The organism is Actinomycetospora aeridis (genome assembly GCF_037400275.1).
In the GTDB taxonomy this organism is placed as follows: Bacteria; Actinomycetota; Actinomycetes; order Mycobacteriales; family Pseudonocardiaceae; genus Actinomycetospora; species Actinomycetospora aeridis.
Genome location: NZ_JBBEGL010000001.1, coordinates 1,079,717 through 1,123,564, shown reverse-complemented (window position 1 = coordinate 1,123,564; position 43,848 = coordinate 1,079,717). Strand labels below are relative to the sequence as shown.

Sequence of the window (43,848 nt, the reverse complement as noted above, 5' to 3'; positions counted from 1 at the left end):
CGGGGCTATCGCCCCGAAGTTCGCTCACATGGGGGTCAGTACTGCACGGCCACGTCCATCACCCACGTGACGCCGAAGCGGTCGGTGAGCATGCCGTAGAGCGGCGACCACGCGGCGGGGCCGAGCGGCACCCGCACCTCGGCGCCCGGCGCGAGGCCCTCCCACAGCGCGGTGACCTCCTCGGCCGTCTGCCCGCGCACCGAGACGAAGAACGACTCGGTCCCGCGGTCGAACGCCCGCGCCGCGGGCACGTCGAACGCCATGACGTGGAAGCCGCCCGGCGCGGCGACCTGACCCCACATCACCTGCTTCGCCTCGGCCGGGTCGCCCACCGCGCCCAGGTCCTCGTAGGTGACGATCGTCGGCTCGCTCCCGGCCACGCCCGCGTAGAACTCGAGCGCCTCCCGGGCCTCGCCGCGGAAGTTCAGGTGGACGACGGTCTGCACGGTCATGGAACTGCTCCCTCTGTTGCTGGCTGCAGGGACCATGGTCGTCGCCAAAGAGGCCAGGTTCTGGCCTCTTCTCGACGAGAATGGAGGCGTGCACGAGACCTCCGCCCGTCTGCTCGCCCTGCTGTCGCTGCTCCAGGCCCGCCGCGACTGGCCGGGCGGGCTGCTGGCCGACCGCCTCGAGGTCAGCCCGCGCACGGTGCGGCGCGACGTCGACCGCCTGCGCGACCTCGGCTATCCGATCCGGGCCACCAAGGGCCCCGATGGCGGGTACCGGCTCGACGCGGGCACCGACCTCCCGCCGCTGCTGTTCGACGACGACCAGGCCGTCGCCCTCGCCGTCGGGCTCCAGGTCGCCGCGACGAGCGGGGCGGGCGTCGAGGAGGCCGCCGCCCGGGCGCTGGGCACCGTGCGCCAGGTGATGCCCGCGCGGCTGCGGCACCGGATCGACGGGCTGCGGGTCACGGCGATCGGGGGACCGACCAGCGTCGACCCCGGCGTGCTCGCCGCCCTCGGGGACGCCGTGCGGGCCCGCGAGGTGCTGCGGTTCGGCTACGGCCCCGACGACGCGGACCCGCGCCGGGCCGAGCCCCACCACCTCGTCACCCGGGGCGGGCGCTGCTACCTCGTCGCCTGGGACCTCGAGCGCGCCGACTGGCGCACCTTCCGCGCCGACCGGATCACCCCGCGCACGCCGACCGGGCCCCGGTTCGCGCCGCGCGAGGTGCCCGGCCGGGACGTGGCGGCGTTCGTCGCGGGACGGTTCCGCGGCAACCCGGGTGCCGGCGACTGGCCCTGCCGCGGCGAGGCGATCGTCGCGCGGCCGGCCGCCGAGCTCGCCCCGTACGTGCGGGACGAGACGGTCGAGGAGATCGACGCGGGCCGGTGCCGGCTGGTGGCCGGGGCGTGGTCGTGGGTGGCCCTGGCCGCGCGCTTCGGTCAGCTCGACGCCGACCTGGACGCCGTCGCCCCCGCCGAGCTCCGCGACGCCTTCGCCGCCCTCGCCGACCGCTGCGCCCGCGCCGCCACCCCCATGTGAGCACTTTCCGGGCCTCCAGGCCCGGAAAGTGCTCACGTAGGCCGACCGGGCCATGTGAGCGAACTTCGGTGCTATGGCACCGAAGTTCGCTCACATACCCCCGGTCGGTCTAGCGCCAGTGCAGGTAGCCCGGGTCGCCGGCGCCGCCCCAGCGGTCGGCGTCGACCGTCACCCCGGTGCCGGCGCGGACCTGCCCGCACACCACCCAGCCCTCGGGCACCACGTCCTGCGAGGGGAACGTCGCCACCAGCGAGTGGTCCTCGCCGCCGGTGAGCGCCCAGGCCAGCGGGTCGCCGCCGAGCGCCGAGGCGACGTCGCGCAGCTTGTCGGCCACGGGCACGAGCCGCGAGGACAGGTCGATGTGCACCCGCGAGGCGGCCGCGACGTGGCCGAGGTCCGCGAGCAGCCCGTCCGAGGTGTCGATCATCGACGTCGCCCCCGCCCGCGCCGCGACGGGCCCCTCGCGCCACGGCGGGCGCGGCGTGCGGTGCGCGGCGACCATCGCCACCGGCGACCGGAACCCCCGGCGCAGCACGGCCATCCCCGCCGCCGACCACCCGAGCACCCCGCGCACCGCGACGACGTCCCCGGGCCGCGCGCCCGAGCGCGTGACCGCCGCGCGCCCCTCGAGCGAGCCGAGCGCCGTGATCGAGACCACCATCGTGTCGGCGGACACGGTGTCGCCCCCGACGACGCCGATCCCCGCGTCCGCCGCGCCGTCCCAGATGCCCGCGGCGAGACCGTCGAGGACCTCCGTGCTCGTCGAGCCGGGGCAGGCGAGGGACAGGAGCAGCGCGGTCGGCACGGCGCCCATCGCGGCGATGTCGGCGAGGTTCGCGGCCACGGCCTTGTGGCCCACCTGCTCCGGCGCCGACCAGTCGAGACGGAAGTGCACGCCCTCGACCAGCGTGTCCACGGTCGCGACGACCCGACCGTCGGGCGCCGCGACGACCGCCGCGTCGTCGCCGGGGCCGAGCAGCGTGGCCTCGGGCTGGAACCGGTCGCCGGCGAGACGGTCGATCACGCCGAACTCCCCGAGCTCGGCGGCCGTGTCGGCGGCAGCCGGCTCCGCCCGGGCGGGTCCTGCCCCGCCCGGTGCGCCCGCGCTCCGTCGGAGGGACCCCCCGGATCGTCCGTGTCCCCCGCGCCCGTTCGCCGTCCGGCTCACCCCTCGACTCGCTGCGGTACCTTCCCTGCCACCCTGGCCGGCGTCACCGTCGGCCCGTTCCCCCGAGGAGGCACGTCCGTGGTCCAGGCCTACATCCTGATCCAGACCGAGGTCGGTCGTGCCGCCGCGGTCGCCTCGGACGTGGCCGGCATCGACGGTGTGACCCGGTCCCAGGACGTCACGGGACCCTACGACGTCATCGTCTGCGCCGAGGCCGATGACGTCGACACGCTCGGGCGGGATGTCGTGGGCGCCGTGCAGAAGGTCCCCGGCATCACGCGGACGCTCACCTGCCCCGTCGTGTCCACCGACTAGCCCCGTGGTCCTCTCCCGCGCGCCCGGAGTGGCGCGGCGGCTGCCCCGCGTGCTGGTCGCGCTCGCGCTGTGCGTGCCGGTGCTGCTGGTGGTGGGCGTCATGGTCGCGTCGATGGTGCTGGTGCGCGAGCCGGTGCCCGACATCGACACGGTGCGGCTGCGGGTGCCCGCGGTGCCGACGCCCGCCGCCGCGAGCGCCGACTGCTCCCGGCTGCTCTCCGGACTGCCCGGGGAGATGGCCACCGAGCGAGGGATCGTGGCGCGCCGCGTGCTCGCCGACCCGGTGCCGCCGGCCACCGTCGCGTGGGGCGGCGAGGACGGGGCGGCGCCGGTCGTCATGCGCTGCGGGCTGCCCCGGCCCGTCGAGCTGGCCGGGGGCGGGTCGGTGACCGTCGTCAACGGCGTGGACTGGGTGGAGGTCGACGACGGCATCCCCGGCAGCGGGACGTGGGTGACCGCCGACCGCGCCGTCTACGTCGGACTGACCGTCCCCGACGACGTCGGCACCGGGCCACTCGAGGACATCTCCCGCGGGGTCAAGATCGCACTGGTCAGCCGCTGAGGTGTGACCGTCGGGCGAGCGCCGTCTCGACGAGCGTCGTGAGCAGGGTCGGGTAGTCGACGCCGGCCGTGGCCCACATCCGCGGGTAGAGCGACGTCGCCGTGAACCCGGGCATGGTGTTCAGCTCGTTGACGACCAGGTCCCCGTCGCCGGTGAGGAAGAAGTCCACGCGCGCCAGGCCCTCGACGTCCATCGTCCGGAACACCGCCACCGCGGTGGCGCGCACGGCCTCGGCGACGTCGTCGTCGAGCTTGGCGGGCACGTCGAGCTCGCAGGCGTCGTCCAGGTACTTGGTGTCGAAGTCGTACCAACCGGCGTCCCCACCGACGACGCGGACCTCGGCCGGCACGCTCGCCTCGACCCGGCCGTCGGGGTGCTCGAGCACGCCGCACTCGATCTCGCGCCCGACGATCCCGGCCTCGACGAGGACCTTCGGGTCCTCCCGGCGGGCGGTGGCGACGGCGGCCTCGAGGTCGGCCCAGTCGGCGACCCGGCTGATGCCCACCGACGACCCGGCCCGCGCCGGCTTGACGAACACCGGCAGGCCCAGGCGCCCGCGCTCGGCGTCGGTCAGCGTGTCCCGGTCGCGGCCCAGCACGACGGCGTCGCCCACCGGCAGGCCCGCGTCGCGTAGCAGCCGCTTGGTGACGTCCTTGTCCATCGACGCCGCGCTGGCGAGCACCCCGGCGCCGACGTAGGGGACGCCGGCCATCTCGAGCAGGCCCTGCACGGTGCCGTCCTCGCCGCCGGGGCCGTGCAGGACGGGCACGACGACGTCGACGCGGCCCAGCGAGCTGCCGTCGTCGAGGGCGACGAGCTCCCGGCGCGTGGGGTCGGCCGGCAGCGCGACCGGGCGGCCCGCGGTCACCTCGGGCAGCTCGCGGCCCCGCAGGCGCAGCTCGGACGGGTCGGTGGGGCCCAGCACCCACTCGCCGGTCGGGGTGATGCCGACCGCGAGCACGTCGTAGCGGGCCGGGTCGAGGTGGGCGAGCACGCTGCCCGCCGACAGACAGGAGATCTTGTGCTCGCTGCTGCGACCACCGAACAGGACGACCACGCGCGGGCGGTCCGCCCGACGGGTCGAGCTCCGCTGCGCTCCGTCTCCCGGGCCCGTCATGGCGCCGGAGCGTACGCGGGGCTAGAGCGCCGTCCGCACGGCGTACAGCTCCGGGAAGAACGACAGGTCGAGCACGCGGCGCAGGAACGACGCCCCGCTCGTCCCGCCCGTGCCGGTGCGCAGCCCGATGGTGCGCTCGACGGTCTTGAGGTGCCGGAAGCGCCAGAGCTGCAGGTTGTCCTCGATGTCGACGAGCTCCTCGCAGGTCTCGTAGACGTCCCAGTGCTCCTCCGGCGCGTCGTAGATCGCCCGGAACACCTCGACGAGCCGCGGGTCCTCCCGGTGCGGGGCGCGGACGTCGCGGTGCAGCACGTCGTCCGGCACGGGGTGGCCGCGCCGGGCGAGCAGGCGGAGGAACTCGTCGTAGAGGCTCGGGCGCCCGAGCGCCGTCGCGAGCAGGGTCTGTGCCGCCTCGTCGTCGGCGAGGACCTCCAGCATCCCGGCGTCCTTGGCGCCGAGGACGAACTCGACGGCGCGGTACTGGTAGCTCTGGAACCCCGACGACGAGCCGAGGAACCCGCGGAAGCGCTGGTACTCGGTCGGGGTCAGGGTCGCGAGCACCGTCCACTGCTCGATCAGCTGCTTCTGGACGTGCTTGACGCGGGCCAGGCGCTTGAGCGCGAGCGGGAGGTCGTCGGCGGCCAGGTCGTCGCACGCGCCCGTGAGCTCGTGGAGGGCGAGCTTGAGCCAGAGCTCCGAGGTCTGGTGCTGGATGATGAACAGCAGCTCGTCGTGGGCCTCGGGACGCGAGAGCGGGTGCTGCGCAGCGAGGAGCTCGTCGAGGTGCAGGTAGCGCCCGTAGGTCAGCGACGCCGGCGGCTCGGTCATGGGGCCAGGATCCTCCCCAGCCGCGTGAGCGCACCGTCGAGGTCGGCCGCGTCCGGGCCGGCCCAGCCGACGAGCACGCCGTGGGCGGCGCCGGGCGCACCGGGGTCGAGGTGGTTCTCGGCGAGCCCGCTCGTCAGCAGCCCCGCCCGGGCGGCGGCGTCGACGACCGCCTCCTCGGTGGCCCGGTCGGGCAGCGGGACGACGACGTGCGCGCCGGCCCGGTCGCCGCGCACGGCGTGGCCCGCGGCCGTGACGGCGTCGACGACCCGGGCGCGCCGGGCGGCGAGCTCGCGGCGCAGGCGGGCGAGGTGGCGGGCCAGGGCGCCGTCGGCGTGCAGGGCGGCGACCACCTGCTGGCCCGCCGGGCCGGGCCGCACGCTGGTCGCCCGCCGGCGCGCCAGCACCTCCTCGCGCAGCGGCGGCGGGGCGACCATCCAGCCCGCGCCCAGCGTCGGGCTCAGGATCTTGCTCGTGGTGCCCAGATGCACGGTGACGTCGGGCGCGAGGCCGGCGAGCAGGGGCAGCGGGGCGACGTCGTAGCGCAGCTCGCCGTCGTAGTCGTCCTCGACGAGCAGCGTCCCCTCGTCGCGGGCGCGGGCGACGAGCGCGGCGCGGCGGGCCAGCGGCAGGCGCGCGCCGAGCGGGTACTGATGGGCCGGCGTCAGGTAGACGGCGTCGACCCCGGACGGCACGTCCTCGACGCGCAGGCCCTCGTCGTCGACCGGCACGCCGACCACGTCCGCCCCGGCGTCGAGCAGCAGCGCGGTGGCCCGCCCGTAGCCCGGTTCCTCGACGGCGACCCGCGGGGCACGCCCCGCCCGTGTGCGCAGCACGGCGACGACCTCGGCGAAGCCGTCGGTGGTGCCGGCGGTGGCGAGGACGTCGTCGGGCGTGGCGGCGAGCCCGCGGTGGTGCAGCAGCAGGCGCGCGACGGCGTCGCGGTAGGCGGGGACGCCGGCGGGCTCCGGGCGTCGCGTCGGCTCGACGTCGCCGGCGCGCCGCCAGGCCCGCCGCCACGCCGCGCGGTCGAGCACCGCGACGCACGGCGCGCCCGGCCGCAGGTCTACTCCGTTCGTCGTATGTGAGCGAACTTCGGGGCCATAGCCCCGAAGTTCGCTCACATAGGCGGTGGCCAGCACGTACGTGCCGGCGCCGCGGCGGGGGCCGAGCCAGCCCTCGGCGACGAGCTGGTCGTAGGCCGCCGCGGTCACCGTGCGGCTGACCCCGAGCTCGTCGGCGAGCGCCCGGGTCGACGGCACCCGCTCCCCCACGCGCAGCGCGCCGCGCCCCACCGCCGCGCGCAGGCCCTCCGCGAGCTGCACCGCGAGCGGCGTCGCCGCGGCCCGGTCGAGCGGGAGCGCGAGCTCCGGGGGCACACCGCGCACGAGTGGCCTCCTGAACCCGGCGGGAAGTGGCCGTTCGAGCATGCCACCCCAGCACCCACCATGGGGACATGACCAGCAGCACGCTCTCCCCCACCGACCGCTCCCGCGTCCGCCGCCACCGCGACCGCCAGCGCGAGGACCGGGCCGAGCTGCACGCCGTGCTCGACGAGGCGCTGGTGGCGCATCTCGGGCGGGTCGTCGACGGCGAGCCCGTCGTGCTGCCGACCATGCACGCCCGCGTCGGCGACGTGCTCTACCTGCACGGGTCGAGCGGCGCGGCCAGCCTGCGCGGCGGCGAGCCGGTGTGCGTCACGGTCACCCTCATCGACGGGCTGGTGTACGCGCGCCGCTGGTTCACCCACTCCGCGAACTACCGCAGCGCCGTCGTGCGCGGGCACGCGCGGAAGGTGACCGACCCCGACGAGGCGATGACCGCCCTGCGCGCCCTGGTCGCCCACGTGGCGCCCGGGCAGGAGGAGCACGCCACCGCACCGAGCCGCAAGGAGATGGCCGCGACCTCGGTGATCGCCGTCGACCTCACCGAGGCCAGCGTCAAGGCCCGCACCGGCCCGCCCGGCGACGGGGACGCGGTCGCCGACGGCGACGACCGCTGGGCCGGCGTCGTGCGTCTCGAGACACGCGTGGCCGAGGTGACGACGTGCCCGGCGCTCCCGCAGGACACACCGGTGCCGGCGCACGTCCCGCGCAGGGAGGTGTAGCGCCGAGCTGTAGCGCCGCGTCCTAGACCAGCGCCGCCTCACGCCGCGAGGGCACGGGCACGCGGCGGCGCAGCTGCACCGTCGTCCCGTGCTCGCCGGGCAGCACGGCGGTGGCGTGCATGAGCTCGCGCATCAGCGGCAGCCCGCGGCCCCGCCAGCCCGGGCCGCTGCTGGGGCGCCAGGCACCCTCGTCGACGACGGTGACGACGAGGTCGCGACCGGTCAGCAGCGGGCAGGACACCGCGGCCCACAGCGTCATGAGCCCGGGGGTGCCGCGCTCGACGTAGGCGTGGTCGACGACGTTCGCGAGGGCCTCGTACACCGCGAGCGCGAGGTCGTCGGACGTGTCGGGGTCCGTGATCTCACCGACCCAGCAGCGGAAGCGCCGGCGCAGCGTGGCGGCGTTCTCCGTGGTGGCGAGAGCGCACAGCTCGAGCGGCGCCACGGCCGTCGCCGGCGCCGTCCTCGGGCCCATCCGCTGCAGCACGTCCATCGCGAGCAGTGTTCCCGGGGCCGGAAGGAGCAAACGTGGTGGGTGGGAGACGACGCGGAGCGGGAGCTCGACCGGTGCGGGAGCTCACTCCACCTTCAGCTCGCGGTTGATCAGCTCGTCGCCGACCTCCTTGGCCGACACCTCGCCCGCGCACACCCGCCGCACCGCGTCGACGATCGGCGCGTCGACGGTGTGGCGCCGCGCCAGCTCGCTGATCGCGTCGCACGACTTGACGCCCTCGGCGACCTGCCCGTGGTTCGCCTCCTCGGCCTCGGCGACCGACATCCCGCGTCCGAGCGCCTCGCCGAAGCGCCGGTTGCGCGAGAGCGGGGACGCGCAGGTGGCCACGAGGTCGCCCATGCCCGCGAGCCCGGCGAGGGTCAGCGGCTCGGCGCCGAGGGCCACCGCGAGCCGCGAGATCTCGGCGAGCCCCCGGGTGATCAGCGAGGCCATCGTGTTGTCGCCGTAGCCCAGGCCCGCCGCCGTGCCGCAGGCGAGCGCGATGACGTTCTTGCAGGCCCCACCGAGCTCGCAGCCGATCACGTCGGTGTTGGTGTAGGGCTTGAAGTAGCCCGTCGAGCAGGCGTGCTGCACCGACACCGCGCGGTCGTGGTCGGTGCAGGCCACCACCGTCGCGGTCGGCTGTTCGGCGGCGATCTCGCCGGCGAGGTTCGGGCCCGAGACGACGGCCACCCGGTCGGCCTCGGCCCCGGTGACCTCGCGGATCACCTCGCTCATCCGCAGCAGCGACCCGCGCTCGACGCCCTTGGCGAGGCTGACCAGCGTCACGCCGTCGGGCAGGTGCGGGCGCCAGTGCTCGAGGTTCTCGCGCAGCCGCTGGGCGGGCAGGGCCAGCACGACGGCCTCGGCGCCGTCGAGCGCCTCGTCGGCGTCGGCGGTCGCCACGAGGTCGGCCGGCAGCCGGACGTCCGGCAGGTACTCGGGGTTGCGGCGCTCGCGGGCGACGCTCTCGGCCACCTCGGCGCGGCGCGCCCACAGCGTCACCGGCGTGCCGGCGTCGGCGAGGACCTTGGCGAACGTCGTGCCCCACGAGCCCGCGCCGAGCACCGCGACCCGCTGCAGGGGGCGCACCCCCTCGGGGAGGACCGCGCTCACTGCTCGCTGCTCCGCCCGCGGGTGACCTCGGGAACCGGCTCGCCGCGCACCTCGCCGAGCAGCTCGCGGACGGCGGTCATCATCCGCTCGGTGGTCTCGCGCAGCAGCGGCCGCGGCCCCCGGTCGGCGAGCCGGGCGCGCAGGTCGTCCATCGGGATCGGGGGGCCCGCCTTCACCGTGATCGTCGTGCGCCACGACGGCCGGAAGCGCTTCCGGTAGTGGTCGTAGACCGACAGCGTCCCCCAGTGCACGACGGGGATCACGGGCACGTCGACGTCGAGCGCGAGGCGCGCCGCACCGGAACGGGCCGCCATCGGCCACCCGGCCTCGTCACGGGTGATCGTGCCCTCGGGGTAGATCACGACGACCCCGTCGTCGGCGAACGACGTGCGCGCCGCCTCGAGGCTCGCCCCGGCCTCCGCCGATCCCCGGCTGACCGGGATCTGGCGGCTGCCCTGCAGCACCCGGCCGAACAGCGGGACCTTCCAGAGCGACGCCTTGGCGAGGAACCGCGGCACCCGTCGCGCCCGGTGCACGAACACGGCCGTGTAGACGGGGTCGAGGTAGGAGACGTGGTTGCAGACCAGCAGCGCGGGTCCCCGGGCGGGGATGTGCTCGAGGCCCTCCATCCGGCGCTTCGCCAGCACCAACGTCAGCGGGTAGAAGACGAAGGCCGCGAGGGCCACCGCCGGCCCGCCCTTCTCGCGCGCCGGTGCCACCGGGTCGCCACCTCCGCCTGTGAGTCGTTCGGGCCGTCCGTCCGGGCACGGAGGGGAACCGTCCCGACGCGCGCAGTCTCTCCCGTGCCCGCCGAGCGGTCCAGCGAGACCCGCCACCGTCACCCCGCTCGGCCGAACGGGGGCAGACTGTGGTGGTGGACGTCGCGGTCGACCTCGTGGTGCCGGTCAAGGAGCTGCGCCGCGCCAAGTCGCGGCTCGCCCCGGCCGTCGCCGACCTGCCGGGCGACGACGCCGACCGTGAGCAGGCCCACCGCTCGCTCGCGCTCGCCCTGGCCCGCGACACGCTGGCCGCCGCGCGGGCCGCGCACCGTGTCGGGCGCCTGGTGGTGGTGACCATCGAGTCCGGCGACCGCCTCGGCGCCGCCGGGGAACCCCGCGAGGTCGTGCACGACGACGGCGGCGGGCTGAACGCCGCGATCCACGCCGGCGAGGCCCACCTGCGCCGCTCCGGGAGCCGGGCCGTCGCCGCGCTGCAGGCCGACCTGCCGGCCCTGCGCCCCGAGGAGCTCGACGACGCCCTGGCCCGGGCCGCCGCGGTGTTCGCCGGCGGGGCGCCCGCGGCCGTCGTCGCCGACCACGAGGGCACCGGCACCACCCTGCTGGTCGCGGCCCCCGGGCGTCCCCTGCGCCCCCGCTTCGGGCCCGGCTCGGCCCGCGCCCACACCCGCGCCGGCGCGGTGCCCCTCGACGGTGACTGGCCGGGACTGCGGGGCGACGTCGACACCGTCGCCGACCTGGCCCGCGCCCGCGCGCTCGGCACCGGCCCGGCGACCTCGGCCTGGTCCGAGGACCGGGCGCACCACGCCGTCTGACGCCCGTCCGGCCGGCGCGGACCCGCGTGCCCGTGGAGCGAGGGACGCCCCGACTGCCTGCCAGGCATCCGGGGAGTCCCTCGCCCTCCCCGAGGACCCGCGACCGGCGTCCGGCGCCCGCCGGGGTGGGACGCGTCGCGGGCGCTCGCGGCACCCGGCCACCTCGGGCACCATCGGCCCCGTGAGCCCCTCTGTGTCGCCGGAGTCCGTGTCGCCGGAGTCCGTCTCCTCGGAACCCGTGTCCTCGGCCCCCCGGGGAAGCGGGAGCGACACCGAGCTCCCCGGCCCCCACCCGCCGGCCCCGCCCGACGAGAGCGCCCGGTCGGTGCGCCGGACGCCGTCCGCGCCGGCCGCGCCGACCGCGGGCCCGGCCGGCGCGCTGGACCTGCCCACCGACCGCTACGACAGCCGCGAGCTCTCGTGGCTGGAGTTCAACGCGCGGGTGCTCGCCCTCGCCGAGGACACGAGCCAGCCCATCCTCGAGCGCGCCAAGTTCCTGTCGATCTTCGCGTCGAACCTCGACGAGTTCTACATGGTGCGCGTGGCCGGCCTGAAGCGCCGCGACGAGGCCGGGCTGGCGGTGCGCGGTGCCGACGGGCTGACCCCGCGCGAGCAGCTCGTGCGCATCGCGGCGCGCACGCAGGAGCTCTCCCACAAGCACGCCCGGGTCTTCCTCGACGAGGTCCGCCCCGGCCTCGACGAGGCCGGCATCCACATCATCGACTGGTCGCAGGTCACCGCGTCGGCGCGGCCCCGGCTCTCGGACTGGTTCGCCCGCCAGGTGTTCCCGGTGCTCACGCCGCTCGCCGTCGACCCGGCGCACCCGTTCCCCTACATCTCCAACCAGTCGCTCAACCTCGCCGTCGCGGTGCACGACCCGCAGACCGGGACCGAGCACTTCGCGCGGGTCAAGGTGCCCAACAACGTGCCGCGCCTCGTGCGCGTACGGCCCGATCCCGACGAGGACGGCCCGGCCACCGACGGCCCCGCCGACGACGACCGGCAGGCGTGGTTCCTGCCCATCGAGGACCTCATCGCCGAGAACCTCGACCAGCTCTTCGAGGGCATGGACGTGGTCGAGCACCACGTGTTCCGGGTGACCCGCAACGCCGACCTCGAGGTCGAGGAGGACCGCGACGAGGACCTGCTGCAGGCCCTCGAGCGCGAGCTCGCGCGCCGGCGCTTCGGCCCGCCGGTGCGTCTCGAGATCACCGACACGATGAGCGAGCACATGCTCGAGCTCCTGCTGCGCGAGCTCGACGTCGACCCGCACGACGTCGTGCAGGTGCCCGGGCTGCTCGACCTCTCGGCGCTCATGGAGCTCCTGGGCCTCGTGCGCCCCGAGCTCAAGGACCCGGTGTTCGTGCCGTCCACCCACTCCGCGTTCAGCGAGGGCGAGACACCGAAGAGCGTGTTCGCGACCCTGCGCGAGGGCGACGTCCTCGTCCACCACCCCTACGACTCGTTCTCCACGAGCGTCCACCGCTTCATCGAGCAGGCGGCGTCGGACCCGAAGGTGCTCGCGATCAAGCAGACGCTCTACCGCACGTCGGGCGACTCGCCGATCGTCGAGTCACTCATCGACGCCGCGGAGGCCGGCAAGCAGGTCGTGGCCGTGGTGGAGATCAAGGCGCGGTTCGACGAGCGCGCCAACATCGGCTGGGCGAGGGCGCTGGAGCGGGCGGGCGTGCACGTCGTCTACGGCCTCGTCGGGCTCAAGACGCACTGCAAGGCCGTGCTGGTCGTGCGCCAGGAGGGTTCGACGATCAAGCGGTACTGCCACCTCGGCACCGGCAACTACAACCCGAAGACCGCCCGGCTCTACGAGGACATCGGTCTGTTCACCGCGGACGAGACGATCGCCGCCGACCTCACCGACCTGTTCAACGTGCTGACCGGCTACGCGCGCCGCCGGTCGTACCGGAAACTGCTGGTCGCCCCGTACGGGCTGCGGCGCGGCATCGTCGAGCGGATCGACGCGGAGCGCGAGCGGGCCGAGCGCGGCGAGACCGCCGGCATCCGGATCAAGGTCAACGGGCTGGTCGACGAGCAGATCATCGACGCGCTCTACCGGGCGTCCGCGGCGGGCGTGCCGGTCGACCTCGTGGTGCGCGGGCTGTGCTCGCTGCGCGCGGGCGTGCCCGGCCTGTCGGAGCACATCCGCGTGCGCTCGATCCTCGGGCGCTTCCTCGAGCACTCCCGGATCTTCCACTTCGTGGGCGCCGGGGAGCGCTGGATCGGCAGCGCCGACATGATGCACCGCAACCTCGACCGCCGTGTCGAGGCGCTCGTGCCCGTGACCGACCCGCGGCTGACCGCCCAGCTCGACGCCATCATGGACTCGGCCGTCGCGCCGTCCACGCGGTGCTGGATCCTGCAGCCCGACGGGTCGTGGGACCCGTGGCCGGTCGCGGCGGGCGAGGGCCACGAGGGCCTGGCCGTCGACGACCACCAGGTCCAGCTGCTGAGGGGGAAGGCGGGCACGTGACTGTCCACGCCGCGGGCGCGGTGCTGTGGCGCCCGGCCGGGGACGACGGCACCGACGAGAAGGTCGAGGTCGCCGTCGTCCACCGCCCGCACCACCAGGACTGGAGCCTGCCGAAGGGGAAGGTCGACCCGGGCGAGACCCGCGTCGACGCCGCGGTGCGCGAGATCGCCGAGGAGACCGGCTTCGCCGCCGTGCTGGGCCGGCACCTGCGGACCGTGCAGTACGCGGTGAACGGCGAGGAGAAGGTCGTCGAGTACTGGGCCGCCCGCGCGGGGGCGGGCGAGTTCGTCCCCGGTGACGAGACCGACGAGCTGCGCTGGCTCGCGCCGGCCGACGCGGCGCCGCTGCTGACCTACGCGTCCGACCGCGAGGTCCTCGACGTCTTCGCCGCCCGTCCGGCGGGCCTGCGGACGGTGCTGCTCGTGCGGCACGCGCTCGCGGGCAAGCGCACGGAGTGGGACCGGCCCGACGCCGAGCGCCCGCTCGACGCCGACGGCCGCCTGCAGGCCCAGCAGCTCGCCGGGCTGCTCACGGGGTTCGGCGTCGGCGCGCTCGCCGCGGTCCCGATCGTGCGCTGCCGGCAGACCCTCGAGCCCTGCGCCGCGGTCACCGGCCTCGCCGTGCACGACGTCCCCGAGCTGGGCGACGACGCCGTCGGGATCGACGACACCGCCGCGCTCGCGACGCTCGCCCGGCTCGCCGACGGCGCCGCCGGTGACGCGGCGGACGGCGGCGTGGTCGCGGCGGTGTGCGCGCAGGGCGGCGGCATCCCGCACCTCGTGGCCACCCTGGCGGCCGCGGCGGTCGCGGCCGGCGCGCCCCCGGAGTCCGCCCGCGACCTCACCGACCCGCCGTGCCGCAAGGGCAGCGTCTGGGTGCTCTCCTTCGGCCCCGAGGGCGAGCTCGTCGCGGCGGACTACCACCGCGACGCGATCTTCTGAGATCCGCCTCTCGGGACGAATCGCCCACGCCGGGACGCACGGGGAGCAATCAGGGCGGGCACGGTCGGCGACCCCGGTTGGGCTAGCGTCGGGGCCCTCCCCAGCCCCTCCCCCGACTTCACGCTGCCTCCGTCGCCCATCCGCAGGAGCTTGCCCCGGTGCGTCCGTCGAACTCCCGACGCGTCCGCCAGGTCGTCCTCGTCGTCGTCGCCGCGGCCGTCCTGCTGGGCGTGAACGTCCCCCCGGCGTGGTCGTACATCGACGAGTGGCGCCACGAACAGCTCATCAACAGCCCGGACTACATGCGGCAGTACGGGCACTGGGACACGATCGACGTCCCCGAGCCGAGCCGGGTCAACGCGATCCACGCGGCGCTGCTGTCGTCGGGCAAGGTCCTGCTCATCGCCGGGTCGGGCAACAAGGAGGACATGTTCGCGACGCGGGCGCTCAAGAGCCTGCTCTACGACCCGACCACCGGGCAGTCGCGGATGATCCCCGTCCCCGACGACATGTTCTGCGGCGGGCAGACGACGCTGCCCGACGGGCGCCTGCTGGTCGCGGGCGGCACGCAGCGCTACGAGCGGCTCGACGGCGCGGTCACCAACGCCGCCGGCACGATGACGGTCAAGAACGAGGACCCGAACGCCCCGATGGTGCTGCCCGCGGGCACCGTGTTCGTCTCCCCCACCGGGATCCGCTACCGCGCCGACGCCGAGACGGCCCTGCCCCCGGCGACGAAGGCGGGCCAGGGCCGGCGCACCCAGGTGACGGCGTCGGAGAAGCCGGTGTTCGTCGAGGCGATCGACGCCGGGCCCGCCGCGGTCAACGAGAACCCGGCCCAGTACCAGATCGAGGGCCTGCCGTCGGACGTCGCGCGCAACGTCTACGGCCAGGGCCAGCGGATGACCCTGCGCAAGCAGGACTACCAGGGCACGAACAAGGCCTTCACGTTCGACCCGGTCTCCGAGACGTGGACGCGGGTCTCCGACATGGAGTTCCACCGCTGGTACGCCACGCTGACGCCGATGTCGGACGGGCGGGTGCTCACCACCGCCGGGCTCGACGGCACCGGCGAGGTCCTCAACGGGCAGACCGAGATCTTCGACCCGCGCACGAACGCCTTCGTCGAGCGCAAGGACCTCACGCACTACTTCCCGACCTACCCGGCGATCTTCGAGACCGACCGGGCCGGGCGGATGGTCTACACGGGCGCGAACGCCGGCTACGGCCCCGCCGAGCGCGGCCGCGAGCCCGGCTTCTGGGACACCGACACCGGCACGTTCGCGCCGATCCCCGGCATGCGCGACCCGGACCTGCTCGAGACGGCCGGGTCGGCCTTCGTCGGGCCGGTGAACGACCAGCGCCTCGCCGTCGTCGGCGGGGGCGGGATCGGCGAGAGCCCCCGCTCGACGGGACGCATCGACTACCTCGACCTGCGCGACCCGGCCCCGCACTTCACGCCGGGACCGACGCTGCCCGAGGGCGTGCGCTACCCCAACCTCGTCGACCTGCCCGACGACACGATGCTGATCTCCGGCGGGTCGCGGGACTACCGCGGCAAGGGCGGCACCAACAACCACATCGCGCAGCTGCTGCACCCCGACACCGGTCAGCTCGCCCCGGCCGCCGACCCCGCCGTCGGCCGCGACTACCACACCGAGGCGATCCTGCTGCCCGACGGCCGCGTGCTCACGGCCGGCTCGGACCCGCTCTTCGACGACGAGCAGAACCTCGTCCCGGGCACGTTCGAGCAGCGTATCGAGATCTACAGCCCACCCTACCTGTTCCAGGGCGCGCGCCCGTCGATCGCGGACGCGCCCCCGACGCTGGCCCGCGACCAGACGGCGACGATCCCGACGCCCGACGCCGGCCACGTGCGCAGCGCCCGGCTGATCAAGGCGTCGACCGCGACCCACGTGACGACCACCGACATGCGCTCCGTGGCGCTCGACGTGGGTCCCGCCGCGAACGGGGTGTCGGTGCACGTGCCGAAGAACCCGGCGCTGACCCCGCCCGGCCCCTACATGCTCTTCCTCGTCGACGACCGCGGCGTGCCGTCGGTGGGCAGGATGGTCAGCGTCGGCCCCGGCCGCCGGGCGCTCCCGGACTGAGGTGGCCTCCGGCCATGTGAGCACTTTCGGGTGCTGGAGCACGCGAAAGTGCTCACGTGCGCGTCAGCGCACCTCGGCGCGCTTCTCGGCCTGGAAGGTGTCCTCGTCGGCGCCGCGGCGCCAGTAGCCCGAGATCGAGAGCCACGCGCGGTCGAGGCCCCGCTCCTCGAGCAGGTGGCCGCGCAGCGCCTTGACGTCGCCGGTCTCACCGTGGACGAAGGCGTGGACGGTACCCGCGGGCCAGTCGGCGGTGCGGACGGTGTCGACGAGGTCCTCGCCCGCGTCGCGGTGCAGCCAGCGCAGGGACAGCGCGCCGGGGGTGGGCAGCGGCAGCTCGTCGTCGGGACCGTCGACCTGGACCCACGCGTGCACCGGCACCCCGGGGGCCACCTGCTCGAGCGCGGCGGCGATCGCCGGGATCGCGGCCTCGTCGCCCACCAGCACGTGCGCGTCGGCGTCGGCCGAGGGCGCGTAGGCGCCGCCCGGTCCCATCAGCGTGATCTCGTCGCCGGGCGCCGCCGCGAGCGCCCAGGGGCCGGCGACGCCGGTGTCGCCGTGCACCACGAAGTCGATCACCATCTCGCCGGCCCGGTGGTCCAGCGAGCGGACGGTGTAGGTGCGCACGAGCGGCCAGTCCTCGCGCGGCATGGCCTCGCGGATGGCGGCCACGTCGAACGGCGTCGGGTACTCCACGCCGGGGCGCGGGAACGCGAGCTTCACGTACTTGTCGGTGCAGCCGTTGTCGACGATGCCGTCGAGGCCCGGGCCGCCGAGGACGACGCGCACCAGGTGCGGGGTGAGCCGCTCGGTGCGCAGCACGCGCAGGCGGTGACCCGGCCCGCCCTTGGATCGACGGGTAGGGGCCTGGGTGTCGGGAGCAGCCATGATCCCGACCCTACCCCTCCTACTTAGGGGAACCTAACTTCACAATCTGCTCGCCACGCGGACCAGGTCGGCCACCGCCCGCGAGCGGCTGTGCGGCGGCCACGCCACCACGGTGGTCACCGGCGGGGCGTCGACCAGCGGCACGGTGACGACGTCGTCGGCCAGTCCGTGCCGGGCGGACTCCGGCAGCACGGCCACGGCGCGTCCCAGCGAGACGAGCTGGCGCAGCTGCGCGGTGTCGCGGACCTCCGGGCCCGGACCCTCGGGATAGCCGCCGCCGGCCGCGGGCCAGCGCGGCAGCGGCAGGTCGGCGAGGTCGGCCATCCGCAGCTCCGGGCGCGCCGAGAGCGGGTGCCCGGCCGGGAGGTAGAGCGCCTGCCCCTCGGTCACGAGGTCCTCGGTGTCGAAGCCGGCGGTCGCGTCGAAGGGGCGGTGCAGCAGGGCGACGTCGGCGCGGCCGTCGCGCAGGAGCCGTTCCTGCTGCCCCGGCCCGCACAGCTGCACGTCGACCTCGACCGCATCGGGCTCCGCGGCGTAGGCGTCGAGCAGCTTCGCCAGCAGCTCCTCCGAGGCACCCGCCTTGGAGACGAGGACGAGCCCCGGGCCGTCGTGGGCCCGGCGGGCCCGGCGCGCGGCGGCGTCGACAGCGTCGAGCGCGGCCCGGCCCTCGGCCAGCAGCACCGCCCCGGCCTCGGTCAGCGCGACCTCGCGCGTGGTGCGGTCGAGCAGCCGGGCCCCGACGCGTCGCTCGAGCTGCTGGATCGCCCGCGAGAGCGGCGGCTGGGCGATCCCGAGGCGCTCGGCGGCCCGCCCGAAGTGCCGCTCCTCGGCGACCGCGACGAAGTACCTCAGCTCCCGCGTCTCCACGCCATCATTGATACTCCTGCGGTATGGGTGCGCACCGAGGCGGTCTTGGACGATCACCCGGCACCGCGCCGACGATCGAGGACATGAGCGACAAGACCACCGCCCTGATCACCGGGGCGAACAAGGGCATCGGGTACGACATCGCGGCGGGGCTCGGCGCGCTGGGCTTGCGGGTCGGCGTGGGCGCGCGCGACGACGCCCGCCGCGCGGAGGCCGTCGAGAAGCTGCAGGCCGCCGGCGTCGACGCGTTCGGTGTGCCGCTCGACGTCACCGACGACGCCAGCGTGGCGGCGGCCGCGGCGTCCCTCGACCGGCTCGACGTGCTCGTCAACAACGCCGGCATCACCGGGGACGGCCCGCAGGACCCGACCACCATCGACCTCGACATCCTGCGCACCGTGCTCGAGACGAACGTCTTCGGCGTCATCCGGACGACGAACGCGATGCTGCCGCTGCTGCGCCGCTCGGAGCACCCGCGGATCGTCACGGTGTCCTCGAGCGTCGGGTCGCTCACACGGCAGTCCGCCGGCCAGGCCGGCCCGATCGCGATCGGCTACTCGCCGTCCAAGACGTACCTGAACGCGGTGACCCTGCAGTACGTCCGGGAGCTCGAGGGCACCGGCATCAAGATCAACCTGGCGTGCCCCGGCTACGTCGCGACCGACCTCAACGGCTTCCAGGGCCACCGCACCACCGAGCAGGGCGCCGCGACGCCGATCCGCCTGGCCACCCTGCCCGACGACGGCCCCACCGGCGGCTTCTTCGAGGACGCCGGCGAGGTGCCCTGGTGAGGTGCCCTGCTGAGCTCCCTCAGATGGTGACCGGCTTGTGCGCCGGTCGCGTCGACTCGTAGGCGTCGATGGCGTCGGCGTGACGCAGGGTCAGGCCGATGTCGTCGAGGCCCTCGAGGAGCCGCCAGCGGGTGTAGTCGTCGACGGTGAAGCCCACCACGAGGTCGTCGGCCGTGACGGTCTTCGCCTCGAGGTCGACGGTGAGCTCGAGGCCCGGGCGCTCCTCGATCTTCTTCCAGAGCAGCTCGACGTCGGACTGCTCGACAGTGGCGGCCAGCAGCCCTGCCTTCGACGAGTTGCCCTTGAAGATCTCGCCGAAGCGCGAGGAGATGACGACGCGGAAGCCGTAGTCCATCAGCGCCCAGACGGCGTGCTCGCGGGACGAGCCGGTGCCGAAGTCCGAGCCCGCGACCAGCACGCTGCCCCGTGAGAACGGCTCGACGTTGAGGACGAACGCCGGGTCGGTGCGCCAGGAGGCGAACAGGCCGTCCTCGAATCCCGTGCGCGTGACGCGCTTGAGGTAGACGGCCGGGATGATCTGGTCGGTGTCGACGTTCGACACGCGCAGCGGCGTGCCGATGCCGGTGTGGGTCGAGAACTTCTCCACGGTGATCGCTCCTCAGACCGTCGCGACGGCGGGGGTCAGGTCCTCGGGCGAGGACAGCGTGCCGCGCACGGCGGTGGCGGCGGCGACCAGTGGCGAGACGAGGTGCGTGCGCCCGCCCTTGCCCTGCCGCCCCTCGAAGTTGCGGTTGGACGTCGAGGCGCACCGCTGGCCGGGAGCGAGCTGGTCGGGGTTCATGCCCAGGCACATCGAGCAGCCCGCGGAGCGCCACTCGGCGCCGGCCTCGGTGAACACCGTGTCGAGCCCCTCGGCCTCGGCCTGTGCCTTGACGTGCATGGAGCCGGGGACGACGAGCATCTGCACGTCGTCGGCGACGTGGTGGCCGCGCAGGACGCCGGCGGCGGCGCGCAGGTCCTCGATGCGGGCGTTGGTGCACGACCCGAGGAACACGACGTCCACCGCGATGTCGCGCAGCCTCGTGCCCGGCTCGAGCGCCATGTACTGCAGGGCCTTGCGCGTCGCGGCCGCGGCGTCGTCGTCCATGGTCGCGGGGTCCGGCACCGACTCGCCCAGCGGCAGCCCCTGGCCGGGGTTGGTGCCCCAGGTGACGAACGGGGTCAGCGCGTCGGCGTCGACGTGCACCACCGTGTCGAACTCGGCGTCGTCGTCGGTGCGCAGCTCGCGCCACGCCGCGACGGCCTCGTCCCACTGCTCGCCCTGCGGGGCGTGGGGACGCCCCATGAGGTACTCGAACGTCGTCTCGTCCGGGGCGATCATGCCCGCGCGCCCGCCGGCCTCGATCGACATGTTGCACATCGTCATGCGGGCTTCCATCGTCATCTCGCGCACCGCCTCGCCGCGGTACTCGAGCACGTAGCCCGCCCCGCCGCCGGTGCCGATCTGGGCGATGACCGCGAGGATGACGTCCTTGCTGGTCACGCCCGGGCGCAGCGACCCGGAGATCTCGATCGCCATCGTCCTGAACGGCCGCAGCGGCAGCGTCTGGGTGGCGAGCACGTGCTCGACCTCCGACGTGCCGATCCCGAACGCGAGCGCGCCGAACGCGCCGTGGGTGGAGGTGTGGGAGTCGCCGCAGACCACCGTCGTGCCCGGCTGGGTCAGCCCCTGCTCGGGGCCGATCATGTGGACGATCCCCTGGTTCTCGGTGCCCATGGGGAACAGGCGGACGCCGAACTCCTCGCAGTTCCTGCGCAGCGTCGAGACCTGCGTCGCCGAGGTCTCGTCGGCGATGGGCAGGTGGAGGTCGCGGGTGGGGACGTTGTGGTCCTCGGTCGCGACGGTGAGGTCGGTGCGCCGCACGGGCCGGCCGGCGAGGCGCAGCCCGTCGAAGGCCTGCGGGCTCGTCACCTCGTGGACGAGGTGGAGGTCGATGTAGAGGAGGTCCGGCTCCTGTCCTTCACCGTGCCTCACCACGTGCTGGTCCCAGACCTTCTCCGCGAGCGTGCGTCCCACCAGTCAGCCTTCTTCCTGCATCTTTCTCACATCTTGGGACTACGATGTCGTCCTGTGGGACAGGGTAGCGGTATCGGCGTGCTCGACAAGGCGGTGGTCGTCCTGCGGGCGGCCGCGGCCACGCCGTGCGCGCTCGGCGAGCTGTGCGAGCGCACCGGCCTGCCGCGCGCGACGGCGCACCGGCTCGCGGTCGGGCTCGAGACCCACCGGCTGCTGGTCCGCGACGCCGACGGCCGCTGGCGCCCCGGGCCCGCGCTCGGCGAGCTCGCCCACGGCCACGGCGACCCGCTGCTCACGGCCGCCGAGGAGGTCCTGCCCGACCTGCGCGACCTCACCGGCGAGAGCGTCCAGCTCTACCGGCGGGACTCATCGGACCCCGCGGTCCGCGTGTGCGTCGCGGCGGCCGAGCCCGCCAGCGGGCTCCGCGACACGGTGCCGGTGGGGGTGCGGGTGTCGATGGCCGCGGGGTCGGGCGCGAAGGTCCTCGCCGCCTGGTCTTCCGAGCGCGCTCTCGCTTTCCCCGAGCCGGTGCTCGAGGAGGTCCGGCGACGGGGCTGGGCCCAGAGCGTCGCCGAACGGGAGGCCGGCGTCGCGAGCGTGTCCGCCCCTGTGCGCGACTCCGGAGGAACGGTCGTCGCCGCGGTGTCCGTCTCCGGCCCGGTGGACCGCATCGGCCGGCGGCCCGGGGCGCGCTGGGCGGACGCCCTGCTCACCGCCGCGCGGCGGCTCGAGGAGCGGCTCGCCGACGCGGGGACCCGCTAGCTCTCGCCCCGGCCCTCGCGCTCGCCGCCGAAGACCCGAGGCCAGGGGTGCGCCGAGCCGGGGCGCCGCCAGTGCCAGATGATCATCGGGATGGCGGACATCGCGATGAGCAGCAGGCCGTGGCCGACGGGGCCCAGGGCCGCGAGCCCGACGCCCATCAGCGTGCCGACGACGAGCACGGCGACCGAGCGCCAGTAGGGCCGTCGGTCGTCCTTGGGGCGGGCCAGGCGGGCGAGCGCGGGATCGCTGCCCTCGATCTGCCGCTCGATGTCGGCCAGGATGCGCTGTTCACGCTCGTCGAGCACCAGGAGTCCCCCTGCGTCGGGTCGTCGGCGATGCCGGGCGCCCGAGGTGTGGTCGCGGGCCGCGCTCGCCGGAACACTCAGCGAATTCCCCCCGTCGAACAGGCGAAACGCGGCGATCGGGCACGTCACGACGAGCAGCCGGCACGCGGCGACGACCGGGCCGGTGCGCGGGGCGGGCGGGACGGAGGTGCCGTCGACCGGATCTCGATCTCTTGTCGATCTCCGGCCCGCCCGGCCCCACGATCGGGTGACCTCTCGTCGTCCGGCGCCGACCGTCAGGCGACGGCGCGCAGGGGCGGGAACCCACGGCCCGCCCGGGTCGCCAGCTCCATGACGTACGCGCCGTAGCCCGACTTCCCCTGCCGCTCGCCCAGCGCGTAGGCCTGCCCGGGGGTGATCCAGCCCTGGTCCAGCGCGATCTCCTCGAGGCAGGCGCAGCGGACGCCCTGGCGGTGCTCGAGGACCTGGACGTACTGGCCGGCCTCCAGGAGCGAGTCGTGGGTGCCGGTGTCGAGCCAGGCGAACCCGCGGCCGAGGTCGATCAGCCGGGCGTCGCCGCGCTCGACGTAGGCGCGGTTGACGTCGGTGATCTCCAGCTCGCCGCGCGCCGACGGGGTCAGCCCGCGCGCGACGTCGAGCACGTCGTTGTCGTAGAGGTAGAGCCCGGTGATCGCGCGGTTGCTCCGGGGCCTCGCCGGCTTCTCCTCGATCGAGACCAGCCGGCCGCGGTCGTCGGCCTCCCCGACCCCGTAGCGCTCGGGATCGGACACGGGATACCCGAACAGGGCACAGCCCGCCTCGCGCTCGATCCGGGCGACCTGCTGCCGCAGGATCGCCGAGAACCCCGGGCCGTGGAAGACGTTGTCGCCGAGCACCAGCGCGGCGGTGTCGTCGCCGACGTGCTCGGCGCCGATCACGAACGCCTCGGCCAGCCCGTTGGGGGCGGCCTGCTCGGCGTAGGAGAACTCGACCCCGAGCTCGGAGCCGTCGCCGAGCAGCCGCCGGAACGCCGGCAGGTCCACCGGGGTCGAGATGACCAGGACGTCGCGGATCCCGGCCAGCATCAGCACCGAGATCGGGTAGTAGATCATCGGCTTGTCGTAGACCGGCAGCAGCTGCTTCGACACCGCCCGCGTCACCGGGTGCAGACGCGTCCCCGACCCGCCGGCCAGCACGATCCCCTTCATGTGCGGCTCCCGTCGCCTCGTCGGCACAAGGACGTCGTCTCAGGCGGCACGGCGGCCCCCGTCGATCGACCGCACCGGCACGTCGAGGGTGTCGAGGGTGTCGAGGGTGAGGCCCCACACGGCGAGGGCCGTCACGACGGGCACCAGTCCGGCTCCTCGTTCCGTGAGGCGGTACACCGAGGACCCGGCGGGCGGAGGCAGGTGCTCCCGTCGCACGACGCCGGCGTCGGTGAGCTCACGGAGGCGGGCCGCGAGCATCGACGGGGACAGTCCCGGCAGCTCACCGCGCAGGTCGGTGAAGCGGTGTGGCCCCTCGGCCAGCACTCCGACGACCTCGAGCGCCCAGCGGCGGCCGACCAGTCGAGCGGCCCGGTGCAGGGCTGGGTTCCGGTCGGTGATCATGGCGTCCTCCGTCGTGATCGGTGTGCCACCAGCCTGCTCACGACGACGTCCTCCCTCTTCTCCCCGACTGCGTGTCACGACCAGGTCCCGCGGGTCGCGCGATCCCCGTCACCAGGCCCCCTCGACGACCGGTGAGCGGCCGATCAGCGGGCGCCACCACGCCTCGTTGGCGCGGTACCAGTCGACCGTGGCGGCGATCCCCTCGTCCCACCCGACCCGCGGGGCCCAGCCCAGCTCGCGGCGCAGCTTCGAGCTGTCCAGCAGATACCGGCGGTCGTGCGACGGCCGGTCCGGCACGATCGTCTTGAACTCGGGACCGAGATCGAGCGCGCCGAGCACCGAGTCCGCGATCCCCTCGATGTCGACCTCCACCCCCGACCCGACGTTGTAGGTCTCACCGACCGTGCCGTGGTGGATCACCGCGTCGATCGCCGCCGCGTGGTCGTCGACGTGCAACCACTCGCGGCGGTTCTTTGTCGAGGCGTACAGCGGCAGCGGCTCCCCGGCCAGCGCCCGGGTGGTGAACAGCGGGATCACCTTCTCCGGGAACTGGAACGGCCCGTAGTTGTTGCTGCAGTTCGTGATCGTCACCGGGACGTCGTAGGTCAGCCCGTAGGCCCGCACCACGTGGTCACCGCCGGCCTTGGCGGCGTTGTACGGGGTGCGGGGCAAGTAGGGCGAGTCCTCGGTGAACGCGTCGTCGACGTCGAGGGGGAGGTCGCCGTAGACCTCGCAGGTCGAGATGTGGTGGAACCGCGAGACCCCCACCCGGCGGACGGCCTCCAGCAGGCCCTGGGTGCCCATCACGTTGGTCGCGAAGAAGTCCCCCGGACGCAGGATCGCCAGGCTGTTGTGCGACTCCGCCGCGAAGTTCACCACCACGTCCACCCGGTGGGTCCGCAGCAGGTGCTCCACCAGCTCGGTGTTCGCGATCGAACCGTGCACGAACTCCACACCATCGAGACCCTCGACGTTCCCGCGCACCCCGGCGTAGGTCAGCGCGTCCAGCCCGACGACCCGATCCCCGGGGTGGGCCGCACGCCAGTGCCGCACGAAGTTCGACCCGATGAACCCCGCGGCACCGGTCACCAGCACCGTGGTCATGACGCCTCCCTCGCGCCGGCCGCGCGCGCGTCCGACCGGAGCCGGGCCGCGGTGGCGGCGCCGAGGGCGACGAGCGCCACGACGGCCGCGTCCCCCGCGCGGTCGGGCAGGTCCGCCCGGGCCTCCCGCACGACGGGGTCGGTCACGCGCCAGGGCGCGTTCGCGGCGAGCACGGCGAGCCGGACCGGCGCGGGGGCGTCCGCGTCCAGGCCCGGCACGACGGTGACGTCGGTCGGCCGTGCCCCGCTCGTGAGGCCACGCCGCGCCCCGGCGGCGACCTCGCGGACGAGATCCTCGCCGGCGGCGCTGCCGTGCGGCAGCGCCGCGGCCGCGGCGTCGGCCACGTCGGCGAGCAGGCGGGGCGCCCGCTCGGTGGCACGGCCCGCGACCGCGCCGCGGGCCGCGGAGCCCAGCAGCGCGAGGGCGCGTCGGCGCACCGCCGAGGGCGCGGCCGGCGGCAACGGCGAGGCCGGCAGGAGCACCGTGACCACGCGGTTGAGGTACTCGAACGTCGCGGCGACGTCGAGGAGGTCGTCGAGGTCGGCGCGGCCCGCGTCCGGCGCCGGGCCCGACCCGTCGATCCACGCCGCGAGGTCGTCGTGGGCTCCGGCGCCGTCGAGGGCGTCGAGGCCGGCGTCGTGGACCTCGACGCAGTAGGGGCACCGGTTGGCGCGCGAGACCGCGGCGGCCACCGCCTCCTTGGCCGCCCGGCTCGCGGTGCCGGGCGCCAGGAGCGTCGAGCGCAGCAGGCGCCAGACCGCGGTCATGACGACGGGAGCCGGCGAGTGCACCGCGATCGGCGGCGCGAGCATGCCGAAGTCGCGCTCGACGGCGTCGTACACCCGCCGGACGGGGGCGTCCGCGCGCCGGTAGGGCACGGGGCTCACGTGGCGGGCGTCGTGCACGGCGCGGCGCAACGGACGCCGCGCGAGGGCGAGCAGGGCAGACGGGGCGGGCGGGGCGGTCATGCTGCGGCTCCCAGCGCGTCGTCGGGGTCGAGGTCGTCGGGGTCTCTGTCGGGGTCTCTGTCGGAGTCACGGTAGGAGTCACGCTCGCCGGGGCGGAGGGCCCGGTCCGGCTGGGTGGAGTGGCCCGGGTGCACGGCCACCATCCGCACGGTGTCGTCGATGAGGAACTCGAGGTCGGTCTCCCGGCCCAGCGGCCCCCCGCAGGCGGCGCAGGTGCCCTGACGTGAGGCGACACCCATTCAGATCACCTCCCTCGCCGGTCGACGGTCGGGGACGGCCGGCGGCGCGTAGCGACGGACGCGGGCGAGCAGGACGCACGCGGCCGTGGTGAGGACCAGCGCCCCGAGCGACGCCGCCGCACCGAGCGGCCCGTAGGGCACGAGCAGCACGGTGCTGACCAGCTCGGCACCGATGAGGGTCACCAGGATCGCCCGGATGGCGCCCGCCGACAGGAAGCGGCAGAGCACCGCCCCCAGCGGGGCGCCGACCACGACCACCGGCACCGCCGCGAGCCAGTACTCCCACACCACGGGGGGCACGTCGTCGAGCAGCACGGCGTGGGAGAACGCGGCGGCCGCGGAGACGACGGCCATGAGGACGACGGTGGTGGGCGTCGCGACCTTCTCCGAGACCCGGAACAGCAGGACGAGCACCAGGAACATCACGGTGTTCTCCCCGACGCCGACCAGCCCCGAGAGCACGCCGCCGGCCAGACCGGCTCCGATGATCACGAGGTCCTCCGTCGGGCCGCGGCGCGGGATCGCCGCGTGGACGGCGACGCTGCCGCGCAGGTGGCCGACGACCAGCGCGATGCCGAGCGAGACCAGGAGCACGGTGAAGCCCAGGCGGATGCCGCCCGACGCGACCCCGGGGGCGAGGACGGTCACGGAGAACACCACACCGGCGACCCCGGCCGGCACGCCCAGGGCCAGGACGCGGCGCTCGACGGGGACCCGCAGCACCAGGATCACGACGGACGCCGCGATCATCCCGACGCTCTGGACGAGGAACGTGAACACCCGCGCGTCGGTCGGCGGGATGCCGAGGACCTTGGTGAACATCGGGAAGGCGATCGCGCCGCCGCCCTCGCTGGTGCCGCCGCCGACGAGCGAGCCGAGCACCATCGTCGCCGCGACGGCCGTGTGGCGGCGCAGCGCCTCGAGGGCGTCGGTCCCCCCGAACACCAGCCACGCCGTCCACACCCCACCGGCCAGCAGGGCCTGGAGGCGCAGCGGTGTCCAGCCGCGCCGGGGCGTTCCGCGACCGGTCGGCGCGGGTGCGGTCGGACGGTCGAGGACGGTCACCGGGGCCTCCTCGTCTCGTGGGTGGATCGGGACGCCGCCCGCCGCGCGGGGCGGGCGGCGAGCGCGCGCAGCGCGGCCAGCGCGGCCTGCTCGCGCTCCTCGTCGGTCAGGAGCCCGAGACGGGTGCTCATGACCACACCTCCTCGGTCGCTGCCCTCAGAGGGGCACGTTCCCGTGCTTGCGGGCCGGGCGGTCGGCGCGCTTGCCGCGCAGCATCGCGAGGCCCTCGACGATCACCGACCGGGTGGCGGCCGGGTCGATGACGTCGTCGACGAGCCCCTGCTCGGCCGCGTGGTCGGGGTGCAGGTAGCGCTCGCGGTAGGAGTGCTCGTACTCGCGGCGCAGCTGGTCGGGGTCGTCGGAGGACGCCAGCTCGCGGCGGAACAGCACGTCCACCGCGCTCGGCGCGCCGAGCACCGCCACCTCGTTGGTCGGCCACGCGAGCGCCAGGTCGCAGCCCAGCGAGCGCGAGTCCATGACGATGTAGGCGCCCCCGTAGGCCTTGCGCAGCACCACGCCGATGCGGGGCACGGTGGCCTCGCAGTAGGCGTAGAGCAGCTGGGCGCCGTGCCGGATGACGGCCTGGTGCTCCTGGTCGAGGCCGGGGAGGAACCCCGGCACGTCCACGAGCGAGAGCAGCGGCACCCCGAAGGCGTCGCAGAAGCGCACGAACCGCGCCGCCTTCTCCGACGCCGCGCGGTCGAGCACCCCGGCGAGCACCGCGGGCTGGTTGGCCACGATCCCGACGAGCTCGCCCGCGACCCGCGCGAGCGTCGTGACGACGTTGGGCGCGAAGTCCTCGGAGAGCTCGAAGTGGTCGCCGCCGTCGACGATCTCGGCGATGACGTCGGTGACGTCGTACGGCACGGCGCCGTCGGTCGGGACGATGTCGCGCAGCCGGGGCCGGGCGTGGTCCTCCGGGACCACGGCGCGCACCGGGGCCGGGTCGGCGTTGCTCGGCGGCAGGAGACCGACGAGCGTGCGGACGTCGGCGAGCGCGGTCTCCTCGTCGTCGGCGACGACGTGGGCGAGGCCGGTCCGCTCGCCGTGCATCGCGGCGCCGCCGAGCTCCTCGTGGGTGACCTCGGCCCCGGTCACCTGGCGCACCACGTCCGGGCCCGTGAGGTACATGCGCGTGACGTCGCGGACCATGACGACGACGTCGGCGAGCGCCGGGGCGTAGGCCGCCCCGCCGGCGCACGGACCGAGCAGCACCGCTATCTGCGGGATCACCCCGGACGCGGCGACGCTGCGCCGGAAGATGCCGCCGTAGCCGTCGAGCGCGGCCACGCCCTCCTGGATGCGGGCGCCCCCGGAGTCGTGCAGGCCGATCAGCGGCGAGCCGGTGGCGACCGCCAGGTCCATCACCTTGTGGATCGTCGCGGCGTGGGCGGCCCCCAGGGAGCCGCCGAGCACGGTCGCGTCCTGGGCGAAGACGAAGACCCGCTGCCCGCCGACGGTGCCGGAGCCGGCGACGACGCCGTCGGTCTCGGGTGTCGTGAGCTTCGGCCCGCGGGCCGAGCCGCGGCGGAACGTGTCGATCGCGGTGAACGAGCCCGGGTCGAGCAGGAGGTCCAGCCGCTCGCGGGCGGTCAGCCGACCGTTGCCGTGGCGCCGCTCGACCGCCCGCTCGTCCCCGTCCTCGATCGCGCGGCGCCGCGCTCCGCGCGCGTCGGCGAGCTCGCCGAGCGACGGTGGCGCGGGCCGGGCGGCGAGGTTCTCGGCGGTCTCGGCCCGCCCGGCCGGCTCGTCGCCGCGGACCAGCCGCAGACCGGGACGGGGCGCGGCCGGACCGGGGTCCGGCGCGCTCATGCCGCGCGCTCGCCGGACTCGCGGGCGGCCCGCTCGGCGGCGGCACGCTCGGCGCGGACGCGCGCGAGGTCGATCGGGGCCGCCTCGAAGGGCGCCGACCGGCGCGGGGTGACCAGGGCGTCGAGTCGCTCGAAGCGGTCGTCGCCGGCGGCGGCGGCCTCGGCGCGCATCTCGGCGGCGAGCTCGCTCCAGACGATCCCGCGGACGAGACCGTGGGGCTCGCGGCCCTGGGCCTCGTCGGCGGGGGGCTCGACCACGGCGTCGCCGACGGAGGTCGGACGGGGGTTCCGATCGCTGATCATGTCTTCCTCCGGGGGTGATGGGCTCGGTCCCGAGCGTGCGCCCCCGACGCCCCCGCGATCTTCTCCCGGGCTGCTCGCCCCCTCGGCGAGCCTGAAGAGCTCGCGCAGCGCCTCGTCGTACGTGACCCCGCCCGGGGCGCCGGCGAGCTCCTTCACCCGCACCGTCGGGGTGTGCAGGATCTTGTCCACGACCCGGCGCACGGTGCGGGTCATCTCCTCGCGAGCGCCGTCCGGCACCGGCGGGAGCCGCCCGTCCAGGCGCGCCAGCTCGGCGTCGACCACCTCGCCGGCCCGGCGGCGCAGGGCGGTCACGGTCGGGGCGACCCCCTCCGCGCGGCGCGCGCTCATCGCGACACCGCCGGGGTGCGGTCCCGGGCCGGGGCGCGGGGCGCCGCCACGGGCCGGTGCGCCGCCGGGCGGTCCCGGCGCGTGGTGCGTGCGAGCCACGCGTGCGCGAGGACCAGGTTGAGGATCCAGCCGCACCACCCGACGACGTCCATGAGCGAGGGCACGTCGAGGCCGGGCGCCACGACGGGCAGGACGACCGCGAGCAGGCGCATCGTCACGACGTCCAGGGCGAGGGCGAGGCCGTAGACGCGGTAGCGGCGGTACTCGCCCCAGCGTCCCTGCCGCGCCATCCGGAGCGTCAGCACGGCGACGGCGAGCCAGAGCGCGGCGACGTAGAAGCGCCCGACCCAGCCACCGCCGCCGGCTCCCGCGACGAGCAGGACGCCCAGCAGCACCGCGGGGAGCACGCCGGCGAGCAGGTGCACGCGCGCGGCGAGCAGCCGCGGGCGCCGCGAGGGCCAGCACTGGATCACCGCCGTCACCAGGGCGACGGCGAGGAACACGCCCGACCAGGTCAGGAGGGCGGGATCGGGGGACGGCACGCCGCCGTGCGCCACGGCGATCGCGAGCCAGTCGAGCGGCACGAACGGGACGACGGCCGCGAGGGCCGATGCCACGGCGAGCAGCCCCACCAGCCGACGGGTCCCGCGCCGTTCCGGGGTGGCCGGCGCCTCCCGGCGCCCGCGCTCGAGCCACCAGAAGGCGAGCACGAGATTGACCGTCCAGGCGCCCCAATTGATCATGTCGAGGAACTCGTCGTCGGTGATCTGCGCGGACGTGAACCCGAGCAGGGTGAACGAGACGAACCGCGCGGTGAACACGTCCATGGTCAGCGCGAAGCTGACCACCATGTACCAGCGGTGCTCCGCCCAGCGGCCCCGCCGGGCCATCACGAGCCCGAGGACCGTGCTGCCCACCCAGAAGACGTTGAGCACCACCCGGCTCATCCACGCCGCGCCCTCGTTGCCGTCGATCCAGGCGATGAGCCACACCGCCGAGAGCGCCGACGGCAGGACGCCGGCGACGACGTAGACGTTCCCGGACACCCGGTGGACGAGCGGGTGCCGGCGGCGCAGCCACGGCCACACCTGCAGGCACGCCGTGATCAGCGCGATCGACCCGAAGCTGACGTGCAGGAGCAGCAGCGTGTACTTCCACGGGCGTTCCGGCGGGATCGGCACCGAGGCCCGGGCCGGGTCGAGATCGACGTAGTTCGGCCACATCGTCATCAGCGTCGCGAGCGCGACGAGCGCGAGCGGGACCATCCAGGGCCGGCGCCACCAGGCCGTGCGGGACGGGGCGGTCGGGGCGGCCATCTCAGCCCCCGCTCCGGGTCCGCTCGATCCACCAGTGCACGAGCAGGACGTTGACGATCCAGCCGAGCCACGTGCCCGCCTCGCCCATGAGGACCGGGTCCACCTCCAGACCGCCGACGATGGCGACGACGGCGATGAGCCGGGCCCACGTGGCCTGGAGCGCGAACGCGAAGCTGTAGAGCATCCAGCGCCGGTGGGAGCCCCAGCGGCGCTGCCGGCCGCGGATCCAGCCCATCGCCGTCGTGACGGCCCAGAACGCACCGGCGGTCGCCACGCCGAGCGTGCCGATCGGGCTGGTCGCCTGCAGGCAGAGCACCAGGCTCAGCAGCGCGGCGGGCAGCGCCCCGGCGAACACGTAGACCCGGCCGCTGACCCGGTGCACCGCGGGGTGGTGCTCGCGCAGCCACGGCCACATCTGCAGGCACAGCGTCAGCAGCGCGATCGTCGAGGTCGCGATGTGGACGATCAGGACGGGGTAGTGCCAGGGCACGGAGGCGTCCACCGGGATGCGCGCCGCGGACGGGTCGAGCCCGAGGTAGGGCGGCAGCACGAACGCCAGGAACGCCAGGACCAGCACCACGAGGGCCGGCATCCACCGCGCACGGCGGCGGGGGCCGGCGCCCCGGGGTGGCGTGGTCGGGGCGGCGTCGCCGCGGGGACGGGGTGAGTCGACGGAGAGTGTCACGGCTCGTCCTTCCGGCGGTGGTCGGGGACGGTGGGAGGGGTGGCGCTCACCGACCGGCGTGCACCATCCGCCGGACCAGGTCGTTGCGCAGGTAGAGCGGGAGCCAGACCAGCGCGCCGAAGCCGACGACGACGGCGAAGTCGGGAACCAGGGGCGCGGAGATGCGCATGTGCACGGCGACGGCACCGCCCACGACGGCGGTCAGCAGGATCGCGCCGAGGATCTCGGTGCGCCGCCACAGGTAGAGCACCAGGGAGATCACCAGGACGGCCCCGGTGACCGGCATGCTCTCGGGCGGGAAGCCCATCTTGTGGACCGTGGTGTCGACCATCATCGGCATCGCCGTCAGCTTGGCGAACGCCACGAAGAGCAGGAACACGGTGACCAGGCCCGTGCAGACCCGCGCGGTGACGGCGGCGGCACGACCCGGGGTGCGCTGCGACGACGTCGGCTCGGTGAGGATCATCGGATTCATACCCTTTCTCGGCGTGGCTCGTCGGTGGTGGCCGCGAGGGCGCTCCGCAGGTCCCCGACGTCGCCCGTCGAGGAGAACGCGCCCACGGCGGTGAGGGCGGCGGACGTCACGGCGCGGCCGGCGGCCGAGCCGTGCGTGCACGACGGGACGAGCTGGAGGTGCTCGAGGTCCGCCATGGCCGCCCGGAGGTACGGGGAGTGGTCGGCCCGGTCGGCGTCGGCGCGGACCGGGATCGATCCCTTGCGGGTGTTGAAGGCCTGCTGGCCCGGGGCGCCGGCGACGGTGGCCAGCCAGGCGAGCGCGCCGTCGACGTCGGGCGCGTTCTCGGGCAGCACGAACGCGTCCCCGAGCCACTGGAAGGTCCCCGCGGTCCCGGGGAACGGGCGCCCGGACCAGCTCCACGAGCGGTCGCCCGCCCACAGCGCCCGCACCCAGTCGCCCGTGAACAGGTAGCCGGCCGCGCCGGTGCGCACCCGGGCGGCGGCGTCGGGGAACGACAGGCCGTCGCGGTCCGGGTTCGCGTAGGGCAGCAGGCGGCCGTAGGCGGCGAGGGCGTCGGCGACGTCGTCGCCCGACCAGTCGGCCCCCGCGGTCCACAGCGCGGCGAACCGGTCGGGACCCAGCCGGGCGAGCAGGACGGCCTCGAGCAGCTCGAGCTGCGTCCAGTCGGGGCCGAGCGCGAGCGGGTATCGGACGCCGGAGGCCCGCAGCACCTCCAGCTGCCGGACGAGGTCGTCGACGTCCGCGGGACGGGCGGTGAGCCCGGCCCGAGCCAGGACCCCGTCGTTGCTCCACAGCAGCAGCCGGTGGAGCCCGGCGGGGACGGCGTGGACCGCGCCGCCGACGGCGAGCCCGTCGCGCAGGCCGGCGGGGAGGACGTCGTCGAGGCCCCACCGCGCGAAGCACTCGTCGAGGGCGACGAGCGCCCCCGACGCGACGAGGTTCTGCGCCTCGGCCCCCGGGTGCACCTGGAAGCTGTCCGGCGGGTCGCCGGCCCGCAACCGTGACCGCAGGTCACCCTCCGGATCGGGCCCTCCGGCGAGCACCGGGTTGACGACCTGGCGGCCGGGGACGGTGCGGGCGAACTCGCCGGCGAGCGCGTCGACGGCGTCCTTCTCCGCGCCGCCGGTCGCCCAGGCGTACACCTCGAGCGCCGTCATGCCGCTCTCCGGGCACCGGTCCGACGGTCGGAGCGCTCGCCGGGTGTGAAGCTCGCCGGGAGGCTCTTCGTGCCGTTCACCAGCGCCGACTTCAGCCGCACCGGCTCCCCGGTGATCTCCAGGTCCGGGACCCGCTCCAGCAGCTCGCGGAAGATGACCGTCATCTCCCGGCGGGCCAGGTGCGCGCCCAGGCAGAAGTGCGGGCCGGGTCCGCCGTAGCCCACGTGGGGGTTGGGCGAGCGCCGCACGTCGAAGCGCGCGGGGTCGTCGAAGTGGCGGGGGTCGCGGTTGGCGGCCCAGTAGTACAGCAGGACCTTGTCGCCGGGCCCCAGCTCCTGCCCGGAGAGCTCGATCGGCTCGGCGTCCTCGGCGACGGTCCGTCGCTGGAACATCACCGGCGAGGCCCAGCGCACGATCTCCTCGACCGCCGTCGGGGTGACCCCGTCGAGGTCGTCGAGCCAGGTCGCGCGCTGCTCGGGGTACCGCGTGAGGAGCTCGATCCCCCAGCTGATCGCGTTGCGGGTGGTCTCGTTGCCTGCGCTGACCAGCAGGATGAAGAACTCCGCCACCTCGGCCGGGGTGAGGGCCTCGCCGTCGATCTCGGCCGCCACCAGCCGCGAGATGAGGTCGTCGGCGGGGTGCTCGGCACGGTGGGCGGCCAGCTCGTGCGCGAGGTCGGCCAGGGCCTGGCTGGCCTCGAACATGATGCGCAGCGGGTCGCCGTGCTCCGCGGCGAACTCCGGGTCCTGGATGCCGAGCAGCATGTTGGTCTGCTCGAACACGAACCCGTGCTGGCTCGCCGGGACACCGGTCATGTCGCAGATGACGCGGAGCGGGAGCCTCGCCGAGATGTCGGCGACCGCGTCGCACTCGCCGCGCTCGACGACGTCGTCGACGATGTCGACGGCGACCTGGGTGACGTTGTCCATGACCGCCGACAGCGACCGGGGCGTGAACGCCTTGGCGACGATGCGCCGCAGCCGCCCGTGGCGCGGGTCGTCCATCGTGATCATCGACTCGTGGAACTCCGCCAGCTCGGGCGGCAGGTCCACCGGGCTCCCCACGCCCTTGCTCGACAGGAAGCGCCGGGTGTCGCGGCTGACCCGGAGCACGTCGTCCATCCGCGTCAGCGCGTAGTAGCCGGGCCCGCGCGGGGCCCAGCCCAGGTCGGGCTCGGGGAAGAACGGCAGTCCGGGCGCCTCGCGCAGCGTGTCGAACGCGGCGTGCCGGTCCTCGATCGGTGCGGCCCAGAAACCGTCGACGTCGTTGAGGTCGATGGTGCTCATCTCGTCGGTCTCCTCGGTGGCGTGGCGGCGGCGCTCAGGCGGCGCCGACGCGCTCGCGGTCGGGGGTGGGATCGGCCGACGGGGCCCGGCGTCCGGCCCAGCGCCGCATCATCGGCATCTCCACGAACCGGTGGAGCAGCCAGCCGCCCAGGAGGCTCGTGGCGAACAGGCCGATCAGGACCAGGACCGCCACCGGGGTGGAGAACTGCGGCGCGCCGGTCACGTCACGGAGGTAGAAGATCGTCACGACCTGGACGAGGTAGAAGCCGAAGGACACCTTGCCGAACCACACGAACAGCGGGTTCGCGAGCCCGGTCCGCGTCCCCTGCACGTCCGCCGCGGCGAGGGCGGCGACCAGCAGCGCGACCGGCACGACGGTGACGAGGTTGAGGGCGAACTGCGCCGGGACGAAGAGGGTCGCGACGTAGGCGACGACCGACAGCAGCGCGGCGGACAGGGGGCGCAGCGGGAGCCGCATCCCCGAGAGGACGACGCGGGCGAGGAGCGCGCCCAGCCCGAACTCGAACAGGCGGCCGACCGGGAAGATGTAGCCGAACCAGTAGCGCAGGTCCGGCTCGACGGCCACGCCGTCGCCCCCGTCCGGGACGACCGTCATCGCAGCGATCTTGTAGAGGACGAGGCCGGCGACCATCACGCCCGCCCAGACCCACAGCCGGTTGCCGCGCAGCCGCGAGATCGGCCCGATCAGCAGCGGGAAGAGCAGGTAGAACAGCAGCTCGCTGCCGAGCGACCAGGCCGGCATGTTCACGCCGAGCGCGATGGTGAGGTCGGGGATCCACGCGTGGACGAGGAACAGGTTGGGCAGCCACACCGCCCAGTCCGCCCGCTGCGAGGCGAAGAGCAGCAGGACGACCGCCCACATCACCACGTGGTTGGGGAAGACCTTCATTAGACGCCGACGGATGAAGCCGCCCGCCGAGTGTCCGGGCCGCGCCGACCACGAGATGACGAAGCCGCTGAGCACGAAGAAGATCGAGACCCCGACGAAGCCGGCGTTGCTGAAGATCAGCTCGTACCAGTGCGCGACGGTGTCGTCGGCGAACGGGCTCACGGCCGGGCCCGTGAGGTTCATCGGGTTCATGCTCAGCCCGGTGTGGAAGAGGAAGACGGCGAAGGCCGCGATGAACCGCAGCCCCGTCAACGACCGCAGCGTCGACGGCACGTCCCTCGTCCCGGAGTCGACGTCGGCCTGCACGGTGGCGGTCATGGCGCCTTCCCTCCTGTCGAGTGCGATGTGCGAGAGCGAGATGCGAGCGAGTGCTCGGGTGTGGGTCGCCCGTGCGGACGAGCCGACGGGTCCCACCGTGGTCCGGTCACGCCGCGAGGACGTCTCCCCGTGTGCGGTCCCGGCGCGACCGCCGCATGCTGCGCAGCAACCAGGCCTGGACGAGCAGGAGGTTGGCCACCCAGCCGCCCCAGCCCACGAGGAGCAGGAAGGCGCCCTCGTCGATCACGTCGGGGTAGAGCGGCATCAGCGCGACCTGGAGGAAGCGGGTGGAGAAGGCGTCCATGGTCAGCGCGAAGCTCGAGAGCATGGCCCAGCGGTGCAGCGTCCAGCGGCGCCGTCGCGCCGAGATCGCGCCGACGGCGGTGGTGGCGACCCAGAGCACCTCGAGGGTGACCCGGGATGCCCAGGCCAGCCAGTGCGAGCCCGCGATCATCGGCAGCAGCACCGCGGCGAGGGCCGCGCTCGGCGCGACGCCCCCGACGACGTAGACCCGGCCGACCCAGCGGTGCACCCGCGGGTGGCGCCGCCGCAGCCACGGCCACACCTGGAGCACGACGGCGACCAGGGCCACCGTGCCGAACACGATGTGGGCCAGGACGATCTGGTACTTGCCGGGGTACTCGGGCGGCAGCTCGACGGTCGCCGTCCTGGCGTCGAGGGTGATGTACGACGCCCACATGAAGACCAGCGCGGCGGCCACGAGCGCGGTCAGCGGCAGCACCCAGGGACGCCGCCACCACGGGGTGGCGGCGTCCCCGGCGGGCCCGGGCCGCGGCGCCGGCCGGTCCGGTGCCGGCGCCAGGGTGGTCATGACCCGCACACCTGCCGGGCGAAGGCCCGCACGTCGGCGACGAAGTCGTCGGGACGCTCGAGGGCACCGAAGTGGCCGCCGCGCTCGATCTCGGTCCAGCGCACGATCGTCGGGTGGTCACGCTCGGCGAACGCGCGGATGGGCGCCGCCGGGTCCTCCCCGAACGCCGCGACGGCGATCGGCACCTCGACCGGCGGGAGCTCGACCCCCGGGGTGAAGAGGGCGCCGAGGTGTGCCGCCGACTCGTAGTACATCTGCGCCGCGGAGCCGCCGGTCGCCGTCAGCCAGTAGATCGAGGCGTTGGTGAGCAGGCGGTCGCGGGTGACGACGTCCTCGGGGACCTTCGCCGAGGTGTTCCACTCCTGGAACTTCTCGACGACCCAGGCGAGCTGACCGGTCGGGGAGTCGGCGAGCCCGAAGGACACGGTGTCGGGACGCGTCGACTGAATCTTCATGTACCCGGAGCCCACGGCGTCGAAGTGGCCGAACGCGGCCAGGCGGGCACCGTCGGTGGCGTCGAGACCGGCGAGCTCCGCGGGGTCGCCGCTGGGCGTGGTGAGCACCATCGACACGTGGGCGCCGAGGACGTGCTCGGCGTCGATGCGGCCGAGCTGCAGCGAGATCAGCGAGCCCCAGTCCCCGCCGCCGGTGAAGTAGCCGTCGTAGCCGAGGCCGGCCATCAGCTCGGCCCAGGCCGCCGCGACCTTCTCCACACCCCAGCCCGGCCCGGCCGGCGGCCCGGAGAAGCCGTGCCCGGGGATCGACGGCGCGACGACGTGGAAGGCGTCGGCGGGGTCGCCACCGTGGCTGCGGGGGTCGGTGAGCGGGCCGATGACGTCGAGGAACTCGACGACCGACCCCGGCCAGCTGTGGGTCAGCAGCAGCGGGCGGGCGCCCGGCTCGGGCGAGCGGGCGTGCACGAAGTGGACCGTGGCCCCGTCGATCTCGGTCGTGAACTGCGGGACGGCGTTGAGCTCGCGCTCGGCGGCGCGCCAGTCGAAGCGGGTGCCCCAGTACTCGGCCAGGTCGCGCAGGTACCGCACGGGCACGCCGCGCTCCCAGTCCTCACCGGGGCCGTCGGCGGGCCACCGGGTCGCGTCCAGGCGACGGCGCAGGTCCTCGAGGTCGTGCTGCGGGACGTCGATGCGGAAGGAGTCCATGACGAGAATCGTCGCCGACCCGCGACCGCGTGCCGTCTCCTCGATTGCCGTGCCCACCGTCTGCCGGGACGCGCCCCCGGACGAGCGACGCCGCCGCCCGCCGGGGTGTCCGGCGGGCGGCGGCGTCGGGGGCACGCGGGTCGGCGGTCAGCGACCGCGGTGCTCGGCGGTCAGCCGCTCCAGGATCGGGACGACCTCGGCGGGGGCCGGCGTGGCGAGCAGGTCGCTGCGCAGCCGGTCGGTCCCCCGCTGGAACGAGGGCTCGGTGAGCACGCGCTGGATCGTCTCGCGCATCGTGAAGGCGTCGGGGCGGCTCACGTTCATCACGAGACCGGCGCCGGAGTCGGTGGCGTACCGAGCGAGGGCCGGCCCCAGGCTGTAGCGCGAGCGGTCGACCCGCTCCCCCAGCAGCTCGGTCGTAGTGATCTTGTGGTCGGCGAAGTCGACGACGATCTGGCGCACGCCGTTCGCGATCGCCGGCATGACCGTGCCCATCCCGCCGTGGTGGATGAGCAGGTCGCACGTCGGCATCAGCTGCCCCAGGGCCACGAACTCGACGACCCGGACGTTGTCGGGGATCTTGTCGACGGCGGAGAGCTGGAGCGCGTTGAGCGTCGCCACCACCTCGACGTCGAGGTCGGAGAGGGCCTCGAACAGCGCCGGGACGTGGTCCCAGCCACCCTCCATGAAGGAGCGCTCCGAGAGGCCGAGCGAGATCGCGACGCGCGGGCGGTCCGGCACCGGGTAGAGCCAGTCGGGCATGGCGTCCTGGCGGGAGTGCGGGATCCAGCGCACGGGCAGCGTCGGAGCGCTCACCTCCGGACCGACGGCGGGGGGCTGCGGGTTGACCGTCCACTGCCCGAGCAGCAGCTCGCGGTCGACCGTGACGCCGTAGCGCTCGGCGAGGGGGCGGACGGTCTCGACCAGCGGGTCGTCGACCGGGTCGTCGGACCCCTCGTTGCGGGCCTCGAGGAGGTCCAGGCCCTTGCCGAACACGTCCGGCGCGGTCCACCAGCGCGCGTGGGCGGCCCCGCTGACCCGGGCCGCCACGGCCGCGCCGGGCACCGTCGGGTCCCAGAGCACCAGGTCCGGCTCCCACGTCCGCGCGAAGGAGACCAGCCCGTCCATGGCGGGCATCTCCTGGTCGGGGCGGCCCCGGTAGGGCACGAAGTCCCACATCGAGGGGATGTAGTACTGCGTGAGCACGTCCCAGTGCTCACGGTCGGGGTCGTCGGGGGTGAGCCCGAGCTCGTCGGTGAGGCGGTCGAGGTCGGCCCGCTCGGCGGGGTAGGCGCCGCCGGGACCCACGAGCCCCGGCATGGCGTCGGCGTCGCACACCGACACGGGCGTCAGGCCCGCCGACGCCGTCTCGGCCGCGATCGCGGGGTGGGAGGCCACGACGACCTCGTGGCCCGCGGCGCGGAGGGCCCACGCCAGCGGGACCAGCGGGTACAGGTGTGCCGGTGCCGGCCAGATGACGAAAGCGACGCGCATCGACTGCTCCTCTCCGACGCCGTGCCCTCGTGGCACGGACGGTCCGCGTCCGATCGTCGGTCGCGGGCGCGCCGGGCCACGTCCTCCCGATTGCTGGCCCGGTCGGCCCGAACAGCTCCGACGTCGTCGACCGCACACGCACGTCGACCCCGCCACCGGGGCCGGTGGCGGGGTCGATGCCGTGCGGGGGGACTACCGGTGCTGTCCGGCGAGCTCCCGGTCCTCGTCCGTGGCCGTGGGGCCAGTGTCGGTGCCGGTCCCGGTGCCGGTCCCGGGATCGGGCCGGCGGGCCAGGGACAGCGCGGCCGCGACGAGCAGGGCGGTGATGCCCGCGCTGATCGCCGCCGCCGTCGCCAGGCCGGACGTGAACGCCGCCCGCGCCTGCGCCATCAGCTCCGCCGCCGCGGCCGGGTCCAGCCGGCCCGCGGCGTCGAGCGCCCCGGGCAGGGTCTCCCGCGCCGCGGGCACGGGCGAGCCGGCCATCGTCGCCCCGTAGACCACCGACCCCGCCGTGCCCAGGCCGGCGATCCCCAGGGCGCTGCCCAGCTCCACGCCCGTCTGGCTCAGGGCGCTCGCCGCCCCGGTGCTCTCCTCGGGGGCCGCGTTGACGACGAAATCGGTGCCGAGCGGGCCGCACACCCCGACGCCGGTCTGGACCAGCACCAGCCCGAGCACGAGCTGGGCGAGGTCGCCCCCGTCGCCGATCCGGCTGAGCACGAGGAAACCGATGACGGCGACGCCGACGCCCGTGGCCATCACGTACGGCGCGCGGAACCGCCGGGTGATGATCGGTGCCGCCAGCGACGCGAGCACGAGACCGCTCGCCGCGGGCACCGACCACAGTCCGGCGGCACCCGGCGAGAGCCCGAGCACCTGCTGCAGGTACTGGCTCGAGAGCAGCAACGTGCCGGCCATGACCACCGAGCCGAACAGCATGAACAGCACCCCGGTGGTGAAGGCCCGGTTGCCGAACAGGCGCAGGTCCAGCAGCGGCACGCGCAGCCCGAACTGCCGGCGGACGAACAGCACGCCCAGGACGAGCCCGACGGTCAGGGCCGCCACGTTCTCCGTGGTGGTCCCGTTCCTGGCGACGTCCTTGAGCCCGTGCGCCAGGGCCAGCATCGCGACCAGTGAGAGCACGATGCTCACGACGTCGAGCGTCGCGGTCTGCCGCTCCCGCAGCTCGGGGATGGTGAAGGGGCCCACGAGCAGCAGTGCCGCCATCACCGGGGCGCCGAGGAGGAACGCGGAGCCCCACCAGAAGTGGTCGAGCAGCAGCCCCCCGACGGCGGGGCCGATCGCCGTACCGCCCATGAAGCAGCTGATGTACACACCGATCGCGAGGGATCGCTGCTTCGCGTCGGTGAACATGGTCGTCACCAGCGCCAGGGCGTTCGGCAGCATCATCGCGCCCGCCACCCCGAGGGCGCCGCGGGTGACGATGAGCATCCACGGTCCCGCCGAGTACGCCGCGACGACGGACGCCAGGCCGAACAGCGCCGCACCGATCAGGACGAGCCGGCGCCGGCCGAACCGGTCGCCCAGTGACCCCATGGTCACGAGCGAACCGGCGAGCAGGAACGGGTAGACGTCGCCGATCCAGAGCAGCTCCACGCTGCTCGGTTGCAGGTCCGCGCTCAGCCTCGGCAGGGCGAGGAAGAGCACGCTGACGTCGAGCGACAGGAGGAGGGGGACGAGGGCGAGCACCCCGAGGCCCGCCCACGTCCGCCCGTCCGCCCGCCGTCCGACGGTGTCGTCGGTCGGTCCGGTCACGAGAACACTCCCTCGGTCGGCGTCACGCGTCGTCGACGACCCGCGGCTCGGGGAGCGGGACGACGAAGGTGCCCCGGAACCCCTCGGAGCGCAGGCGGTCGATGACCTCGTCGGCGATGTGCCACGAGAGCAGCAGCGCGTACTCCGGCTGGTCGGGCCCGCCGAGCACGGCCTTCTGGTCGACCACCGGGATGTGGGTGCCCGGCAGCAGCCGGCCGATCTTGCGCGGGCTGATCTCCCCGATGTACTCGAGGTCGTCGGGCCCCAGGTCGCAGTAGTTGAGCACGGTGATCGCGCGCCCCGGCGCGGAGGCACCGGCCACCCGGGACCCGTCGGCGGTGAGCTCCCGCAGGAGCGCGCGCAGGTCCTCCCGCTGGCGCGCCACCCGGCGGGCGAACTCCTCGTAGACGGCCAGGTCGGTGAGGTCCAGGGCGTCCTCGACGCGGCGCAGCTCGCCGACCGAGTCCTCGATCCCGTGCACGCCCGGGTAGCCGGCGAAGACCCGGATCGACCCGCCGTGGGTGTCGACCTCGTCGACGCGGAACACCTCGAGCCCGTGCATGGCGAACACCGCCTGCAGGGCCGTCACCGAGTAGTACCGGGAGTGCTCGTGGTAGGCGAAGTCGTACTGCACACCCTCGAGCAGCGGCACCAGGTAGTGCGACTCGGAGACGAACATCCCCTCGTCGTCGAGGACCGCGGTGACGCCCTTCAGCACGTCGTGCAGGTCGGTGACGTGGGCGAACGCGTTGAGCGTCACCACGACGTCCGCCGGCCCGTAGGTGGCGAGCACCTCCTTGCCGACCTGCGACGAGAAGTAGTCGCGCACCACCGGGGAGCCGGCGGCCGACTCCGACCCGCACGGGTCGACGCCCAGCACGTCGAACCGGCGCTCGGCCAGCTCGTCGAGCAGGGACCCGTCGTTGCTGCCGATCTCGACGACCGAGCCCCGGCGCTCCCCCGCACCGTGGAGGGCGGCCAGCTCGTCGGCGAGCCCCCGCAGGTGGCCGCGGTAGCCCGCGGTCAGGCCGGCGAGGTGGTGGTAGTCGTCGCCGTTGAACAGGATCCGCTCGCTGACCGGCTCCATGGCCTGCACGAGGCTGCACTGCGTGCAGACCCCGAGGTCGAGCGGCCACATCGGCTCGGTCGCCGCCTCCTGCGCATCCGCCGGGAAGGCGAAGGCCGGCTGCATGCCGAGCGACAGGAACTCGGTGACCTCGACGTCCTCGCAGGTCTGGCAGAGCGTGGTCCGCTCAGGGGTGACGGACATGGCCGCCCTCCTTTCGGCTGGCGAGGGCGGTCAGCCCTCGCGGACGTGGGGGTACTCGGTGCGCAGCTGGATCCAGCCCGGGCCGTCGGCCTCGTTGCGCCCGAGCGGGGCGCGGTCGAGCCACTGCAGCGCGCCGTTGAGCACGTCGAGCCCGCGGTTGTAGGCCGAGTAGGTGTGGTAGATCGCGTCGCCCTCGCGGGCGAAGACGCTCATGCCCGGCGCGTCGATGGGCGCGTACTCGGGGCCGATCGGCAGCTCGCGGTAGTTGTGCTCGGCGCCCGCCTCGAGGGCGGCCGCGTCGTAGAACACGTCGTGGTCGGCGTTGAAGTCGCTGCCCTGCGAGGACGCCACGGGGAGCGTCCAGCCCTGGCGCTTCGCGTGGGCGACGATGTCCTCGAGCGGGCTGCGGCAGACCACCGAGACCCCGACGTCGTGGCCCAGCAGGTGGTCCGCGACGCCGTCGAGGGAGTCGATCAGCGACGCGCACGAGGGGCAGCTGGTGTTCATCATGTGGTAGACGATGAGCTGGCTGCGGCCCGCGAACAGGTCGCCCAGGCCCGCCGGGCCGTCCTGGGTCTCGAACGCGTAGTCCTTCTCCACCGGGACCCAGGGCAGGTTCGCGCGCCGCCCGGCCAGCTCGTCGGCACGCCGGGTCAGCTCCTTCTCGGCCTCGAGCAGCGCGATGCGCTCGGCGCGCCACTGCTCACGGGTGCCGATCCTGTGCTCGGTGCGCTCCGCCATGTCGGCAGTCCTCTCGTCTCTCGACTGGTGTCGGTCGTTCCGTACCGGCCGGAGAGGGCGATGCCTCCCCCCGAACGGCGTAGCGATGACGGTGTCGCACCCGTCACCCCGGTCGGAAGTGAGGGCGTCACATCTTGGCCGGGGATCGGTACACACCGAGGGTGGTCGCGGGTCCCGCGGCCGGCGGGCCCACCAGGCGGTCCGGCAGGCCCTGCTGGAACTCGGCGAAGGCCCCGATGCCGGTCAGGGGGTTGTCCTCGCCCGCGAACTCGGCGACGTGCACGAAGGTGACGCCGTCGGCGAGGCGGTGGACGGCGTAGGCCAGCCCGGCCGGCTCGGTCTCGGCCAGCTCCGCCAGCACCTTCTCGACCGCCTGCTGGTTCGCCTCGGCGGTCTCCGGGGTGACCTCGTAGCGGACCACCACGGTGCGGGGCCCCGCGATCGTCCGCGGCCGGCGGCCCTCGCCGGCCGGGCCGCGGTAGGCCTGGGCGACCTCGAGCCAGCGCTGCGCGGCCCCGCCCGTGCCGGTCACGGTCAGGTCGTCGGCGTGGCGGCGGCGGGCCGCCAGCAGGACGGTGTCGACGGCGGCGCCGGTGACGCGCTCGGCCGCGTCCTCCGGGCCGAACGTCCACACGCGCCCGCTCGGCAGCGTCAGCTCGAACCGGAAGGGCTCGGCCGGGGGCGTCTCGCCGTGGGCGGCGAAGCCGAAGTCCCGCGTGTGGGCGACGAACGTCGTCAGGTACTGCACGCGGTCGTCGTGGGTCCGCTCGACGCCGAGGGTGTCGGCGATGTCCTGCCCGTGGGCGAAGCACTCCAACATCCCCGCGCTCGCGAGGACGACCGGGGGCAGCGGGTTGACGAACCACGGCACGGTGCCGTCGGCCGGGATCGCGGCGAGCGCGGTGAGACTGCGGTCGCGCTCGGCGCGGAACGCGGCGAGGACCTCGGCGGGCGGCAGGGCACGGTAGGGCTCGAGGGCGGCGTTGACCGCGGCGTCGAACTCGCCGAAGCCCTGCACGCCGCCCGCGATCGCCCGGAACTGCTCGGGCTCGGCGGCGGCCGTCGCGGCC

Annotated in this window: 44 protein-coding genes and 1 pseudogene (1 of these 45 running past the window's edge); 10 read left to right on the top strand and 35 right to left on the bottom strand. The window is 74.6% G+C overall.

From position 1 onward, the window contains the following. Nucleotides 1–35: 35 nt before the first annotated feature. Nucleotides 36–452 (bottom strand): VOC family protein, encoded by a 417-nt coding sequence (locus tag WCD41_RS05265; protein ID WP_337712305.1) that lies wholly within the window; start codon nt 450–452, stop codon nt 36–38. 88 nt (nt 453–540) lie between these two features. On the opposite strand from WCD41_RS05265, the gene WCD41_RS05260 reads away from it, so the two are divergent. Further along, on the top strand, nt 541–1,488 hold the full coding sequence (locus WCD41_RS05260; protein WP_337712304.1) for a helix-turn-helix transcriptional regulator: 948 nt from the start codon (nt 541–543) through the stop codon (nt 1,486–1,488). Between the two features lie 109 nt (nt 1,489–1,597). Here WCD41_RS05260 and WCD41_RS05255 read toward each other — a convergent pair. Then, nucleotides 1,598–2,545 (bottom strand): annotated as a pseudogene (locus tag WCD41_RS05255) (thiamine-phosphate kinase); the annotation flags it as partial. Nucleotides 2,546–2,734: 189 nt separating this feature from the next. Here WCD41_RS05255 and WCD41_RS05250 point away from each other — a divergent pair. Continuing rightward, on the top strand, nt 2,735–2,971 hold the full coding sequence (locus tag WCD41_RS05250) for an Lrp/AsnC ligand binding domain-containing protein (protein ID WP_133824867.1): 237 nt from the start codon (nt 2,735–2,737) through the stop codon (nt 2,969–2,971). Nucleotides 2,972–2,975: 4 nt separating this feature from the next. Continuing rightward, nucleotides 2,976–3,533, top strand: coding sequence for a DUF3515 domain-containing protein (locus WCD41_RS05245; RefSeq protein ID WP_337712303.1), 558 nt, complete (start codon nt 2,976–2,978; stop codon nt 3,531–3,533). Here WCD41_RS05245 and WCD41_RS05240 read toward each other — a convergent pair. Genes WCD41_RS05240 through pdxR form a run of 3 tightly spaced genes read right to left on the bottom strand, consistent with a single transcriptional unit; the run spans nt 3,523 to nt 6,863 of the window. Further along, nucleotides 3,523–4,650, bottom strand: a complete 1,128-nt coding sequence (locus WCD41_RS05240; RefSeq protein ID WP_337712302.1) for a D-alanine--D-alanine ligase family protein — start codon at nt 4,648–4,650, stop codon at nt 3,523–3,525. The genes WCD41_RS05245 and WCD41_RS05240 overlap by 11 nt on opposite strands. Before the next feature lie 21 nt (nt 4,651–4,671). Beyond that, entirely contained in the window at nt 4,672–5,478 is an 807-nt protein-coding gene (locus WCD41_RS05235; protein WP_337712301.1) for a tryptophan 2,3-dioxygenase, read from the bottom strand. After that, nucleotides 5,475–6,863: a MocR-like pyridoxine biosynthesis transcription factor PdxR gene (gene pdxR / locus WCD41_RS05230; RefSeq protein WP_337712300.1), complete on the bottom strand. Its 1,389-nt coding sequence runs from the start codon at nt 6,861–6,863 to the stop codon at nt 5,475–5,477. Before pdxR ends, WCD41_RS05235 begins: the two co-directional genes overlap by 4 nt. Before the next feature lie 68 nt (nt 6,864–6,931). On the opposite strand from pdxR, the gene WCD41_RS05225 reads away from it, so the two are divergent. Continuing rightward, the gene (locus tag WCD41_RS05225; RefSeq protein WP_337712299.1) at nt 6,932–7,582 is read left to right on the top strand and encodes a pyridoxamine 5'-phosphate oxidase family protein; all 651 of its coding nucleotides are present in this window, start codon (nt 6,932–6,934) and stop codon (nt 7,580–7,582) included. Between the two features lie 22 nt (nt 7,583–7,604). Here the strand turns inward: WCD41_RS05225 and WCD41_RS05220 are convergent, their stop codons facing one another. The 3 genes from WCD41_RS05220 to WCD41_RS05210 all read right to left on the bottom strand — a co-directional run bounded on the left by WCD41_RS05220 (nt 7,605) and on the right by WCD41_RS05210 (nt 9,910). After that, on the bottom strand, nt 7,605–8,075 hold the full coding sequence (locus tag WCD41_RS05220) for an ATP-binding protein (protein ID WP_337712298.1): 471 nt from the start codon (nt 8,073–8,075) through the stop codon (nt 7,605–7,607). An 84-nt stretch (nt 8,076–8,159) separates the two neighbouring features. Continuing rightward, nucleotides 8,160–9,158 carry an NAD(P)H-dependent glycerol-3-phosphate dehydrogenase gene (locus WCD41_RS05215; RefSeq protein WP_337712349.1) on the bottom strand — a complete coding sequence of 333 codons (999 nt, stop codon included), beginning with the start codon at nt 9,156–9,158 and terminating at the stop codon, nt 8,160–8,162. Between the two features lie 29 nt (nt 9,159–9,187). After that, nucleotides 9,188–9,910 carry a lysophospholipid acyltransferase family protein gene (locus WCD41_RS05210; RefSeq protein ID WP_337712297.1) on the bottom strand — a complete coding sequence of 241 codons (723 nt, stop codon included), beginning with the start codon at nt 9,908–9,910 and terminating at the stop codon, nt 9,188–9,190. Between the two features lie 155 nt (nt 9,911–10,065). Between WCD41_RS05210 and cofC the strand changes: the two genes are divergently transcribed. The 4 genes from cofC (at nt 10,066) to glxA (ending at nt 16,283) form a co-directional block, all read left to right on the top strand. Continuing rightward, nucleotides 10,066–10,743 (top strand): 2-phospho-L-lactate guanylyltransferase, encoded by a 678-nt coding sequence (cofC, locus tag WCD41_RS05205; protein ID WP_337712296.1) that lies wholly within the window; start codon nt 10,066–10,068, stop codon nt 10,741–10,743. Nucleotides 10,744–10,924: 181 nt separating this feature from the next. Next, nucleotides 10,925–13,231, top strand: a complete 2,307-nt coding sequence (locus tag WCD41_RS05200; protein WP_373695069.1) for an RNA degradosome polyphosphate kinase — start codon at nt 10,925–10,927, stop codon at nt 13,229–13,231. After that, nucleotides 13,228–14,172: an NUDIX domain-containing protein gene (locus tag WCD41_RS05195; RefSeq protein ID WP_337712295.1), complete on the top strand. Its 945-nt coding sequence runs from the start codon at nt 13,228–13,230 to the stop codon at nt 14,170–14,172. The genes WCD41_RS05200 and WCD41_RS05195 overlap by 4 nt, the downstream gene beginning before the upstream one ends. A 158-nt stretch (nt 14,173–14,330) precedes the next feature. Beyond that, nucleotides 14,331–16,283 carry a radical copper oxidase GlxA gene (gene glxA, locus WCD41_RS05190; protein WP_337712294.1) on the top strand — a complete coding sequence of 651 codons (1,953 nt, stop codon included), beginning with the start codon at nt 14,331–14,333 and terminating at the stop codon, nt 16,281–16,283. A gap of 63 nt (nt 16,284–16,346) precedes the next feature. Here glxA and WCD41_RS05185 read toward each other — a convergent pair whose 3' ends face one another. Then, entirely contained in the window at nt 16,347–17,168 is an 822-nt protein-coding gene (locus WCD41_RS05185) for a siderophore-interacting protein (RefSeq protein ID WP_337712293.1), read from the bottom strand. Nucleotides 17,169–17,207: 39 nt separating this feature from the next. Beyond that, on the bottom strand, nt 17,208–18,035 hold the full coding sequence (locus WCD41_RS05180; RefSeq protein ID WP_337712292.1) for a LysR family transcriptional regulator: 828 nt from the start codon (nt 18,033–18,035) through the stop codon (nt 17,208–17,210). A gap of 83 nt (nt 18,036–18,118) precedes the next feature. Here WCD41_RS05180 and WCD41_RS05175 point away from each other — a divergent pair, with 83 nt between their 5' ends. Further along, entirely contained in the window at nt 18,119–18,826 is a 708-nt protein-coding gene (locus WCD41_RS05175) for an SDR family oxidoreductase (protein WP_337712291.1), read from the top strand. A 19-nt stretch (nt 18,827–18,845) separates the two neighbouring features. Here WCD41_RS05175 and leuD read toward each other — a convergent pair whose 3' ends face one another. Then, nucleotides 18,846–19,433 (bottom strand): 3-isopropylmalate dehydratase small subunit, encoded by a 588-nt coding sequence (gene leuD, locus WCD41_RS05170; RefSeq protein WP_337712290.1) that lies wholly within the window; start codon nt 19,431–19,433, stop codon nt 18,846–18,848. Nucleotides 19,434–19,445: 12 nt separating this feature from the next. Continuing rightward, nucleotides 19,446–20,864, bottom strand: a complete 1,419-nt coding sequence (gene leuC / locus WCD41_RS05165; protein WP_337712289.1) for a 3-isopropylmalate dehydratase large subunit — start codon at nt 20,862–20,864, stop codon at nt 19,446–19,448. A 54-nt stretch (nt 20,865–20,918) separates the two neighbouring features. Between leuC and WCD41_RS05160 the strand changes: the two genes are divergently transcribed. Beyond that, nucleotides 20,919–21,626: an IclR family transcriptional regulator gene (locus tag WCD41_RS05160; protein WP_337712288.1), complete on the top strand. Its 708-nt coding sequence runs from the start codon at nt 20,919–20,921 to the stop codon at nt 21,624–21,626. Here WCD41_RS05160 and WCD41_RS05155 read toward each other — a convergent pair. From WCD41_RS05155 to WCD41_RS05045, 23 genes are all read right to left on the bottom strand, one after another. Then, on the bottom strand, nt 21,623–21,931 hold the full coding sequence (locus tag WCD41_RS05155; RefSeq protein WP_337712287.1) for a DUF3040 domain-containing protein: 309 nt from the start codon (nt 21,929–21,931) through the stop codon (nt 21,623–21,625). The genes WCD41_RS05160 and WCD41_RS05155 overlap by 4 nt on opposite strands. Before the next feature lie 275 nt (nt 21,932–22,206). Next, on the bottom strand, nt 22,207–23,118 hold the full coding sequence (gene rfbA / locus WCD41_RS05150) for a glucose-1-phosphate thymidylyltransferase RfbA (protein ID WP_337712286.1): 912 nt from the start codon (nt 23,116–23,118) through the stop codon (nt 22,207–22,209). Nucleotides 23,119–23,157: 39 nt separating this feature from the next. Continuing rightward, nucleotides 23,158–23,520, bottom strand: coding sequence for a winged helix-turn-helix transcriptional regulator (locus tag WCD41_RS05145; protein ID WP_337712285.1), 363 nt, complete (start codon nt 23,518–23,520; stop codon nt 23,158–23,160). Between the two features lie 108 nt (nt 23,521–23,628). After that, nucleotides 23,629–24,624, bottom strand: coding sequence for a dTDP-glucose 4,6-dehydratase (gene rfbB / locus WCD41_RS05140; RefSeq protein WP_337712284.1), 996 nt, complete (start codon nt 24,622–24,624; stop codon nt 23,629–23,631). Continuing rightward, entirely contained in the window at nt 24,621–25,592 is a 972-nt protein-coding gene (locus WCD41_RS05135) for a carboxymuconolactone decarboxylase family protein (protein ID WP_337712283.1), read from the bottom strand. Before WCD41_RS05135 ends, rfbB begins: the two co-directional genes overlap by 4 nt. Continuing rightward, nucleotides 25,589–25,831 carry a hypothetical protein gene (locus WCD41_RS05130; RefSeq protein ID WP_337712282.1) on the bottom strand — a complete coding sequence of 81 codons (243 nt, stop codon included), beginning with the start codon at nt 25,829–25,831 and terminating at the stop codon, nt 25,589–25,591. The genes WCD41_RS05135 and WCD41_RS05130 overlap by 4 nt, the downstream gene beginning before the upstream one ends. Next, nucleotides 25,832–26,896: a TSUP family transporter gene (locus WCD41_RS05125; RefSeq protein WP_337712281.1), complete on the bottom strand. Its 1,065-nt coding sequence runs from the start codon at nt 26,894–26,896 to the stop codon at nt 25,832–25,834. Then, nucleotides 26,893–27,027: a hypothetical protein gene (locus tag WCD41_RS05120; protein ID WP_337712280.1), complete on the bottom strand. Its 135-nt coding sequence runs from the start codon at nt 27,025–27,027 to the stop codon at nt 26,893–26,895. The genes WCD41_RS05125 and WCD41_RS05120 overlap by 4 nt, the downstream gene beginning before the upstream one ends. A gap of 25 nt (nt 27,028–27,052) precedes the next feature. Next, the gene (locus tag WCD41_RS05115) at nt 27,053–28,708 is read right to left on the bottom strand and encodes an acyl-CoA carboxylase subunit beta (RefSeq protein ID WP_337712279.1); all 1,656 of its coding nucleotides are present in this window, start codon (nt 28,706–28,708) and stop codon (nt 27,053–27,055) included. Further along, nucleotides 28,705–29,358: a glutamyl-tRNA reductase gene (locus WCD41_RS31095; protein ID WP_373695068.1), complete on the bottom strand. Its 654-nt coding sequence runs from the start codon at nt 29,356–29,358 to the stop codon at nt 28,705–28,707. Before WCD41_RS31095 ends, WCD41_RS05115 begins: the two co-directional genes overlap by 4 nt. Then, a complete protein-coding gene (locus WCD41_RS05105; protein WP_373695067.1) occupies nt 29,355–30,674 on the bottom strand; it encodes a DUF2306 domain-containing protein in 1,320 nt (439 codons plus the stop codon). Before WCD41_RS05105 ends, WCD41_RS31095 begins: the two co-directional genes overlap by 4 nt. A 1-nt stretch (nt 30,675) precedes the next feature. Next, nucleotides 30,676–31,359 (bottom strand): DUF2306 domain-containing protein, encoded by a 684-nt coding sequence (locus WCD41_RS05100; RefSeq protein ID WP_337712278.1) that lies wholly within the window; start codon nt 31,357–31,359, stop codon nt 30,676–30,678. Nucleotides 31,360–31,405: 46 nt separating this feature from the next. After that, a complete protein-coding gene (locus WCD41_RS05095; RefSeq protein ID WP_337712277.1) occupies nt 31,406–31,825 on the bottom strand; it encodes a DoxX family protein in 420 nt (139 codons plus the stop codon). A 5-nt stretch (nt 31,826–31,830) separates the two neighbouring features. Further along, entirely contained in the window at nt 31,831–32,994 is a 1,164-nt protein-coding gene (locus WCD41_RS05090; RefSeq protein WP_337712276.1) for an ABC transporter substrate-binding protein, read from the bottom strand. Continuing rightward, nucleotides 32,991–34,280 (bottom strand): cytochrome P450, encoded by a 1,290-nt coding sequence (locus WCD41_RS05085; protein ID WP_337712275.1) that lies wholly within the window; start codon nt 34,278–34,280, stop codon nt 32,991–32,993. Before WCD41_RS05085 ends, WCD41_RS05090 begins: the two co-directional genes overlap by 4 nt. 34 nt (nt 34,281–34,314) lie before the next feature. Further along, the gene (locus tag WCD41_RS05080) at nt 34,315–35,508 is read right to left on the bottom strand and encodes an acyltransferase family protein (RefSeq protein WP_337712274.1); all 1,194 of its coding nucleotides are present in this window, start codon (nt 35,506–35,508) and stop codon (nt 34,315–34,317) included. 106 nt (nt 35,509–35,614) lie between these two features. Further along, entirely contained in the window at nt 35,615–36,340 is a 726-nt protein-coding gene (locus WCD41_RS05075) for a DUF2306 domain-containing protein (protein ID WP_337712273.1), read from the bottom strand. Beyond that, a complete protein-coding gene (locus WCD41_RS05070; protein ID WP_337712272.1) occupies nt 36,337–37,500 on the bottom strand; it encodes an epoxide hydrolase family protein in 1,164 nt (387 codons plus the stop codon). The genes WCD41_RS05075 and WCD41_RS05070 overlap by 4 nt, the downstream gene beginning before the upstream one ends. A gap of 147 nt (nt 37,501–37,647) precedes the next feature. After that, complete coding sequence (locus tag WCD41_RS05065; protein WP_337712271.1) at nt 37,648–38,994, bottom strand: nucleotide disphospho-sugar-binding domain-containing protein; 1,347 nt, start codon at nt 38,992–38,994, stop codon at nt 37,648–37,650. A 192-nt stretch (nt 38,995–39,186) separates the two neighbouring features. Further along, nucleotides 39,187–40,767, bottom strand: coding sequence for an MFS transporter (locus WCD41_RS05060; protein ID WP_337712270.1), 1,581 nt, complete (start codon nt 40,765–40,767; stop codon nt 39,187–39,189). Between the two features lie 22 nt (nt 40,768–40,789). Then, entirely contained in the window at nt 40,790–42,037 is a 1,248-nt protein-coding gene (locus WCD41_RS05055; RefSeq protein WP_337712269.1) for a class I SAM-dependent methyltransferase, read from the bottom strand. Nucleotides 42,038–42,067: 30 nt separating this feature from the next. Then, a complete protein-coding gene (locus tag WCD41_RS05050; protein WP_337712268.1) occupies nt 42,068–42,778 on the bottom strand; it encodes a DUF899 domain-containing protein in 711 nt (236 codons plus the stop codon). A gap of 127 nt (nt 42,779–42,905) precedes the next feature. Next, nucleotides 42,906–43,848, bottom strand: partial view of a TIGR03084 family metal-binding protein gene (locus WCD41_RS05045; protein WP_337712267.1) — the 3' portion only. It continues 170 nt past the right edge of the window; 943 of the gene's 1,113 nt are visible here — the last part of the coding sequence; the start codon falls outside the window, past its right edge; the stop codon is at nt 42,906–42,908.

Coding starts and splice junctions, on each gene's coding strand:
- WCD41_RS05265 (WP_337712305.1), bottom strand. CDS start 452: ATGACCGTGCAGACCGTCGTCCACCTGAACTTCCGCGGCGAGGCCCGG.
- WCD41_RS05240 (WP_337712302.1), bottom strand. CDS start 4,650: ATGACGGGCCCGGGAGACGGAGCGCAGCGGAGCTCGACCCGTCGGGCG.
- WCD41_RS05235 (WP_337712301.1), bottom strand. CDS start 5,478: ATGACCGAGCCGCCGGCGTCGCTGACCTACGGGCGCTACCTGCACCTC.
- WCD41_RS05225 (WP_337712299.1), top strand. CDS start 6,932: ATGACCAGCAGCACGCTCTCCCCCACCGACCGCTCCCGCGTCCGCCGC.
- WCD41_RS05220 (WP_337712298.1), bottom strand. CDS start 8,075: ATGGACGTGCTGCAGCGGATGGGCCCGAGGACGGCGCCGGCGACGGCC.
- WCD41_RS05185 (WP_337712293.1), bottom strand. CDS start 17,168: ATGGCTGCTCCCGACACCCAGGCCCCTACCCGTCGATCCAAGGGCGGG.
- WCD41_RS05175 (WP_337712291.1), top strand. CDS start 18,119: ATGAGCGACAAGACCACCGCCCTGATCACCGGGGCGAACAAGGGCATC.
- rfbA (WP_337712286.1), bottom strand. CDS start 23,118: ATGAAGGGGATCGTGCTGGCCGGCGGGTCGGGGACGCGTCTGCACCCG.
- WCD41_RS05145 (WP_337712285.1), bottom strand. CDS start 23,520: ATGATCACCGACCGGAACCCAGCCCTGCACCGGGCCGCTCGACTGGTC.
- rfbB (WP_337712284.1), bottom strand. CDS start 24,624: ATGACCACGGTGCTGGTGACCGGTGCCGCGGGGTTCATCGGGTCGAAC.
- WCD41_RS05135 (WP_337712283.1), bottom strand. CDS start 25,592: ATGACCGCCCCGCCCGCCCCGTCTGCCCTGCTCGCCCTCGCGCGGCGT.
- WCD41_RS05130 (WP_337712282.1), bottom strand. CDS start 25,831: ATGGGTGTCGCCTCACGTCAGGGCACCTGCGCCGCCTGCGGGGGGCCG.
- WCD41_RS05120 (WP_337712280.1), bottom strand. CDS start 27,027: ATGAGCACCCGTCTCGGGCTCCTGACCGACGAGGAGCGCGAGCAGGCC.
- WCD41_RS05115 (WP_337712279.1), bottom strand. CDS start 28,708: ATGAGCGCGCCGGACCCCGGTCCGGCCGCGCCCCGTCCCGGTCTGCGG.
- WCD41_RS31095 (WP_373695068.1), bottom strand. CDS start 29,358: ATGAGCGCGCGCCGCGCGGAGGGGGTCGCCCCGACCGTGACCGCCCTG.
- WCD41_RS05105 (WP_373695067.1), bottom strand. CDS start 30,674: ATGGCCGCCCCGACCGCCCCGTCCCGCACGGCCTGGTGGCGCCGGCCC.
- WCD41_RS05095 (WP_337712277.1), bottom strand. CDS start 31,825: ATGATCCTCACCGAGCCGACGTCGTCGCAGCGCACCCCGGGTCGTGCC.
- WCD41_RS05090 (WP_337712276.1), bottom strand. CDS start 32,994: ATGACGGCGCTCGAGGTGTACGCCTGGGCGACCGGCGGCGCGGAGAAG.
- WCD41_RS05085 (WP_337712275.1), bottom strand. CDS start 34,280: ATGAGCACCATCGACCTCAACGACGTCGACGGTTTCTGGGCCGCACCG.
- WCD41_RS05080 (WP_337712274.1), bottom strand. CDS start 35,508: ATGACCGCCACCGTGCAGGCCGACGTCGACTCCGGGACGAGGGACGTG.
- WCD41_RS05075 (WP_337712273.1), bottom strand. CDS start 36,340: ATGACCACCCTGGCGCCGGCACCGGACCGGCCGGCGCCGCGGCCCGGG.
- WCD41_RS05070 (WP_337712272.1), bottom strand. CDS start 37,500: ATGGACTCCTTCCGCATCGACGTCCCGCAGCACGACCTCGAGGACCTG.
- WCD41_RS05065 (WP_337712271.1), bottom strand. CDS start 38,994: ATGCGCGTCGCTTTCGTCATCTGGCCGGCACCGGCACACCTGTACCCG.
- WCD41_RS05055 (WP_337712269.1), bottom strand. CDS start 42,037: ATGTCCGTCACCCCTGAGCGGACCACGCTCTGCCAGACCTGCGAGGAC.
- WCD41_RS05050 (WP_337712268.1), bottom strand. CDS start 42,778: ATGGCGGAGCGCACCGAGCACAGGATCGGCACCCGTGAGCAGTGGCGC.